This window comes from Mailhella massiliensis (assembly GCF_900155525.1).
GTDB classification, from domain to species: Bacteria; Desulfobacterota; Desulfovibrionia; order Desulfovibrionales; family Desulfovibrionaceae; genus Mailhella; species Mailhella massiliensis.
In genome coordinates this window covers 908604-966274 of record NZ_LT706952.1, presented here as the reverse complement: position 1 = coordinate 966274, position 57671 = coordinate 908604, and the positions used below count along the sequence as shown (strand labels likewise).

Here is a 57671-nt window from a genome sequence, read left to right as displayed (position 1 = left end):
CGTGCAGGGAGAAAAAGCCTTCCCTGCGGGGCAGGTGGGAAGCGCTGCCGCTTTCCTGTACATCCACGGCGTCGATGTCGAAGCGCAGCACGGTGTGGGCGGGCAGGTCCGGCCGTATGTCCACGACAAGCCCCGTCACGCCGTTCATGGCGTCCAGAAGACGCTTTTGTGCGCCTTCCTCTTCCGCGCGCTGCCGGGCCTTGTCCAGCGTGATCTCATCCGGTACGCCCATGCGCGCTTCCGGGGCCGATACCGATTCCCCCATGAGGGGCGCGAGGCCGAGCGCTTCCGCCTCTTCCGCGATGCGCGCCGTGGTCCAGAATTCCGCCATGCCGGTTTCGGCATGTTTGTGGAACAGCCTGCGCAGGGCCGTCAGCCTTTTCTGTGTGATGTGGGGCGTGTAGTCGATCATGGCATGTCTTTGTCCGTTTCCGGCGGACGGAACGGGGCTTTCAGAAAGCGGGGGAGAAGAAGAGGCCGTTTGCACGGCATTCTCTTTTCTTTGAAGGTGCGTCCTGCCGGGGCTGCTTTTCCCCCGGAAGGCGTGACGGAACGATGCCGGGCCGGCGTTGTGCGTTCCTCTTGCTTTTGTGCCGGACCGTCGTCATTTTTCAAAAAAATGCTATGCTTCCGGGGTGGGCAGGTCAATGCCCGTGTCCGCCGGGACATGCGGGGACCGGAAAAATGTATTTTCCTGATACGGCGGAAAGGAAAACTCCCTCGAGGCAGAGGGAAGGTGCGGGCCATGCCTGCCGGAAAAGAGGAAAACCATGCTCGACAGAATGTATACGGATTTCATGCAGGCGTGGAATGAATGCCCGGGAGAACTCACAACGCAGTTGCTGTCCTGTTTTTCTTTCGGCATTTCCTGCATGTTGTGGTTTGAATCCGCAACGCTGCACATGGCGGAACGCGATTCTTCCCACGCGGGGGAAGACGGAGAGAAGCCTCATGTTCCTGATTTTCCCAGGGAAAACTTTTATCTGTTTTTCTGCGTGGTTCTGCCGTTCATCCTAAAGCATTACGGAAGATACGATGAAGTATGTATTGATGCCGGTTCGTTCGGCAGCATGTCGAAGCTGTTGAACGCATCGGCGGCATTTTTTTCCTTTCTCGGCGTCGTTTTTCAGACGTTTCTGATGTTCGGCGAAGGTGCCATCCTTTTTTCCGGCGTCACGGCGGGGATTCTTGCCGTACTCGTGCTGGTCTGGAAGGTTCGCGGCGTGACGAAGCCCTGAAGAGAACTCCGTGCGGAAGAAGGCGGTAACGCTTTTGCCATGGGTCGGCGGCGCAGGCTCGCCTGCGGCCATGCCCTTGCAGCGTCCTGGAGACGAAGATTTCTCCGAGGCGCAGGAAAACAGACCGCAAGGAAGAACGTTGCCTCTCTTGTTTTCTGCGTGTTCGGAAAAAGCAGGTCCGGCGTTTCCCGTGGAGACGGAAAAGCCGGGCCAGGCTGTTCTTACATGAGAATTTGCGGTATGCCTCAGATTCTCAGGCTGTCGCGGATGTCGGTAAGGCGATTGCGGGCAAAGAGCAGGTAGGAAATGATGAGTTCCCCGGAGTTGAACGACGAAGTGATGTACATGGGGTCGTAGTTGCAGATGAGGTCCATGTAGCGCATGGCCTCGGCCATGTTCTGTTCGTTGTTCTTGTTGCCGATTTCGGGGTAGAGCTCATACATGGCCTTCAGGTAGTCGCGTACCACGAGAATGACGCCCTGAGCTTCGTAGATGCGGTTGTCCAGCGTGTAGAAGGGCAGGTCCTGGCTGTCGTTGAGCAGTCCGAGGGCGTAGCCGAACACGGTTTCGCCGAGAATGAGATTGAAGGCGGAATAGATGTCGTCGGTACGGCAGTTGTACACGGCCTTGCCCGCCAGAAGATCCTTCTTGTACTGCTCCGTCATGGAAAGTGCCTTCTTGAAGGAACCTTCCGCCGAGGGAATGAAAAGCATACCCCAGCGCTGGGGGCTGATGGCGAAGTGATTGAGTCGCGCGTTGTAGAGAAGGTCGTTTTCTCTGTCGTTGCTGCCCAGCTTGGCGATGACGGTGGAATAATGGTCGAAGAGCATTTTCGTGGCCACATAGGTGCCGAACTGCCGGTAGGCGCGGTTGTCCATGATCCAGCGGTTGAACAGAATGTCGTTGGCCGTCCAGCCGAAGGTGGAGTTCAGTTCCGCATCCATGCGGTTGGTCAGGGCGGAAAGAAGGGCCGCGCCCTTGGCCTGTTCCGTCATCTGCTCTTCGGTGTTCACCTGATAGACCGGAAATTTCACGGGGTCTATGAGGGTATAGAGTTTCTGGGAACCCCATACCGTGAACAATATGCCGACAAAAAGCAGCACCTGAATGCCCAGCGTTTTGGCCACAATGATGAAGTGTCGCTTTTCGGGGTGTATCATGCGTGTCTCCTGAAAAGGGGTTGAGGGCGGGGCCGCGCTTCCCATGCAGGGCTGCGGCCTCAGATAATCTTGTGCCTTTTAACTATAGTCATTCCCCGCCGCTTTTCAACTTTTGAAGTGTGACGTTTTGTAACAGAACGCCGGCCCCCTGCGCCGCACGCGTTTGCGCGGCAGGGGCCGGCGTTTTTGAGTGTTTTCTTCTCAGAACACGCGGCAGCCGTCTTCGGTGATGACGGCCATGTATTCCCAGCGTGCGCCGCCCCAGCCGGGGAAGTACAGGCCCGGTTCTATGGTCACGATCATGCCGGGCTGCAGGGGGCGGGTGTTGGATATGCTGAGGCGCGGGCCTTCATGGGTTTCCAGCCCTACGCCGTGTCCCAGCGAATGGGTGAAGTACCGTTCCATGCCGCAGGAGGCGAAGTAGTCCACGGCAATCTTGTGCACTTCCCTGCCCGTGATGCCGGGCCTGAGGGCGGCTATGGCGCGGCGCTGCGCCTCCTGCACGCGCTCAAGCATTTCCGTAAAGCGCGGTTCGGGCCTGTCGCCTATCCAGAAGGTGCGCGTCTGGTCGGAGCAGTAGCCGTTCAGGCGGCAGCCCTCGTCCACCAGCACCATGCAGTTTTCCGTGAACACGGCGGGTGTGTCCGGGGCGTAGTGGGGCAGGGCGGCGTTGGCGTTCATGGCCACGATGGAAGGAAAGCTGAGTTCCGAAGCGCCGTGCTCGCGGTAGAATTTTTCTATGCCCCAGGCTGCGGAAGCTTCGTCCTGGCCGGGAACAAGCAGAGAGGGAAGCCATTCCAGCATACGGTGATTGAGTTTGACCGAGGCGTCGATGAGGCGGATTTCCTCCTCGTCCTTGATTTCGCGGAGTTTTTCCACCAGCCCGTCCGCTCCCTTGAGCGTGAGGCCGGGTTCAAGCCGCCGCGCATAGGCGCGGGAAAGGTGTTCCTCCTCCACGCCGATGACGCCGGAGGCGCCGCAGAGCTTTTTGAACAGTCCGTTGAGTTCTTCGGAAGAAGAGGTGCGGTAGATGGACACCCGTTCCCTGTCCCACAGCTTGGCGGCGGCTTCCTCATAGCGGGAATCGGTGCACAGCCAGTCTTTGCCGTCCTTCATGATGATGAGGCAGCCGGAACTTTCGTTGCACTGGCAGTCGTGCAGCTCAAAGCCGGAAAGGTAATAGCGGTTGGCGCTCTGACTGACCAGAAGTGCGTCCAGTCCTTCCTCATGCATGAGGCGGCGCAGGTTTTCCCTTCTCAGGGCAAAGGTTTCGCTGTTCATGGTATCCTCGATATGACGCGCCCTTTTGGGAGAAGGGCGGTGTTGCCGTTTTGCCGTGCCTGCGGGGAGGGCGTCCGTCCTTTCGGTTCGCCCCTGAGGGAAGGGCGAAGCTCAGGCACACTCCCGGCGGAAAGGCCGGAGCGTCCTTGCCGGTTTGCGCGGCATTCCTGACGGGAAGTCCGTTTCAGGCCGAAGCGTAAGGCTTTTTTTCTTTTAAGCCAACGTGTCCGCATCATGCCTCATCCGGGCGGCGCGGAAAAGGAAAACGGGCGAAGCGCGTCGCGCCTCGCCCGTCTGCATCATGGTTTTTCTGCCGGAGAACCTACTTCCCGGCCTTGGCCTTCAGCACCATGGCCTTGAAGTCGGTGAAGAAGGTACGGCTGTCGGTGGGACCGGCGGCCGCTTCGGGGTGATGCTGCACCGTCATGATGGGCTTTTCAGGATGGCGGAAGCCTTCCAGCGTGCCGTCGTTGAGGTTCACATACACCTTTTCCACGCCTTCGGGCGGAATCACGCAGAAGCCGTGGTTCTGGGAAGAGATTTCGATGCGGCCGGTCAGGAGGTTCTTGACCGGATGGTTCACGCCGTGATGGCCGAACTTCAGTTTGGTGGTGGTGCCGCCGAGAGCGTGACCGAGCAGCTGATGCCCGAGGCAGATGGCGCCGATGGGGAAGATTTCCGCCATCCTGGCGATTTCCGCAATTTCGGGCTTCAGGGTGGCGGGGTCGCCGGGGCCGTTGGAAAGGAAAACGCCGTCGGGGTTTGCGGCCTTCACCTGTTCGCAGGTGAAGGAGGGCGGAACCACCAGAAGTTCCATGTCCTGAGCGGAAAGAAGGCGCAGGATGTTCCACTTGATGCCGAAGTCGTACACCACGATGTTGAGCGCCTTGCCGCCGGGCCAGTTGTAGGAGCCGTCGGCGTTCAGCGTCACGGGCGCGGGGCGTCCCGCAGCTTCATCCCAGCGGTAGGGGGCGGAGGGTGCCACGCGGGTGACGAGGTTCTGGCCTTCCATGGAAGGCAGTTCGTTCGCCTTCTTCACCAGTTCCTCGGGGTCGAGAATGCTGGTGGAAATGCAGCCGCGCATGGCGCCGTTCTTGCGCAGGTGCAGCGTGAGCGCGCGGGTATCGATGCCTTCGATGCCCGGAACGCCCTGACGCATGAGGAAGTCGGGCAGGCTTTCCGTGGCGCGCCAGTTGGAAGGCTCCTTGCAGCATTCCTTGACGATGAGGGCCGACATGTGCACCTTTTCCGATTCCATGTCGTCGGGGTTGATGCCGTAGTTGCCGATGAGCGGATAGGTGAGGCACACCATCTGTCCCGCATAGGAGGGATCGGTGAGCAGTTCCTGGTATCCGGCCATGGCCGTATTGAAAATGACTTCGCCGCCGGTCAGTTCGATGGGACCGGTGAAGGATTCGCCTTCAAGGGTGAAGCCGTCTTCGAGGGCGAGCAGAGCTTTCATGCGCGTTCTCCTTTGATCGCTCCGGCATAGTAGTCCTGGATGCACTCCACGCGGAGGGCCTTGTTCTGCTGATGCTGGATGGCGCGGGCAATGGCGCGTGCGCCGGAAATCGTGGTGGTAAAGGACACGCCGTAATGCAGCGTGGTCTGACGGATGGCCCGGGAGTCGTGGGTGGTGCGCTTGCCGGAAGCGGTGTTGATGACCATGGCCACTTCGCCGTTCTTGATCATGTCCACGATGTTCGGGCGGCCTTCATGCACCTTGAGCACGGGCTGCACGTCCAGCCCGGAGTCCTTGAGGAGCTTTGCCGTGCCGCGCGTGGCGAGCAGCTCGAAGCCGAGGTCCGCGTAGGATTTGGCGATGGGCACCACGAATTCCTTGTCGCGGTCGTTCACGGAAATGAACACCTTGCCGTAGGAGGGCAGGGTCTGACCGGAGCCGAGCTGGCTCTTCAGGAAGGCTTCGTCGAAGGTGCAGGCCACGCCCATGACTTCGCCGGTGGAGCGCATTTCAGGTCCGAGCAGAATATCCACGCCGGGGAAGCGCTTGAAGGGGAACACGGCTTCCTTCACGCACACATAGCCGGTCTTGCGCATGGACCAGGGGTCGAGTTCCGCAAGCGTCTTGCCCAGCATGATCTGCGTGGCGAGGCGGGGCAGCGGCACGCCCGTGGCCTTGGACACGAAGGGCGCGGTACGGGAGGCGCGGGGGTTCACCTCGAGGATGAAGATTCTTTCGTCCTTCACGGCGAACTGGATGTTCATGAGGCCGACCACGCGCAGCTCCTTGGCAAGAGCGATGGTCTGGCGGCTGATTTCCTCGACGATGTTGTCCGGCAGGGAGTAGGGGGGCAGGGAGCAGGCCGAGTCGCCGGAATGGATGCCCGCGGCTTCGATGTGTTCCATGATGCCCGCCACATACACGTCCTTGCCGTCGGCCAGGGCGTCCACGTCCACTTCAATGGCGTTTTCCAGGAACTGGTCGATGAGGATGGGGTGTTCGGGGGTATCCGTACCCACCACGGTGCGGAAGTAGTCGTCGAGGTCGTCGGGGCCGTAGCACACCATCATGGCGCGGCCGCCGAGAACGTAGCTCGGACGCACGATGATGGGGTAGCCTATGCGGGCGGCTTCGCGCTTGGCCACGTCCAGCGAGATGCAGGTGCCGTTCTGCGGCTGCAGAAGGTGCAGCTTCTGAATGAGGGCCTGGAAGCGTTCGCGGTCTTCGGCGCGGTCGATGGCGTCGGGGCTGGTGCCGAGAATGGGCACGCCAGCGCGCTGCAGCGGCACGGCGAGGTTCAGCGGGGTCTGACCGCCGAACTGCACGATGACGCCGTCGGGCTTTTCCGTTTCCACGATGTGCATCACGTCCTCAAAGGTGAGAGGCTCGAAGTACAGGCGGTCGGAAGTATCGTAGTCGGTGGACACGGTTTCGGGGTTGGAGTTGACCATGATGGCTTCCACTCCTTCGTCGCGCAGGGCGAAGGAGGCGTGGCAGCAGCAGTAGTCGAACTCGATGCCCTGGCCTATGCGGTTGGGGCCGCCGCCGAGAATGATGACCTTCTTGCGGTCGTGCACGTCGAGTTCTCGGCCGGTCTCATAGGTGGAATAGAAATAGGGGGTGTAGGCTTCGAATTCTGCGGCGCAGGTATCCACGAGGTAGTACACCGGTTCCGTGCCCGTGGCCTTGCGCAGGGCGGCCACGTCGCTTTCGGGGCGCTTCCACATTTCCGCAAGCTGCCTGTCGGAGAAGCCGAACTCCTTGGCGCGGCGCAGAAGGCGGGTGAGCTCGGGGTTGTCCGGCGTCATGGAGTTGCCGAGCGCAAAGTCCCGAAGTTCGCCTTCCATGTTCACGATGTCGCGGATCTGGCGCAGGAACCACGGGTCGATGGCGGTGACGGCGTGGATTTCCTCCACGCTCATGCCCGCGAGAAGGGCGTGGCGCAGGGCGAAGATGCGCTTGGAGTTGGGCGTACGCAGCCTGGCCATGATGTCGTCCATGGCGGGCAGGGCGCCGCGGAAGTTGCTGCCGAGGCCGGGAGCGCCGATTTCCAGAGAGCGCAGGCCCTTCTGCAGCGCTTCCTTGAAGGTACGGCCGATGGCCATGGTTTCGCCCACGCTCTTCATGGAAGTGGTGAGCTCGTCCTTGGCTCCGGCGAACTTTTCAAAGGTGAAGCGGGGAATCTTCACCACGCAGTAGTCGATGGCCGGTTCGAAGCTGGCCATGGTCTCGCGGGTGATGTCGTTGGGAATCTCGTCCAGCGTATAGCCGATGGCCAGCTTGGCCGCGATCTTGGCGATGGGGAAGCCGGTAGCCTTGGACGCCAGCGCGGAGGAGCGGGACACGCGGGGGTTCATCTCAATGACGACCAGCTCGCCGTTTTCGGGGTTCAGACCGAACTGCACGTTGGAACCGCCGGTCTCCACGCCGATTTCGCGCATGATGGCGATGGAGGCGTCGCGGATTTTCTGATACTCCACGTCGGTGAGCGTCTGCACGGGGGCCACGGTGATGGAGTCGCCGGTATGCACGCCCATGGGATCGAGGTTTTCAATGGAGCACACGATCACGCAGTTGTCCTTGCGGTCGCGCATGACTTCCATTTCGATTTCCTTCCAGCCGAGCACCGACTGTTCCACCAGCACTTCGCTGGTAATGGAGGCGTCGAGACCGCCCGCGGCGATTTCTTCCAGGTCTTCCTGGTTGTAGGCCACGCCGCCGCCGGAGCCGCCCAGCGTGAAGGCCGGGCGGATGATGAGCGGGAAGGGCATTTCCGAAGCGATGCGGCGCACGTCTTCCATGCTGCGGGCGATTTCGCTGCGGGGCACCTTGATGCCGATGTTTTCCATGGCGGCGCGGAACAGTTCGCGGCTTTCCGCTTTTTCGATGACCTTGGCGTTGGCGCCGATGAGCTCCACGCCGCATTCCGCGAGCACGCCCATCTTTTCCAGAGCAAGAGCGGTATTCAGGCCGGTCTGGCCGCCCAGCGTGGGCAGAATGGCGTCGGGCCGTTCCTTGCGGACGATGGCGGCCACGGTTTCAGGTTCGATGGGTTCGATATAGGTCCGGTCGGCAAGACCGGGGTCGGTCATGATGGTAGCCGGGTTGGAATTGACAAGGATGACTTCGTACCCTTCTTCCTTGAGGGCCTTCACGGCCTGGGTACCGGAATAGTCGAATTCACAGGCCTGGCCGATGACGATCGGGCCCGAACCTATGACCATAATGCGCTTAAGGTCTGTACGCTTAGGCATATTCCGCTCCTAAAGTGGGTTTAAACTTGCGTATGATTACACGTTGCCCCGAGATAATCAAGCGCCGCTCCCCCATGTCGCGCCGGAGGGGCGCTCTGCCGTGCCTGCCCCCGGCGGGTACGTTCCCGGGGAAGGGCTTTTTCCGCGGGGTACGGAATCATGCGGAACATGTTCCGCCGTGCTTCGCCCATAAAAAAAGCCATGGGCGGAACCCATGGCCTTACAGGCGGTTATTCTTCCTGTTCCCGCGTGGCGATCACGGTGTGTATCTGCTTGGCGTCGGCATCGGCTATGGTGAACAGCCAGCCTCCTATGCGGAACTCCTCATCCTTCTGCGGAACATGTCCCGCGTCCAGACTGAGGTAGCCGCCGATGGTGTCCACTTCGTCGGATTCCAGGTGTATGCCGAGTTCTTCCAGTTCTTCCAGATAGGCGCGGCCGGAAAGCTCGTATCTGCCGCCCTCCAGAGGCCGGATGTCTTCTTCCTTGGGGGCGTCGTGTTCGTCTTCGATGTCGCCCACGATGACTTCCAGCAGGTCTTCGATGGTGGCGAGGCCGGAGGTGCCGCCGTATTCGTCCACCACGATGGCCAGGTGATTCTTGCGGCTGCGGAATTCCTGCAGGAGCTCGCTGGCGATCTTGGTTTCGGGCACGAAGAAGGGCTGGCTCATGATGCTGTCCACGGGGGAGTTCTGCAGCTCCACCTGCATGAGGGAACTCAGCATGTCCTTGGCGTGCACGATGCCGATGATGTTGTCGCGCGTTTCCTTGTAGACGGGCAGACGGGAATGGCCCGTTTCCACAATGGCGCCCGCGGCCTCAAGGATGGTCGTGCCGGAAGGCAGACAGTCGATGTCCGTGCGGGGCGTCATGATGTCCTGCACCTGCAGCTCGTCCAGAGAAAGGATGGAAAGCAGCATGGAACCTTCTTCCGCCTTCAGCTCGCCGTCTTCGCGGGCTTCGCGGATAGCCTGTTCCAGATGATCTTCCGAGTTTTTGCCGGAAAAGAAAGAACTGAGTTTCGACCACACGGTACTGTGGGATTCGCCGTCCAAGACGATACTCCTTGGCTAAGGTTCAGGCCGGAAAATATGCCGTGCCGCAAGGCAAGGGCCGGATGAACCGGCTCCGGCGCGGGAAAGCCCGCTCATCGGGCGCAATAACGGGGAAAAACGGAAAGGCCGCCTCATGCGGGGCGGAACCCTGGAAACAGAAACGCGCCCGCGCGCGGAACCTGGTAAGGGGAACGTCGGAAGGCTGACAGCCGGCATCTTCCTGAGCGGAAAGGGGGCTGTCGTTGTTATGGTCGTTCGTCGGGCAGGTGTCGTTCATGTCAGATCCAGATTTTGATGGTCAGGTTAGCTTGTTCAGGCCAAAAAGGCAAGACACGCCGCGGAGCGGGGACTTCTTTTTTCCCCGCCGGGCGCGTCGGACGGGCGCGTGAGGTTGACCTTGCGCCGTGAAGTCTATATAGATGCTTCTGTGCCGGAATGGTGGAATTGGTAAACGCAGCGGACTCAAAATCCGCCGGTGGAAACACCTTGAGAGTTCGAGTCTCTCTTCCGGCACCAGAATTTCGGCACCGGCCTTTGCGGCAGGTGCTTTTTTTTTGTGCCCTGCATCCGCAGGAGGGGGCGCTTCAGCGCGTACAGGGGGCCTGTCTTCCGGCAAAAGCAGCGCCGGTATCTTTCTTTTCATGTTTCGGAAAGCCTGTCGGCCTTGCAGACTGAGGGAGCGCACGGCCGGGCCCGATGCACAGCTCGGGGGAGAAAACTCCCCGTTCCTTCCTTTAAAGCGCAGAGCCTTTTCTGCATGTTCCGCTTTTTTCGGGAAATGGCCCGGAATCGTCATGCTCCCCCGTGTCCGGGAAGAGATGGGAGTACGTTTCTCCTGTTTCACCGGAGAAAAGGCGGGAACGTCTGTCGTTCCGGTATGGGCAGGCGGACTTTTCACCGTTTCTTCTTTTTTGTACCATGCCCGGAAATCATAACCCGAACAAGGCAGGATGACATGGCGTTCAACGGCTGGGAAAACGTGAAGGAAGGCGAGGAATTTTCCGTGGAGGAGATTGCCGCGTTTTATGGCAGGCTGGGGCCTTATTCCCTGCTGGAACCGTTGCGGCGCAGCCTGTGGGGCCGGTATCCCCTCATGACGCGGGCCGTGGCCGCCGATGGTGTGGAAGGCCTGTTCAAGCCCGGAGAAAAGGTACGCCTTTTTCTGAGGGAGGAAGACGACGGGTACAAGATGACGGCTTTTCCCGAACATCTTTTTGATAAGGAAGGCAGCCTGCGGCCCTTCATCGGTATGGCGGAGGAAAAGGCCATACAGTCTTCCTCCCCTTCCTGGGATGAGAAGTGGACGGACATGTTCTGCGCCCGGGATTACTGCCTGCCCTTCTGCGATGCTCTTCAGCAGCTTCAGCCTCCGTACACGGAAGAGCAGATGGAAGAGCTTTACCGTTCCTTTGCCGATACCTATGCGGAACACGAAAACCGCTGCGCCATGATTTCCGGTCTGTACCGCACGGGTGCGGCGCGTTTTTCCGCCTTCTGTTTCGCACTGGCCCGCGAAGGCATGGAAGCTCCCGACGGTTCCTGCTACTTTGCTCCCTGGGATGTGGTCCTGCTGTTCTTTGAGCTGAAGGAAGGCGGCGAATTCGGCGCCGTGGCCACCGTGCCGCTCCGGCTGGTCAATTTTTATGATCCGAAAAAGCTCAAGGCCTTTGCCGAGACTCTGGAAGATCAGTGGAAGGCATAGCTTCACTGCGATGACGCAATCGTCCGCCCATGAATGCCCTGCGTACAATCCGCTCCGCTTCATGGGCGTTTTCCTTGTTGTACGTTGTTTCAGGGGGCGTTTTTTCTCCGACACGTCGCAGGTGCGTGCGGCCTGTATTGTGCAGAGGACGGACATGGAAAAAAGGGAAAGTCGTGGAGCCGGCATCCGCGGAGCCGGTAACGTCTCTTTCCCGTTTTTTCTGCCGGTGTGGAAAACTGAGGTGCTGCTGCGTTTCCTTGAGGAAGAATTCTTTTCAGGAAGAGGATGGCTGCCCGTTTTTGCGCCTGTGTTTTCTGTGGGTGGGGGCGGCGCTTCGCATATCTTTCTCAGAGAGCACGGGGGTACGACTTTTGCCGTATATGTTTTGAGGCACGTTGTTCTGCATCGGCAGAAGAATCTTCCATGCTTTTGTACCTGTCTGCCGGAAAAGGATGCCGCAGATTAAAAAAGAAAGGCCGCCCGGGCGGCCTTCTTTTGTTTTTGCAGGGAAACTCGTCTTAGAACTTATACCCTATGCCGATGCCGAAGTTGTGGGCATGGGGATGCGTGGTACGGCCTGCCACCACACCGCTTCCGGGGTTGGTAGCCGCGGCAAGCGTGTAGTCGAGCACATGGTTGTGGATGTACATGTACGCGATGTCGAAGGTCCAGTTTTTGTAGAAGAAGCCCACGCCTGCGGTATAGTAGTTTCTGCCGTTGGAAGGCACCATGTAGTCGGCGTTGCCAAGGTTCATGGGAGAGGTTTCATACATGAAGCCGAGGCGCAGCGCCATCCAGTCCACGGGCTTGTATTCGGCGGAAATGCCGAGCGTCCAGCTGTTTTCCCAGTGTCTGTCGGTGTTCTGCCATGCGTTCACCGGATCTTTCATATACATGTTGAAGTCGCGGAAGCGGCTCCAGAGCGTATACACGGCGTCTGCTTCAAAGCTCAGGTTCTCCAGCGGCTTATAGGCTACGCCGAAGCCGATGGAATCGGGCAGGTGGAGCGTGCCGCGCAGGCGGGAATTCTGGATCGCGCTGAGGCCGAGGGCCTGCCCGAAGTAGGTTTTTCCTATCTGGTTATCGTAGCGGGTTTTGCCGCTGACCTTGAGGCTCATGGGGGCGCGGTAGGTCAGGCCGAGGGACCACTGATCGTTGAGCCTGGCGTGCAGGGCCACGTTGCCGCCGAAGGAAACGCCGTGTCCGTTGATGCTCACGTCGCCGGGGTCGCCGTAGAGTGCACTTCCTGCGGCAAGGGGGGCATAGCTGGAGAGGTTCTTGCGCATCTGCATGGATGCGCCCATCACTTCCACGCCCAGAGCCAGAGAAAGATGATCGTTGAGCTTGAAGGCGACGTTGGGATTGAGGGAACTGGTAATGAGCTGCACGCTCTGCAGGTTGTAGCCGCCCGGCCATTCATTGGGATACTTCACGCCCAGGCCGAAACGGGTATAGGAGGCCAGGCCGAACCACACCTTGTCGTTGATCTGATGGGTGATGTAGAAGGCGGGGATGGGCCAGGTCTGATGAGCGCTGTGGAAGTTGCCCGTGTCGTTGCCCGCCCTGTCGCGGGTGTCCACGCCCCAGTAGAACTGCGAAACGGCAAGGTTTGCCTGCAGCTGCGTGCCTTCAAGGAGCGTCATGGCCGCAGGGTTGTAGGCGAGGGTGGAGGCATCGCCGCCGCGTGCGATGAGACCGCCGGCAAGGCCCATGCCTCTGGCGCTGTTCTCCATGATGGCGAAGCCTTCGGCAAACGCGCGCTGGGAGGGGAGAAGGAAAAGGGAAGTCAACAGACACAGCACACAGAGGATTCGTGTGCTTACATAGGAACGACTCATCACATAACTCCTGCTGCCGATATGCAAAAAAAGGCGGGCCCGGAAGGCCTGAAGCCATGTGATGAACAATAGGCTGTGCTGATAGTTTAAATCAAGATTTGAATGTATCCGTAAATAATGCCGTGGCCTTGTCGCAAAGTTCCTTGGCGCGCTCGCGGCTTCTGCGGCTGATGACGGGCCTCCAGATGCGGCATTCCTCGGGGGAATCCTGCCCGGCGTGGCCGTCCGTCAGAGCAGCGTCGCTCTTGCCGGCTCCCTGAGCTGCGGGCTTGGATACTCTGGTGGTGTCCAGCGTCCATTCCCACGCAATGCCCTTCATTTCTTCAAATTCCGCAAGGCCCTTCTTCCAGAGTTCGCTGAAGAATCCCTGCGCTTCCCACTTCTTGAAGTAGGCATGGATGGAACTCGGGCTGCCGTAGAATTCCTTGGGAAGAGACTTCCACTGTGTGCCGGTTTTCAGGACATAGACAATGGCCGAAAAAACTTTTCGCTGATCAAGCGGCTTGCGGCCCCCGCCGGAAATGCGCTGGTACACCTTTTCAGGATCGCGGACGGTTTCGGGGATGAGCGGCTTGACGGCTTCCCAGAACGAATCGGATATTTCCCAGAATTTCATGATGTTAAACCCATATACATGATACGATGGGGGGAAGTTTAGCATAAAAAAAAGGGGAAGTCAGCCATTAGTTATTTACGGATAAGAAAAAGCGAAAAAAATTTTTCTGAAAGCAAAAAAAAGTTGTTGACAGCCTTCCCCGTCAACGCTATATATAGCGAACACGACGCGGGGTGGAGCAGCTTGGTAGCTCGTCGGGCTCATAACCCGAAGGTCATTGGTTCAAATCCTTTCCCCGCAACCAAGAAAATCAGGCACTTACAGTTTTCTAACCGTAAGTGCCTTTTCATTTTTCTAACCTATTTCTAACCAGAAGGGGAAGATAAGTGCTGACGCTTGCGGTGCGTCCAATGGAAACATACCGGAGGGGTATTCCGGGCTGTGCTCTTCTCGCTGAGACAGTAACTCACTTGAGGGCGCGTCTTACCCCATTCCTAACCATTTCCTAACAATTATCTGAGTTCAACAAGAATAGAAGTGGGTTGTCCTAGGGTCAGGACTCGTTATTTTCAAAGGAACAAAAACAGGGTATGCAGAGGGCATGGAGGTGTCGCATGCGTACCCTGTTTTATCTTTCCGAAAGCCAGTTGGAGCGTATCAAACCGTTCTTTCCCCGTTCTCACGGTGCCCCGCGTGTCGATGACAGACGCGTCGTCAGCGGCATCATATACGTCATCAAGCACGGGCTTCAGTGGAAGGATGCACCTGATGAGTACGGCCCGCACAAAACGCTGTACAATCGATTCATCAGGTGGAGCAGATTCTGTGTTTTCAATAAAATTTTCACTGAGTTGGCCAACAAAACGTCTTTTGATGGCTCACTGATGATCGACTCCACTCACCTCAAGGCTCACCGCACGGCGGCAAGCCTGCTCAAAAAGGGGATTCTTCGCGCCTCATAGGACGAACAAAAGGTGGCCTGAATTCCAAACTTCATGCCGTTTGTGATGGGCACGGGCGTCCTGTCCTGCTTTTGCTGACGGAAGGACAGGTCAGCGACTACAAGGGGGCGGCCATTCTCCAGCACTTGCTTCCCGATAACAGCATATTTCTGGCAGATGGAGGCTATGACGCGAGTTGGTTGCGGGAATCTCTAAAAGCCAAAGGGATAACCGTCTGCATACCACCGCGGAAAACCAGAAATGAAGAACTTCCTTTCGACAAGACGCTGTATAAAGGTCGCCATCTTATTGAAAATACATTCAGCAAGTTGAAGGACTGGCGACGTATCGCAACCCGATATGACCGCTGTGCCCATACTTTTTTCTCAGCCATTTGTCTTGCTGTCACTGTTCTCTTCTACCTTAATTAATGAGTCCTGACCCTAGCTAGAAAAAAAGAGCTAGGCTCAGGACTCATTAAAGGTAAAAAATAACGATAGCCGCAAGGTGAATTGCTGAAAGGAATGTATGAGCACAGCGATCATAGCGCATGGCTATGTGACGCCAGTCATTCACCGGGAAAACATGTGTTCTATCTTGTGATGCTGGAGATATTGTTTCTTGTTGCAATACTCATGACTCTTGTATTTTTCCGAGAAGGAATGCAGGGAGTGCAACCTCGATTTTTCAAAAAACTGCGAATCCATCCGGCATCATAGCCCCTGTCAGAAAGAAGTATTCGGGTTGAAGGCAGAGTTGGCAAGAGACATGCCGCACCGCCATAATCACTGATGCTTCCGGCTGTCAGCAATGTCCGAATTGAACGTCCGTCGAAGTCGCAGACTACATGTAATTTGGTGTTCAATCCTCCTTTTGTGCGTCCGATACAGCGAGAGGAAGCCCTTTTTTTCTCAAACTTGCGGCAGTTCTGTGAGCTTTCAGACAGGTAGCATCAATCATGAGAAGGGAGGTGTCCTGGGTACTTTCGGAAAGAGCCGTAAAAATCTTTTCGAAGACGCCCATGTTACTCCATCTGACAAAACGGTTATAAAGAGTTTTATAGGGGCCGTATTCTTTTGGAGCATCCTTCCATCGGAGACCGAACTTGAGAACATGGATAATTCCACTGATAATTTTTGATCGTCCCTTCTGGGAATGCCTCTTGAACGAGGAAAAAAAGGGCGAATGACATCCATCTGAGCGGAAGAAAGGTAAAAAAGAGTGGACATAGAAACCTCCATATCCATACTTATCCTTTTTTGACGTCATTGGAAATAATGAGTCCTGAGCCTAGGACTTGCCACGGGATGCCCCGAATGGTAGAAAGCCGGCATGCGCCCTCCTTGCGGAGGAACGCGGGCATGATCTTCAGGCTTCCGCATGCCCGCGCTCACCACGTAAGCCGCAAGGAGTATCCCCATGCCCTGGCTTGCCTTGTTCACCGCAGTCGTCACGGAAATTATCTGGGGCCTGAGCCTCAAATGGGCTCCCACGACCTCCCGTCCCCTTGTTGCCTCCCTCATCCCCATTGTCCTGAGCTTCCTCAACATGGGCCTGCTGTCTTACGCCATGCGCTTCCTGCCCGCCGGCCTGTCCTACGCGCTGTGGACCGGCCTCGGCTCCATCGGCGTGGCCGTGGGCGGCATGCTCTTCTTTCAAGACCGCATCTCCCTGCCCCAGGCCGGCTTCATGCTGCTGATCCTCGTGGGCTGCATCGGCGCCCGCCTCGCAGCCCCGCAGGACTGATCCCCCCTTCTCCGCAAGGCGCGCAGAACAAGGCCCCGTTCCCGGCAGGAAACGGGGCCTTGCCGTCCACGGGGCCGGGCCCCTCCCGCGCAACCGCCCGTGGACGAAAGCGCAGGGGCCGGGCTCAGCCAAAAAGCATGGCCGATCCGTTCATGAGCAGCTCGTCAAGCTCGCTGTCCGTGAAGCGGGTGCGGCGCTGGAGGGCGTCGATCTCGTCCTGCGGGTCCATGATGGGGTAATCCGTGCCGAAGACCAGCCTTTCGCGCGGGTGCCGCCGCAGGATGGCGCGCAGGGTGTCGTCGTCGATCTCCTGCATGCAGGAGGACGTGTCCATCCAGACGTTGCGGTCGGCCAGCACGTCCAGCGCGTACTTCCATTGCCGGAAGCCCCCCAGATGCGCGGCGCAAACCCGGAGCTTCGGGAACTTGTCCAGAATGGCGGCCATCTTGTAGGCTCAGGACTCATTAAAGGTAAAAAATAACGATAGCCGCAAGGTGAATTGCTGAAAGGAATGTGTGAGCACAGCAATCATAGCGCGTGGCTATGCGACGCCAATCCTTCAGCCGGGAAAACATATTTTCTATCTTGTGACGCTGGCGATATTGTTTTTTGTCGTAATATTCCTGACTCTTGGCATTTTTCCGAGAAGGAATGCAGGGAGTGCAACCCCGATTTTTCAAAAAACTGCGAATCCATCCGGCATCATAGCACCTGTCAGCAAGAAGCATTCGAGTTGAAGGCAAAGTTGGCAAGAGATATGCCGCACCGCCATAATCACTGATGGTTCCGGCTGTCAGCAATGTCCGAATCGGACGTCCGTCGGAGTCACAGACTACATGTAATTTGGTGTTCAATCCTCCTTTTGTGCGTCCGATACAGCGAGAGGAAGCCCTTTTTTCTCAAACTTGCGGCAGTTCTGTGAGCTTTCAGACAGGTAGCATCAATCATGAGAAGGGAGGTGTCCTGGGTACTTTCGGAAAGAGCCGTAAAAATCTTTTCGAAGACGCCCATGTTACTCCATCTGACAAAACGGTTATAAAGAGTTTTATAGGGGCCGTATTCTTTTGGAGCATCCTTCCATCGGAGACCGAACTTGAGAACATGGATAATTCACTGATAATTTTTTGATCGTCCCTTCTGGGAATGCCTCTTGAACGAGGAAAGAAAGGGCGAATGACATCCATCTGAGCGGAAGAAAGGTAAAAAAGAGTGGACATAGAAACCTCCATATCCATACTTATCCTTTTTTGACGTCGTTGGAAATAATGAGTCCTGAGCCTAGCAACGTAAACGATACGGTACCCGCCGGAGAATTGCTTGTGGATTTGTCCGCGGACAAGCTCCTTGCAGATCGTGCCTATGACAGCGATGCAGTGCTGGAGCAGGCACGGCAACAAAAGATGGAAGCGGTTATTCCCTCCCGAAAATGCAGACGTCATCAGCGGGAGTATGATGCCCATGTGTACAAGGAGCGTCATCTGGTCGAATGCTTTTTTGCAAAGCTCAAGTCATTTCGACGCATTGCAACCCGCTATGAAAAATTGGCCGCGACATTCCGGGCAAATGTCATGTTAGCGGCCTGTCTGATTTGGCTGCAATAAACTTTTTAGAAACAGCCCCTAGGACTTGCCACGGGATGCCCCGGATGGTAGAAAGCCGACATGCGCCCTCCTTGCGGAGGAACGCGGGCATGATCTTCAGGCTTCCGCATGCCCGCGCTCACCACGTAAGCCGCAAGGAGTATCCCCATGCCCTGGCTTGCCTTGTGCACCGCAGTCGTCACGGAAATTATCTGGGGCCTGAGCCTCAAATGGGCTCCCACGACCTCCCGTCCCCTTGTTGCCGCCCTCATCCCCATTGTCCTGAGCTTCCTCAACATGGGCCTGCTGTCTTACGCCATGCGCTTCCTGCCCGCTGGCCTGTCCTACGCGCTGTGGACCGGCCTCGGCTCCATCGGCGTGGCCGTGGGCGGCATGCTCTTCTTTCAAGACCGCATCTCCCTGCCCCAGGCCGGCTTCATGCTGCTGATCCTCGTGGGCTGCACCGGCGCCCGCCTCGCAGCCCCGCAGAACTGATCCCCCCTTCTCCGCAAGGCGCGCAGAACAAGGCCCCGTTCCCGGCAGGAAACGGGGCCTTGCCGTGCACGGGGCCGGGCCCCTCCCGCGCAACCGCCCGTGGACGAAAGCGCAGGGGCCGGGCTCAGCCAAAAAGCATGGCCGATCCGTTCATGAGCAGCTCGTCAAGCTCGCTGTCCGTGAAGCGGGTGCGGCGCTGGAGGGCGTCGATCTCGTCCTGCGGGTCCATGATGGGGTAATCCGTGCCGAAGACCAGCCTTTCGCGCGGGTGCCGCCGCAGGATGGCGCGCAGGGTGTCGTCGTCGATCTCCTACATGCAGGAGGACGTGTCCATCCAGACGTTGCGGTCGGCCAGCACGTCCAGCGCGTACTTCCTTTGCCGGAAGCCCCCCAGATGCGCGGCGCAAACCCGGAGCTTCGGGAACTTGTCCAGAATGGCGGCCATCTTGTAGGCTCAGGACTCATTAAAGGTAAAAAATAACGATAGCCGCAAGGTGAATTGCTGAAAGGAATGTGTGAGCACAGCAATCATAGCGCGTGGCTATGCGACGCCAATCCTTCAGCCGGGAAAACATATTTTCTATCTTGTGACGCTGGCGATATTGTTTTTTGTCGTAATATTCCTGACTCTTGGCATTTTTCCGAGAAGGAATGCAGGGAGTGCAACCCCGATTTTTCAAAAAACTGCGAATCCATCCGGCATCATAGCACCTGTCAGCAAGAAGCATTCGAGTTGAAGGCAAAGTTGGCAAGAGATATGCCGCACCGCCATAATCACTGATGGTTCCGGCTGTCAGCAATGTCCGAATCGGACGTCCGTCGGAGTCACAGACTACATGTAATTTGGTGTTCAATCCTCCTTTTGTGCGTCCGATACAGCGAGAGGAAGCCCTTTTTTCTCAAACTTGCGGCAGTTCTGTGAGCTTTCAGACAGGTAGCATCAATCATGAGAAGGGATGTGTCCTGGGTACTTTCGGAAAGAGCCGTAAAAATCTTTTCGAAGACGCCCATGTTACTCCATCTGACAAAACGGTTATAAAGAGTTTTATAGGGGCCGTATTCTTTTGGAGCATCCTTCCATCGGAGACCGAACTTGAGAACATGGATAATTCCACTGATAATTTTTTGATCGTCCTTTCTGGGAATGCCTCTTGAACGAGGAAAGAAAGGGCGAATGACATCCATCTGAGCGGAAGAAAGGTAAAAAAGAGTGGACATAGAAACCTCCATATCCATACTTATCCTTTTTTGACGTCGTTGGAAATAATGAGTCCTGAGCCTAGGACAGCCCACTCTTTTATGCGAGAAGGCTACAAGTTGTTAAGGAGAGAAGTACCTGTGTTACCCAAACACGTTCTTGAACTCCTCCCTCGTGATGACCGTGTCCCAACCCCCACGCTTTTCACCTTCGTGCAGGTCTATGCCGGTATAGCAGAGACTGGCGTCTTCATACCGCTTGAACTTGTAAACGGCATCGTTCATAAGGGCATCGTTGAAAACACCAAGGGAAACGAGCAGATCAAAATCTTTTACCGCCAGCCCCGTCACACGCTGGAATAATTCAGGTTCCAGCTGGGTGATGACATCCTTCAAGCACTGCTCACGGTAATCAGTAAGATACATGAACACTGGGATACGCGTGGCGAATTTAATGAGTTTTTCTTGGATCTGCTTACGCTTACTTTTATACTCTTTCTCTTCCTGCGTCAGTTCTCGCTTCTTTTCCGGCGGCAGATCCTCACCCTTTTTCTTTGTCTTTTTTACGGCCTCAGACTTCGCAATAATGGTCTTGATATCTTCGTTCAAACTGCGGAAGCCTTCAATTTTCATGAGTGCATCCATGGCCTCCTTATTTGCCATCAGGCGCGCCAACGTGTCGTTATCCACATTGACGAGCAACGCGCTTTCCCAGCGTTTGGCCAGCAAAGTAGCAGATGTACCTGCCATAGCCATATCAAGAATCTCGCGTGCGCTTATCTGCTTCATGGCCATGCCGTCATAAGCTATGACCGGCAGGAAGCTGATGAACTCACCGACCTTGCTTTCCGGGTCACGCCCCTGTACATCGAGACGGCAACTGTAATCGGCTATCTGGCGAAGGGCGCGATCAAGAGCGAAGTCGAAAACATAGCACTCTTTCTTGACGATTTCCTTCTGTCCTCCATCCGTTGATATTTCCCACGGGCTCTGCACGCGGAACGCCGCCTGAAAATAGGTCTCAGGACTGCTCAAATTTCGAAGCATGAATATACCGGTCCACGGCTTCACCGTTACGCCGGTTGTCAGCTTACCGCAGGAAAGCGTAATGGTCTTGCTGTGGAACGGATCTCCCTTCATGGAGGCCAAAACTGGCTTTAACGCTTCCGCCCCCTGCCCTGCCTCAGCCCCTGCACAAACGTTCACCGCGTAGTCATGGTAAAAGACATTCTGCTTACTTTTCAAAAGATTTTTCATGGCATAACAGGATGCCACATTCGGTAGAAACCACAAGGTGTGCTGAAGTACATTCAGAAGGCGTACATCTGCAAAAGGCATCACGGGTTTCGACTTTCTGAGCTTCAAATCCCCGACCAGTGTTTCCTCATAGGCTCCACGAATAAGCGACAGCCATTTCTGCACTTGGTCCTTATGGACAAACTCTGCACCCGATCCAGTGCCTTTTGCAGCAAAAAACTCGTTGAGATCAAACTCATTGAACTCTCCCTGCATGGCGATGCGGCGAATATTTTCGGGGAGCTGGTATGTCATCATAACCATGCCGGGCAAGGAAGCATACGGATTTTTGTCGCCCTGCCAGCTGGCTTTGGCCTTCTGCTCATCGGAATATGTCCAGTTGAATACCTGCTCTTCGATAAACTCACCGGAATTCAGCGCTCGGAACGGAGTACCGGACAAAAAAAGATAATATTTCGTTGTAATGGGCAAATCCTGTTCGTCGCAGGCATTGCCCCGGTCGTAATGTTCCACGTCAAAGCTGTCGTAGGAGTCGTCATCCTCCTGCTCAAAAAGCTTCTTGGCGTTTTCACGCCATGCGCCGAAGTGATATTCGTCAAAGATGACCAGATCCCAGTTGGAAGTATGCACCCATTCATTGCGCGGCTTGATGCCTCCAGTGGTCCGGTTGACCCCAAGAAAATCCTGAAAGGAGCCAAAGCAAACAATAGGTTGAGCTTTATCGGCTTTTTCAAAAGTAAGCTCAGTATTGCGGGCAATAAACTGCCAGCCCTCGAAGTCGAGGTGCGTCGCAAGGTCCTCCTCCCATGCACTGAGAACTGCCGGCTTGAACGTCAGTACGAGGACACGCTTCATGCCCATTTTTTTGGCAAGCTGATACGCGGCAAAGGTTTTACCGAAACGCATCTTGCAGTTCCAGAGAAATTTGGGAGTTCTCCCCTCTGCGGATACGCTTTGAAAGTAGGCGGCGGTCTTATCCACGGCGGCCTGCTGTTCTGGACGCATACCGAAATCCAGCGTTCTGCCGGTCATACTCCCCATACGATGCCGGACAGACAGCACAGCGGATTTGATGTCTTCCACACGACACCGAAACCACTCTCCCCCTACGCGAATAAATCCAGATTTTTCAAGAAGACGATGAACATCCTTGTCCGTAAACGCCGAGCCATCGCTCCGCATTGCGGACTCTTTAAATTCGATGCGATAGGGCTTCAAACCTTCAGGCTGCTCGACATTGAACTGCTCCTTGATTCGCTCTTCTACAGAAAAGCGAGTTGTATATCCGACTTTGAGCAACCCTTTGTAGGCCGGAGCAGGATTACTGTAGGCATAAATCCAAGGCGTAAGGTGAGGGCGAGGGGGAAAATATTGCGCCATGTACTACGCCTCTAGATCCATAGGTTTGATCATAGATTCAATGAATGCGATTTCTTCTTCTGTTAACCCATACTTCTTGTATAACTTTTGATCTGTCCATTCTTCTTTGAAATCAAGATAGGGAACAAAACGAAAACACTCTCTGGTCACATTCAGAGAAGAAATAGCCTGTCTAAGCAAAAATCTCGGCAACTTAGATTTGAGATATTTATCAAAGTTAACAGCTTCCTGCTCTGTATCGAACACACCAATATCTAAATAGGTTTCTGTATTTATTTGACCAGGACCAATAATTCTCGTATCTGTAATAACTTTATAACCATCTTTTGGATTCACATCCAATTCTCCATTATTTGGAACAAGGCGGCCAATAAGAACTTTATATCTATCTATAATATCAAAATTTTTTGTAACATCTTTACGAGATACATAGCAAAAACCAACACTTGTCAACAATTCAATGTCTCCAGGCATTTGTTCGCTTCGTCCACGATAATTTGTAGCAAATCCAAATGGATTTCTTGGATAAGCATGATTGCTATAAACATCAGGAGTAACATTTAAAACTTTATGAATAATCGAAACAGCCAAATTAGAACGAATCAAAATAGGAAATTCGTTAAGTCGTCGTTCCATGACAATGGATACTTCATTATTCCAATTTGTGATTTCACACTGCCCATTATAATCTCTATCCCACAAAAAATAACATATTCCTCCTGCGATATTAACAGCATCAAAACAGTTTTTACTTGATTCAAAGTCCACTAATTTTCTTATATGAGCATCTTTTAACATCTGCTCTCGAAACTTGTTCAATCCTTTGCCACCCGCATACCAACGAGCAGGTATTATCATCGATAAATATCGTGGTTTAAACTTTATAGCTTGCTCTACAAAGTGCTGAAAAATTGGTGCAGCACTTACCCCATTTCCCCCATCACTCAATTGATACGGAGGATTACCTATAATAACATCAAATTTCATATTAAATATTGCCTCTGGACTATGAGTATGGATAAATTCATAGGCATGAGATTCCAGTGTGCTACTGCGATCATATTCGCTTTGCGATGCTCCGCAGAATTCACAACGGCCATTCTTCCATGTGTGATGTAATGTTGGGTTCAGCCGAATAAGTCCTTCTGCCGTATCAAAGCGCGAAAAAGAATATTTACTATTGGCCCGTTTACTTCCGTAGAGAGAGCGTCTCGAAAGAAGGGCCGTAAGATCCGTAATGGCGATACCGTAGAGCTGCTTTTGGAAGATATGGTCGAGACGAGTCTGTAAGTCGGGAATTTCGTCCTTCAACCCTTCGATGAGGCGTTTGGCAATCTCGCGCAGAAACACGCCAGACTTACAGGCAGGGTCAAGGAATGTCGCTTTTGAGTCCTGCCACAATTCTTGCGGGAGCATATCAAGCATGGCATTGGCGACTTCTGGAGGAGTGAAGACTTCATCACTCGAAAGATTAGCCAGACAGCTTAAAACATCGGGGTTATGCTGAAGATCATGCATGGCACAGTCTCCAGTATTCGATGGGCTCGAATTCCTGAATGGGGGATGGAATCAGCGTGTCGAGCTCGGCGTCGTATTCCCAGCCGGGCATAAAAAGCACATTCTGCTGCTTCTGCTTTTCCGCCTCGCCTTTCATGAGCTGGTCAAGACGAAAGTCTCGGCGTTTTATCAGGTCGCCGGAAATGAACGACCACTCGGAAAAAATGATGGGAGTCCCATCGGAGCGAAGCAGCGTGAGCGCATCGCCGCACAGAATATTGCGCTCTAGAATGTACCGAACAGACGCAAGCAACTCTCCATCGACGGGTGCGGCAAGAGTGTTGTAGTATTCTTCATTCCAAAGATTCAGAAGCCGGATACGGCACTCTTCCGCATTATCGCTCAGGATGTCCACGCCATAGAGACTGGACAGCGCCAAAACAGCGTAGCGCTCATACTCATGCCTGCTTTTGCCGTAGCGTCTTTTTACGACTTCCAGCTTGCGTCGAAGCACTTCAGCGAGAAAGTTACCATTGCCGCAGGCGGGCTCAAGAAAACGACTGTCTATACGGGAACATTCGTCAGCAACGAGATCGCACATGGCTTTGACTTCCCGTTCGGCGGTGAAGACTTCGCCATGCGCGGCCACGCGCTGTTTTGATTTAACTTGGAGAGATGTTGCCATTGCCACCACCCGTTCCCCAAAAACTGTACTTTTTGGGGAAATCAATTTTTCTTCCTTTAGGTAAAAAAATAGTCGCTGTCAAACCTCACTGGATAATAAAATTCTCCTTCGCCCCTCGTCCTCTCAAAGTACACCTTGTTAGACACTATTAGCGCTATTTTCCAGAAGCCGTCCGGCTTTTCGGTAAAACGTACTTTGAGGCATCCGGCATCTTCTGGCTGCTTCCAGACCTGAGATTTGGCCATTACGCCAAAGAGCGCAATTTTCCAAGAAATTATCCGGCAATGGCTTGATTTCACGGCCAAAGCGTACACCGCGCTGTTTTGCGGCGGCGATCCCTTCGGCCTGCCTGCTACGGATATTCTCCCGTTCGTTCTGAGCCACAAAGGAAAGTACCTGCAAAACAAGATCAGCAATGAAGGTACCGAGCAGGTTTTTGTCACGTCTGGTGTCGAGCATGGGCATATCGAGGACGAGGATATCCACATGCTTTTCTTTGGTCAGCACACGCCACTGTTCCAGAATTTCCTCATAGTTTCTACCTAGTCTGTCAATGCTGACGACACAGAGCAAATCCCCTGACCTGAGCTTTCTGAGCATTGCCTGATACTGTGGACGCTGAAAATCTTTGCCCGACATTTTGTCCATAAAAATATGACCTGACGGTATGCCCTGTTGCTCAAGAGCGATGCGCTGACGACTCTCATTTTGATCTGTACTGGATACACGGATATATCCATAAATTTTTGCCATGGCGATTTCTCCTCTCAGTGCATTCTTATTCACAGTTCATCATCTGGAATATCAATAATAGTGAAACTCGTTGCTCATGGTGTAGAAGCTGGCTGTTCCTGTTTTCCGACATTCCTCCTGACGGCGGACTTCAGTCAGATATTTAGCCGAAGTTTGAATTCACCTTTCATGCGGCTTGTCAGGCCTCTTGCGCATGGCAACGCCTCGATTTTTATGCACACCTATATCAGACAAAAAAATCCTCGTTGATGGTATTTTGCCTTTCCGGTCGAGCGGGACGGTCGCCCACGCTTCACGAAGTGAAGCATAGTGGGCTATATCTTCGGCCTGTGCGAAGATTTCTCCCCGACGCCTTACCTCATCCTCATGCCACGGGCGATCATCGCCTGCCGACGCTCCCTGTCCCTCGCCTCCTGTTCCTGCCGCTGCCGTTCCTCTTCCTGCTGCCGCTGAAGCTGTTCGGCACGCTTGCGTTCCACGAACTCGATATGCAGCGGCCGGATTTCCGGCAGAAGCAGAAATTCCTGATAGCCTGCCATAATTCTCTTCATTTTCTTCAACTGCTTCTCCAGCTCCTCTTTTTCCTCATGGCTTTGTTTTCTGTGGGCCGTGTATCCCGCTTCAAGCCACGTCAGCTTTCCGCGAAGGGTATCCACTTCCCGTTGCAGAATTTCCTTCTCTGTCTGGACAAGGTGTTTGACGGCAAGCGCCTTTTTCAGTTCTTCAATGAGGGAAGAGGCTTTTTTCAGCATGGACGGATAATTGAAAAGAGAGGCTTTCGGCAGAGAGGAATCTTCACGAAGAATTTTTTCCGCATCCTCGGACTGCCGTTCATACTCTTCAATGCTCTTTCTCAACTCTTCTTCACGCTGTTCCAATGCGTTGATAAGCTGCCGGGAATTCCGTGCGGTCTCTTCGGACTCCTGAATCAGTTTCTCCAATGCTTCCTGTTGCTGCTTAAACTCGCGGGTAGCCAGATGCTTTTTCGCGGAACCGGGCGTCTGTTCCACGCCGCGTTCAATGACGAAGCCCCGGCTTTGCAGATGAGCGGGAAGCTCTGATTGCAGTTTCCGCAGACTCTGGCGTGTATAGATTTTGTTGGCGTTGAGCCTCCCGTCCGGCGTCACCGGCACATGAAGGAAATGCATGTGCGGTGTCTTTTCATCCATATGAACCATGGCGGAAACGACATTCTCCGCGCCCACAAACTCCGTGAGAAAGGCTTTGCTCTCCTCAAAGAAACGCCTTGTTTCCTCCGGCGTGAGACCATCAAAAAACGCCTTGTCCGAGGTGACGATAAGCCCGCACATGCGCACGGCGTCCTTTCTCACGGCCTTGACCAGCAGGAGATCGTCAATGCGGTTCTGAATGGCCTCGGCATAGTTCGATGAGGCGACTTCGTGCAGCTCGTAGTTCGCCGCGCTCCTGTCGTAGTCAATATCGGGGTTGCTGTGGCTCTCCCGTTCCCGCCGGTTGTGGCTCTGGATGCCGCGTATGGCTTCCTTTTTGAATTTGTCCATGTGGAGTACGAGGTAGGACATGGTTTTTTCCCTTTACTCATTTTCAGTGGTGACAACGGTGACAGTGGTGACAATCGAGCAATGGCAATGCTTTTCGGCTGTCACCACTCAAATATGCAATGGTGACAGTGGTGACAGGCGTAACCCCTTGCGGCTGTAGGTTTGTCACCATTGTCACCACTGTCACCGCTCAATCAGGCAAGGCAGGAGCAGTTTCTTCATCCGGGTCATCAGGCAAACAAACAATGTAGACACGCACGCGCCCTAGACCAGGAAGCCTTTCCTGATGTTTCAGTCTGTTTTTAGAAGGAGTGCGTAACCATCCAGCTTCACGCAGAACACGCACAGCTCTTGCCTCTGCGTATCCCCTGACGACTTCGGCCCGAAAACTCTCCGGAAGTATCAGATACTCGGTCGTGCCGTTGCGAGTACGCTGAAATCCCACCCGGTTGATGCAGGTGGACATTTGCGTATCCAAATCCTGAAAGCGGCTTGCGCCGTGCCGTTCGATGAACAGCCGTACCGTGGAAAGGATGGCGGTATCCTCGGAAGCTCCGGTTCCGCCTCTTGCCGTGAGCCAGTCCCGGAAGCAGATTTCGATGCAGTTCAATACGTCCAGCTTTTCGGGAAGGATGCCCAGCCGCAGGGCCAGCATTCCGGCCATGCCGCACAGGGCGAAGCGCATGGCCACACGTCGTACCTGTCCGTCAGCGCCTTCGGGGACAAGATGCCTGACGGCATCGGCCATTGCCGGGCCGATTTCCGCCCGGACGGCGTTCAGGGTTTCGACCTTCGTCAGCTTTTGCAGAAAATCATGCCCCGCATGACCGTAATGTTCGGAAGCAAGCAACTTGATACGATTGGCCACGGCTCCGGCATCGGGAAGACCATGCAGGCTGGTGAGCATGGACGAGTCCACAGGCAGCCCCACGAAACGCACTTCCTGCCCGCCTCTGGATTTCAGACCGTTCTCGGCCAGCTTGTCGGAAAGCCCCAGTTCGCCGCTGGAGAGAAAGAGCAGACGCCAGTTCTGGGAACGGCGAATTCCGCCTTCACGGTTCGAGCGGCCTTTGCCCTGTCCGTTGGCCAGCATGTAGGCGCATTCGGCAAGAACACGTCCGTTGACCTGCCCCATTTCATCCAGAATCAGCACATTGTCGTTGTGCAGGGCGGCGATGCCTTCAAGCCCGTTGTCCGTAGCCCGCCAGCTTCGGACATGTTCATGACCGCCCCAGACGGAGGCGGCGATCTGCAATGCCGTGGTCTTACCGGAGGATGAGCCTCCCTCAAAGCTGAAGCCGCCGCCTTCCAGACCGGCCGGGCGAAGCAAAGGCCCGGCGAAGGCCGCGCATAACGCGAAACTGAGACGGGAGTTGCCGACGCACAATTCCGCTATCTCCCGCCAGCCTTCCATCGTTCCAGATGTACGGTACAAGCCGCCATGCTGCGAGGATTGCAGCACGGTGTCTTCTTCTGTTACGCCGTAAACGGTATCGGGAAGCACGTAGACGGATTCATGCCAGCCCGTGCGCAAAACACAGCGTATCCGTCGGAGGGGCCGGACCGTGGATAGAAATGCCGCCAGCTTCGACCGGGTGGACGGATTGCCGAACCACCCGCCGGAGGCCAGTATGCTGTACCAGTCGTTTCCCTGCCGGAACAGCATTTCCACGGGCATGGCCCATGCGTGCTTGTTGCCATCCGGGTCAATCCATTCCAGCATCAGGCCCCATTCGTTGCCGTCAGCTCCCCGCGTCATGCCTTTGACCAGAAGCGGAGGACCAAGCCGGATTTCCTGACTGTCTCCGTCCGATCTGGTCTCCAGCTTGTACAGCCCGGCGCGTCTGCCTTCCTTCACCAGAAAAAAGCCTTCCGGCATGGGGCAGTCGTCATCCCGCTTTCGCGCTTCTTCCACAACGGCCCGGACAGCCTCAAGAGAACGCAGCCGGTGCAGGTCGTTGAAGTCCGTCGCCTTGCCTTCATGAACCGGGCAGACGGCCAGCTTGCCGCCCACGGCCTGAGCCGCCAGAGAGGCCATCTTCTTGCCGGGATTCCCTTGTGTCTCCGTGTCGTTATCGGCACAGAGGATGATTTCACGCTTTGCATACCTCTCTCTGGCCATGACGGCCACGGCTTTCAGATTCCCGGCGTTGAAGGCCACAAGACATGCATAACCGGTCGCCAGATGAAGACTGATCGCTGTAGCATACCCCTCGGCAATCAGCAGGGGACCGTCTTTCTTCCTGTCTTCGGTGGAAAAGGAAAAGAAGCCTCCCGCCGTGCGTCCTCCCTTGAGAAAGAACTTGTCCGTACCCTCGGCAGTTTGTTCCGGCAGGATGAATTGCAGACTTTGTATCCTGCCGGACTGGTTCAGAACAGGGATAATCAGACGCCCGTCTTTTGTCCGGCGCAATCCGATGGCCGGGACTCCCTTCCGTTGCAGGTAGGGATGGTCGTCCCCGGCGTTTCGGGAACAGTTCCAGATGCTCGCGGCCAGTTTGGCGGCGGCCTGCCAGCGGCGGTTCTGCTCGGTTTCCTTGTGCGCTTTGATGGCCCGGGTGCGTTCACGCAGGGCATCCCGTTCGGCGGCGGTCAGTTCTTTTGCTGGCTTGTATGTCCATGTACCTTCATCGCCGGTGCGCCAGTTTTTCCACCAGATGGAGGCCGGAGTATCCAGAAACGCCTTGTACGCGCCGTCCCTGCGATGGGGCCGGTCCGCTGTGCCACAGCGGTGCAGGAGGCCGTCGGCCTGCACGACCTCGATCTCCAGCCCCGCTGCACGCAGACACTCGGCAAAACTGTGCAGAATGTCGGCGCTCATTATCGCTTCCTCAATTGAGGGGCGGAATCTCTGGTATGGACGCAGCGTGACGCAAACCAGTCTTCAAGGTCTTCTATGTCGTACATGACACGGCTGCCGAGCTTGGCGTAGCGCGGGCCAACTTTTTTACAGCGCCAGCGGGCCAGTGTGCATGTCTTCACGCCGTACATGTCGGCAACTTCTTGCGGTGATAATTTTTTGGTCGCCATCAGCATCTCCCTGTATTCAGGCTGAAGTGTATGAATCCATCCAGAAGCATCTGGAGAGAACACACCCTATGCCCAGAGGAAAACGCTGAATAGACGGGGTGTTAGCAAAGGCGAAACAAAACCTCCCTTTCTTAGGCCTAAGAAAGGGAGGTTGATAATTTTTATGTTATTTTACTATGTTATAACGGGGACAAGTTGAGGGCTGCGAACCTGAGCAGGTCAGGTTTCTTGCCTTTCAGGGATTTTGAATAGGCGCTCCGCCGTGGTTGATATACTCTTTCGGCATTGCCTTGCGAAAAATTTCTATGTAATTGCCCGGAGCGTTTTCAACCCCCAACGTCTTGCCGATTTCCTTGTATTGGCGCATAATTTCGTGTTTGGCGAGTGGGTGGGTGAATTCTCTGGTAACCTTATTCGCTAATATGACAAGAATGTGTATATGTGCTTCTATTTGTTCGATTTCGTTTTTTAATTTGCCTTCTCGTCCCGCTGCGCTGGTATATTTCTCCGTCATTTCCTTGTATTTCTTTTTCAGCTCTTCAATCTCCCTGTTGAGTTTTGCGGCATCACAGCTTGGAGCTACACTGCTTTCGCCACACCAGCGCGTCTGATTTTCCTCCACAATTGCGGAAAGTTGTGTGGCATCGCAACAATATTCGGGCGATCCGAGAGCAAAAAACTTATTGAACCCAAAGAGCATGGGAGAAAGAAAGTTGGAAACTTCACGGCAATCCACGCCGAGTTTTCCTCCCGCCGGGATTGCTTCATGACTTTTGAACACCCGGATACGATAATGGCGAAGCGCTTCCAACTGTTCATGGTTCGTGGAAGCATGCAGCATGAGCATGGCTTCACTCAGACGGATTGCGTGATCAACGTGATGTTTGCGCCATGTTCCCACATAAAGCGCACAAAAGGCGCAGATGCTCCAAACAGCGGCCCCGCCGATCACGACGCACCAGAGCAGTATCAGCGCTACTCCTGCAAGTGAAACGCCTTGCGTAATTTTAATAACGGTAAACATGGTTGTCAGCCATGCCATGAGAAAGGCAAGGCCACAGCCCAGAACAGCAATCAGCAGAAATTTGATAATCGAACCGTTGGGAACAAACTTCATGGGAGAATCTCCCATTGTCCGCCCTTGCTGGGACCGATGCGGCGCAAGATGCCCTTTTTCTTGAGCATGGTTGTTCTGTAAAGAATCGTGCGTCGGCTCACGTTTAGAACAGTAGCGAGTTCGGTTGTGGTTATGCGCGGATTGGCGGAGATATGCTCAAGGAGCGCAAAAAGTTCTGGTGCAATTTCCGGTGCAATATCGCGCAGAGTTGCATCAGAAAGCCCTTGTTTCTGGTGCAAATTTTGTGTTTTTGATGCAAGTTCTGGTGCAAGTACCCCAGTGTTTTCCGCAGGCCGGTGGGTTCTGCGTACAATGGCCTTGAACAGCGAACTCTCCCGATCGTCTTCAAAATCAATATCCGGCCATGCCTTAAGAGCGCGCAGAATGCCGGAGCCGATGCCGTGGTAGGGCAAAAGCCCCTTGGCGGCGTAAGAAATCAGGATGGGGTTGCGGATATTGGAATTGCCGGCTTTGATATTGGCTATGGTCAGATTGTTCGGCAACGTGCCGGGGCTGATGATTTCCACGCGGTCATCAAAAATGAAAATGCGGATGGGCGCGCTGACAAGATAATCCCTGTGTACAAGGGCGTTGACCAGCAGTTCCTCAAAAACCTGTTCCGGTATTTCCGGCGTACCCGGTGAGTTGACGCCATTCTTGCCCTGTACCTTGTGCAGGTTGCGCATGACAAAAGCCAGGGCGTCCTTGAAAAGTCTGCTCAACGGACCTTCAAAATCTTCGGTGTCATCGTAGCTGTCAGCATGAACGGCAATTCCCGGAAAGCGGACGCCTTTTGCCACGAACTGCGGAAAAATCAGCTCCGGCTGTTCGGCAAAAAGCAGCACTCCGGCCAGATTGAGATTGCCATCGCCAGCGGCGAGGTTCAGATTTTGCAGCAGGCGCAGTTGTTCTGCGTGGGTATCCGGGAAGTCACTGTCATACCGCTTTTTCAAAAAATCCCGGAACAGCAGCTTGTCCAGTTTGTTAATGCCCGCCTTTGTGGGCAATTCATCGGCATGGAATTGGCTGGTATACTGAAAAAGACGGCGCAGTTCCTCTTTAGAATTGATACGTCGCTTGTCCGCCCCGGCTTTCAGCCAGATAACGCCTTTCCTGTCAAAGTAGGGTTTGTCCATTCCTGCAGGAACGGTCAGGGCGATAACCACATTTCCATTTTCAAGAAGAATGTTCTGCGTCTGCACCACAAGCGGGCTGCGGACATGCTGGCTGGCGGCGTTGCCGATCAACTGGTTCGCATCATGCAATTCTCGGGATGTTATGCCGGACAGTGTTCCATCATCCTGCACGCCGATAAAAATTACGCCGCCGTTGGCATTGGCGAAGGCGGCCATTTCCGCAGCCAGAGAATCCGCATTGTCGATTCGGGACTTGAACTGGCGTGTGCTGTCCTCGCCTGCGGCGGCCTGTTCCCTGAGCGTTTGAAGTGTGAATGCCATGCCTGCTCCTTACAATACTATCTTTTTCCTCACCATGTGTACACGATAATCGGAACAGCCGCAAAAGCTACCGTTGGCCGGAGAGAATGTCCGCCGCCGCGTTGCTGGCAGCGGCCAAGGTCTCCGGCAGGAATTGGGCATACTTCTTTTTGGTGAAATCCACATTTTTGTGTGTCAGCATTTCCGAGATCATGTCCATGCTGAATTTGCCGCTGTTGGCGAGGCTTACGGCAAAGTGATGCCGCAGCCCGTGGAAGGGCCGGAACTTGGGCGGCAGGCCCGCCGCCTTGCGGAAGCGGTCAACCGCTGTGCAGTCTTTGCGCATCTCGCCGTTTTTGCCGGGGAAAACATAGGGGCTGCCGGGAAAATGTTCGTCACGCCATGCCATTTGTTCTTGTAACAGTTCTTCCACCAGGGAACTCATGCCGATGGAGAGGGTTTTTCTGCCCTTGGGATCGCGCAAACGAATGAGCTTGAGGTCAAAGGCCACGTCCTCATCTTGCAGTTTGAACATCTCCCCGCGCCGCATACCGGTAAAAAAGGCCAGCAGGAGCATATTGCCCACATCGCGGGCTGGCCATGTGCGGGCGCAATCCAGAAAGCGGCGAGTTTCTTCCGGCGTCAGATGCTCAATAACCTCATTGTCCTTAACGGGCATTTCGATCTGAAAGGCAAGATTGGGGCAGCGGTTGGTCTTGACGCCAAAATTGATGATGCGCCGCAGAAGCTCAAGAGTATTCCAGAGAGTGGCCGGTTTGCGTTCGCTCAGGGATTTGCGCAGCTCCTCCACCATCTGGGGCGTGATTTCCGAGACGCTTCGCTTGCCGAACAGCGGTTTGAGGTGTTTGAGGTAACGGTTGCGATCCGTGGTCAACCCTTTGAGGGTCGGCCCCTTGATGTCAAAATATGCATCCGCAATTTCGGCAAAGGGCTTGTCTTTCTCCGCCTGTTCGCGGCGGAGTTCTTTGGCGGTTTTGACTTCTTCGCCATGTCTGATGGCCTTTATCCGATCAGCGCGAATTTCCGCCGCCACGTCCGGCCCGTATCCTTCGGAAATTTTGCCTACCTTTTCCCAGATGAGGCGGCGGCCGGATTTAAACGTGATGTAGAAACACAGGTCAGGCGCGCCATTATACATTTCTGACGTTTCGTACACATAAACGCCAGCCCATTTTTTTGGGTGGTATCGCCGTTTTTGGGTAGCCATGAACTGCCTTGGGTTGTGGTTCATACGCGGGAGCAGGTTTTAACCGGCAAAATTTTTCTAACCTATTTCTAACCACACCGTCAATTTCTAACCATTCAGGTCAATGCGCGGCAAAGTCTTATTTTTGATAACTTATTGAAAATAAAAATAAATCAAAGTCTATCCAGCTGTGTCTAACTCTTTCAAGTTCTGTCAAAAAGGGCTCATAACCCGAAGGTCATTGGTTCAAATCCTTTCCCCGCAACCAGCAAGCTCAAGGGCTTACGATGAACATCGTAAGCCCTTTTTCTTTTAAGTTTTTCATTCCCTCCTCCATTCCCATCCAGAAAACATAAGGCAGAAAGAGAAAGTCTTTCTGCCTTATGTGCGTTGCCTGAAAGGTGGCCAGAAGCTCCGGCTCATAACGGATTGTCGTGCTCAGCGAGCGCAGCATGAAAGATGTGGAATCAATGCAGGGCGATACCTCGTTATAGGCACGTTCGATCGGGGGGGGCTTTTTCAATGTCTTCTGGAGTTCTGATAATCCTTAGGGGGGATGGGGATGATGAATTGTTTCCGGCGTTGCTACGGAGGAGATTGCCTGTTACCATGTTTACCGGTGTCGGAGTCTGTTTTTTTGTCTTCCAAGGCGAGAGAAACCTTTTCGGTACGCATGAGCTGATGCTGCCTGTTTAGCCTGCCTTATATCATGGAGACCGCATGTTCACCCGCCTGAAAATCGTCAATCCCGTCTGGATACTGGCACTGCTCTGTACGGCGTATTCCCTGAGCTTTTTCCAGCGCGTGTATCCTTCCGTGCTGTCGCTGGATCTCATGAAGGCCTTTTCCGTGGATACGGCCGGGTTCGGTCTTATCAGTTCCGCAACCATGCTGGGCTATGCCGTCACGCAGATTCCTTCGGGCCTGCTCACGGACATCATGGGCGGGCGGCGCGCCCTGGTGCTGTATCAGATTCTCGCCGGGCTCTGCTGCATGGCCTTCACCTTCTGTGAAAGTCTCATGTCCGCGGTGGTATGCCGCTTTCTGCTGGGGCTGACGCTGGCCTGCAATGTGCCCGCCTACAAGCTCCTGGCTTCCTGCGTGCCTGCGGAACGATATGCCCAGTACTGTTCCATTCTCACGGGCTGCGGCGCCGTGGGCACGCTGCTTGCCTCCAGTCCTCTGGTGGCCGTGACGGGCCTTGTGGGCTGGCGCGCGGCGCTTTTCATGGTGGGCGTGTTCACCGTGCTTCTCGGCGGCATGATATATATGCTTCTGCGCGACGGAGAGTCTGCCGGGCGGAATGTCGTTTCCATGCGCGACAATGTGCGCGAGCTGAAAAGCGGCATCGCCGTCGTCATCCGCATGAAGAACTTCTGGTTCATCGTGCTGTGGTTCATGTTCATGATCGGCAACCTTTTCACCCTGCTTACGGCATGGTGGGGCGGCTATCTCATGCAGGCCAACGGGCTGTCCAAGGATATGGCCGGACTCAGCATGTCCATCATGTCGCTTACGCCGCTGCCTTTTCTCATGGTCTTTCCCTGGCTGTCCGACAGGGTGGTGCATTCCCGCAGGGTGTTTCTGCTGCTGGCGGCGCTTCTGGAAACGCTGGTGCTCGGGTACCTCTGCCTGCACACGGGGGAACCGCTTTCCTTTGTGGAGCTCACCGTTGCAGGTGTGGCCGTAAGCGTGGTTTCCAACTGCATGGGGCCCCTTTCCTTCACCATGGTCAAGGAAAGCGTGCCCGTCTCCGCGCTGGCTTCCGCCTGCGGTTTTCTGAACAGCACGGGACCTGTGGTGTCGGCCCTCATGCAGGCGCTGCTGGGCGTGCTGGTCGCCTGGCGCATGGGCGAAGGAGCCACAGCCATGCAGGCTTACGGCAACGCCTTCTGGCTGCTTTGTGCGGGGAGTTTTATTTCCCTTGTGGCTGCGCTGTTCATGAAGGATACGCTGAAGTGATGTTTTGTCCGTTTGGTACAGGCTCCTGCTTTTCGGGGGAGGCTGGTGCTCCGGGCGTAAAGAGAGATTAAAATTCGCCCGTGAGGCCATGCACGGCGGCGGCCGTCGCGGGAGCGATGCGTTTTTCCGATAAACGTGCAGGCATGATGCCGACGGCGGAACATGTTCTGAAAGAAAACATCGGAATCGGCTGCGCATAAAAAAGGCGCCGGCAGGATAACCTGTCGGCGCCTTTTGTCATCCGGTGCGGAGACCGCTTCCCGAAGAAAAACGGTCTCCGCAGAGAGGGGGGTTAAGCAATGGCGATGGTCTTCTTTTCAGGAACCTTCTTCTCGGGAGCCTTCGGGAAGGAAAGCTTCAGAATGCCGTCTTCAAAGGTGGCGGACACATCCTTGGGTTCCAAGGCTTCGCCCACATAGAAGCTGCGGCTGCATTCGCCGCTGTAGCGTTCGCGGCGCAGATACTGGCCGTTCTTGCCGTCTTCATCCTTGTTCAGAGCCTTGGCGGCGCTGATGGTCAGATAGCCGCCGTCCAGTTCGATCTTCACCTCATCCTTCTTGAAGCCGGGCAGATCGATATCAAGCTCATAGGTGTTTTCCAGTTCACGCACGTCCGTCTTCATCAGATGCTTTGCGTTCTTGCCGAAAAGCGGGTCGTGCTTCACGAAAGCGGGCATAAAGGGTTCACCGAAGAAGTCATCAAAAAGTCTTTCACCAAAAATACTGGGCAACATAGTAAAACCTCCGTGAGATATGGAATCAATGCATCGTAATAAAGTTGGAATGTTCTCGCTCTCTTTTTCTTATGCAAAGAACCTTCTTTGCATGGAGAGGATGCATTGTTCCTTCCTTTCATGAGATGCTCTCTTTCGGAGTGCCTCTCCCTGAAAGGATACTTTTACAATAAGATCGATTTTGAACCTGTCAACGCCGGAATGAATTTTTTTTGTTTTTCTTCTCTGCGTCTGAGTGGAAAACGCCAGTGGTCTCCGGCAAAGGAGGAGCCGCTTTGCCGGAGACCGCAGAAAGGGAGCAGGGCCGGGAGGGGTACGGTCGCTGCGGGCGGCTTACTCCGTTCCGGGGGCAGGCCCGGGTTCATGCCGTTTTCTCATTCATGGAGGCTTGCCGCCCTGACATCTTTTTCCCTGCGGAGAGGGCAGGGCCGGGCGGTAATCATGGAATGCCCCCGGAGGATGAAGCATACTGTGAAGGAAAGGGCGCATGGCGTTCACGGAGTATTCATTCTGAGAAGGGGGTATGGCGTTGTCTTTTCCACGGGGCGGTATGGTTGTTTTGTGGGCAGGAGCGTTTTCTGCGTGGGTACTGGCGATTCTTTTCATGCTTTTTCCCGGCTCTTTTGCGCGGGCATCGGATCTTACGGGAAACGGCAGCGCTTTTGTCTCTTCCGGCGACAGCTACGGATATGTGTACGGCCTGCGCTCCCAAGGGGGAAATGCCGTCGCCGACGGGAGCGTCGTGACTATCTCGGGCGGCAGCGTTTCCATGGATATCTACGGCGGTTCCGCCCTGAGCCGTACGGGTTTTGCCGAGGCCGTAGGCAACAGCGTGACGGTTACGGGCGGACTGGACGGTTTCGATTATTCCCTGTACGGGGGCTATGCCAGAAGCTATGCGGGCGACGCCACGGCATCCGACAATACGGTGAGTCTGTCCGGCCCGCTGAATCCGGGGGCGTGGGCCACGGTGTACGGCGGATATGCCAGGCTTTCCGACGGAACCGGAACGCTGACCGCTTCGGGCAACAGCGTGAATCTTGATGCCGGCGCGCCGCTTTATCTTGTCGTGGGCGGCGAAGCCTACGGCGACAGCTCCTCCGTGTCGGATTCCTTTGCCTCGAACAATACGGTCACGCTGAGGGCGGGAGCCGTGGGGCTGATGTACGGCGGCTATGCCATTGCTTCCGGCAATGCCGAGTCCGCGGGCAACACGATCATCGTGTACGGAGGTGAGGCTGGACATGTGGTGGCGGGCGATACGCACGCCATGAACGGCGATGCCGTATCTTCCGGCAACAGCGCGATTTTTTACGGCGGCGCGAGCAGGAGTGTGTTCGGGGCTTCCGTACAGAGCGACGGCGGGCAGGCAAAGGCCTTCGACAACACGGTGCGGCTCATGAATGCCGCCGTGGACGGCAGCGTGGTCGGCGCATTCGCTCCGGACAGTTCCGTGGCGGCCTTTCTGGAACGCAATACCGTGGTGGTGGGAAGCGGCGCGACGGTGACGGGCGATGCCGTGGGCGCGGCCGTCACGGGGACGGTACAGGGCAGCAGGGCGGACTTCAACATCGTTGCCGTGGCGGACGGCGGACGTGTGGAAACGGACGTATACGGCGGTCTGGTGGAAGGCGCGGGCAGCGCCGGCTCCAATACCGTACTCGTGCGCAATGCCTTCGTGGGCGGCGACGTCGTGGGCGGTTCTGTAGGGCAGGGCGGCGTGGCCATGCACAACAGCGTGGTCATTGCGGAAGGGGCCCGTTTTTCCTCCGATACCGGCGTGTACGGAGGCCTGGAGGACGGAAATGCGGTGTCGTCCACCGAAAGCGGCAATACGCTTTTCGTGGACGGATGGCAGGGAAGCGTGCGGCGGGCGGCGGGTTTTGAGAACCTGCATTTCGTTCTTCCTGCTCCCGGCGCTTCCGTGGATGTGCCCATGCTCACGGTGACCGGCGCGCAGAGCGGAGATTTCTCGGGTTCTACGGTAACGGCTCAGCTTCCCGATATCATTACCGGAGGCAGAGCCTATCTCGGCGACACGTTTACGCTGCTTCTCGATGAAAGCGGCGCCGTGGCCGAAGCTCAGGAGGGCGGACTGGTCAGTCTGCTTCAGGGCTATGCAACGTATTTCGACGGCGTGCTGACCAATACCGGTACGGCGGTACAGCTTCAGATCACGGAAGAGCGCATGAACCCGCGCATTGCGGCACTTGCGGAAGCGCGGGCTGCAGGAAGCGGGCTGCTTGGTCAGGGCGCGGATCTTGCGGCGGACGCGGGGCTTTTTCAGGCCCGCGAGGCATTGCGGCGTTCCGGCCGGGACTGGACGCCGTTTGCCGCCTTCTACGGCGGGACCTCCCGCTACAATACCGGGTCTCATGCGGACACGGAAGGTTTTTCCGGCATGACGGGGCTTGCGGGAACATGGGACCTGGACGGGAATGAGGCAGTTTTCGGCGGATTCTTCGAATTCGGCCGGGCGCATCTTGATACGTTCAACGGCTTTTCTCTGGGGGACGTCAGGGGGAACGGCTCAAGTCATTATACGGGCGGGGGGCTGCTTGCCCGTATCGAGGCCGGGCCCGGACCTCTGGAGGGCTGGTATGCCGAAGGCGTGTGGCGCACGGGCAACATCGTCACTTCCTGGTACAGCGGCGATCTGCGGGACAATATGGACCGGCCTGCGGAATACGACCTTTCCAACCTCTATTACGGCGGTCATGCAGGCCTGGGGCATGTTTTTTCTCCGGCGGAAACGCTTGCCCTTGATGTGTACGGCAGGTTTTTCTGGACGCATCAGCAGGCCGACAGCGCCGACATGAACGGAGAGATGGTGCACTTCCAAAGCGTGGATTCCCGCCGTGTGCGTGCGGGGGCCCGTCTTTTCTGGACGGTGTGCGAAGGGGTGACTCCCTACGCGGGGGCTGCCTGGGAAAAGGAATTCGGCGGTGCGGCCCATGTGACGGCCCGGGATTTTTCCGTTCCCGACGCTTCTTTGAAAGGGGACAGCGCGCTCTTCGAGCTGGGGGTGAACGTGGCGTCGTCTTCCCGTCCCTTCAGTCTTGATCTGGGTCTTGCGGGAAGTACGGGAGAGCGGGAGAGCATGGGCGGCCGCCTGAATCTGCAGTATCGGTTTTGATATTCTTCGGAGAAGGGCAGGCCGCACGGCCGCTCCGCTCCGGGCGGAAGAGGGAAGCGCTTTTCGGAGTACAGGCATGGGGAGAAGCCGGTTTCCGGCGCCCCCCCCATATCCGGGGATGCCGGTATCCGTGCAGGAGAGAGCGGATACCGGCATGTTAAGCGGAAAAGTCGGCCCGAAAGCATTTTTTTTGAAAAAAGGGGCAAGAAAAGGCTTTACAAAGTTTCGGCTCTTGGATACAAGTCTCTTGCTGTTTGCGGGAACTTCCCTGCAAGGAAAAATTTCTCTTGCAAGAAGTCCTGTTCTGAGGTAAGTTCCCATACCTGCTGCTGGCGTAGCTCAACTGGCAGAGCAGCTGATTTGTAATCAGCAGGTTGCGGGTTCGATTCCCATCGCCAGCTCCATATTTCGGGGCGACGTTGAGGAAGAGCTCCAAATTTCCCGGGCCATCAGGTTCGGGTAGCCGGTGAAGGTCACGCTCCTTCTTCCGGTTGCGGCAAGAACGCGCAAGCGTTTTTGTATAGCGTGGTGGGGTTCCCGAGTGGCCAAAGGGAACAGACTGTAAATCTGTCGTCGTAAGACTTCGGTGGTTCGAATCCACCCCCCACCACCAGCTTTACGCTGGTATAGCTGTAGGAGGCAGTGCGCGCTGTCAGGGGACTACGGCACATAGGCGGGAATAGCTCAACGGCTAGAGCATCAGCCTTCCAAGCTGAGGGTTGCGAGTTCGAATCTCGTTTCCCGCTCCACCTGCCACTTTGTTTCTTGTTGCTCCCCCTTTTTCTCTGGCGCGTCATGAGTCCGTGTTTTAGGGCTGTTCCCTTATTTAATAGATGTGGGGACAGGACGGCGTCCGCTGCTCAAACAGGGCACCACAACTGCAAGTAACCATTTAGGGAGACCATCATGGGCAAGGAAAAATTTGATCGCTCTAAGCCGCATGTCAACATTGGTACCATCGGCCACATCGACCATGGTAAGACCACTCTGACTGCCGCCATCACCAAGATCGCCGGCCTCAAGGGCCAGGGCCAGTTCATCGCCTACGACGATATCGACAAGGCTCCTGAAGAAAAGGAACGCGGTATCACCATTTCTACCGCTCACGTCGAATACGAGACCGACAAGCGTCACTACGCTCACGTTGACTGCCCCGGCCACGCCGACTACATCAAGAACATGATCACCGGTGCCGCTCAGATGGACGGCGCCATCATCGTGGTTGCCGCCACCGACGGCCCCATGCCCCAGACCCGTGAGCACATCCTGCTCGCCCGTCAGGTCGGCGTGCCCTACATCATCGTGTTCATGAACAAGTGCGACCAGGTCGACGACCCCGAACTGCTGGATCTCGTCGAAATGGAAATGCGCGAACTGCTGACCGCCAACGGCTTCCCGGGCGACGACCTCCCCGTGATCCGCGGTTCCGCTCTGAACGCCCTGAACTGCGACGACTGGCACGCTGAAGATGCCAAGTGCATCCTCGAACTGCTCGATGCCTGCGACAGCTACATCCCCGATCCTGTCCGCGAAACCGACAAGCCCTTCCTCATGCCCATCGAAGACGTGTTCTCCATCTCCGGCCGTGGCACCGTGGTGACCGGTCGTGTGGAACGCGGCGTGGTGAAGGTCGGTGACACCGTGGAAATCGTGGGTATCCGTCCCACCCAGACCACCACTGTGACCGGCGTTGAAATGTTCCGCAAGCTGCTCGATCAGGGTCAGGCCGGTGACAACATCGGTGCTCTGCTCCGCGGCATCAAGCGTGAAGACGTGGAACGCGGCCAGGTTCTCGCCGCTCCCAAGTCCATCACTCCTCACACCAAGTTCAAGTCCGAAGTGTACGTTCTGAGCAAGGACGAAGGCGGCCGCCACACTCCCTTCTTCTCCGGCTACCGTCCTCAGTTCTACTTCCGCACCACCGACATCACCGGCGTGATCAAGCTGGCTGAAGGTGTGGAAATGGTTATGCCCGGCGATAACGCTACCTTCAACGTCGAACTCATCAACCCCATCGCCATGGCTCCCGGTGAACGCTTCGCTATCCGCGAAGGCGGCCACACCGTCGGCTCCGGCGTGGTGACCGAAATCTTGGAGTAATACCATGCGCGTGAACATCCTGCTCGCTTGCACCGAATGCAAGCGCCGCAACTACGCCACGGTTAAGAACAAGAAGAACACTACCGGTCGCCTTGAAGTCAAGAAGTATTGCCCCTGGGACAAGAAACACACGACTCATCGCGAAGCGAAGTAGTGCTTCATAGCGCAGGCCAGTAGCTCCAACGGCAGAGCGGCGGTCTCCAAAACCGCATGTTGGGGGTTCGAATCCCTCCTGGCCTGCCATTTCTTTTGTCTTTTCAGTTTTGAGGCTAACATGAGCAAGAAACAGAGTGACGCCGCGGAAACGAATTCGCAGCCTAAAACGGCTCCCGCCGCCGCATCCAGCAAGTCTGGCCAGTCCGCCGGCGAAAATCGTGGCCTGATGGCGCGCTTTGCTGCATTCAGGGAATATCTTCTCCTGTCTCGCGTTGAGCTGCGCAAGGTCAGCTGGCCCAACTGGAAAGAAACCCGTACCACCAGCATGGTGGTGCTCGGCTTTGTTGCCGTCATGGCCATCCTTCTCGGAGTGGTGGATCTCATCCTTTCCAGTGTGGTTCGTCTGATCCTCGCCTGAGGGAATTTTCGTTCACACTTTCTCCACGTCCGCAAGGTACAATACAATGGCTGAGCAAGAAAGCATCACCGACTTCCCCGTCCATTCTGAATCTGCTGCCGCTCAGGATGCCGGTCACTGGTACATCCTGCATACGTATTCCGGCTTTGAACAGCGGGTCGAGCAGATGATCAGGGAACTGATGCGCACCGGCCAGGACAACGGCTGCATCCACGATGTGGTCGTGCCCACCGAACGAGTCATCGAACTCGGCAAAGGCGGTCAGAAGCGCACTACGACCAGAAAGTTCTATCCCGGTTATGTCATGGTCCGCATGACGATGACCGACCTTTCCTGGCATCTGGTTCAGAATATCCCCAAAGTCACAGGCTTTGTGGGCGGGAAAAATCGTCCTGCACCTATGGGTCCTGGTGAAGCGGAGCGCATTCTTTCGTTGATGGAAACCCGCCAGGAACAGCCTCGTCCCAAGTTCAACTTCGATCGCGGCGACGAGGTCCGGGTCATTGACGGCCCGTTCGGCGGTTTCAATGGCGTTGTGGAAGAGGTCAACTACGACAAGGGCAAGCTCAAGGTGTCCGTGTCCATCTTCGGCCGCCAGACGCCGGTGGAGCTCGATTTCATCCAGGTGACCAAGGGCTGAGCCCTCACCGGATGGTCCGCTCTGAAATATTTCATCGACAGCAGTCAGGCCTGTGCCTGAGACCGCAAAATAAGGATTAACGACAATGGCCAAGAAAGAAGTTGCCAAGATCAAACTGCAGATTCCTGCTGGTGCCGCCAACCCCTCTCCGCCCGTCGGTCCCGCTCTGGGCCAGCACGGCGTGAACATCATGGGGTTCTGCAAGGAATTCAATGCTCGTACTCAGGACCAGAAGGGCATGATCATCCCCGTGATCATCACGGTGTATGCCGACCGCTCCTTCACCTTTATCACCAAGACGCCTCCGGCTCCCGTTCTGCTGATGAAGGCCGCCAAGGTGGAAAAGGGTTCCGGCGAGCCCAACCGTAACAAGGTTGGTTCCGTCACCATGGCTCAGGTTGAGGAAATCGCCAAGCTGAAGATGCCCGACCTGAACTGCAAGGATCTCGAAGGCGCCGTGCGCAACATCATGGGCACCGCGCGCAGCATGGGACTGGACGTCAAGTAATTGCGTCCAGGCGGCAAGACGGCGTCCGTACGTGTGATATGTGGGCGCGTTCATCGCGCCGCGCCTATTTCGTTGGATTCGGCCGTACTGCCGGTACGATGATGCCGGCAGGAGATTCGAGACGACAAGCGCAAAGAAAGGAATACCATCATGCCTACGCATGGAAAAAAATATCGCAATTCGCTGGAAGGCATTGATCTGACCCAGCGTTTTTCCGTGGAGGACGCGGTTGCCAAGTCCCTTGGCGCTTCCTTCGCCAAATTTGATGAAACGGTCGACGTTGCCCTCCGTCTGGGCGTCGACCCCAAGTACTCCGACCAGATGGTCCGCGGTGCTGTTTCCCTTCCTCATGGCCTCGGCAAGACCGTGCGCGTGGCCGTGTTCTGCAAGGGCGACAAGCAGGCTGAAGCCCGCGCCGCCGGCGCTGATGTCGTGGGTGCTGAAGACCTCGTGGCCCAGATCAAGGGCGGCTGGCTGGAATTCGACGCCGCCGTTGCCGCTCCCGACGTCATGGCTCTGGTCGGTCAGGTCGGCCGTGTGCTCGGCCCCCGCGGCCTGATGCCCAACGCCAAGACCGGCACCGTCACCTTCGACGTTGCCAAGGCCGTTCAGGAACTGAAGGCCGGTCGCGTGGACTTCAAGGTGGACAAGGCCGGCGTGCTGCACGCTCCCCTCGGCAAGGTTTCCTTCGGTCCCGAAAAGATCGTGGACAACCTCAAGGCTCTTCTCGACGCCGTTCAGCGCCTGAAGCCTTCCGCCGCCAAGGGCCAGTACATGCTCTCCATGACTGTGTCCACCACCATGGGCCCCGGCTTCAAGGTCGACATGGCCCAGTGCAAGAAGTTTATTGAAGGCTGAGTGACGGGCACCCCTTCCGGGGTGCCTTTCCGCCTTTTCATATTTTAGGCTAGGGAAGGAATTTCGGGTCGAAGACGGCAGGTGGCGCAAGCCTTAATACCCTGCTCAGACAGATTCTTTGGCTCGGCATTCCACAAGACAAACACCCAATCGTGAGGAGCATCACGTGAAGAACAGGTCTGAAAAAGCCGTAATCATCGAGCAGGTCAGAGAAGTCGCCTCTCGTGCTTCGTTTGCGGTTGTGACCGACTTCAAGGGTATGTCGGTGGAAGAGCTGACCGGGCTCCGTGTGGCGCTGCGCGCCGCTGGCGGCGAATACCACGTCGTCAAGAACACTCTTGCCCGCATTGCGTTAGCAGACACCGAACACAGCTCCATCTCTTCTTCTCTGAAGGATAACTGTGCCATCGCCCTTGGATTCAAGGATCCCGTCGGGGTGGCCAAGGCTCTCACGGACTTCGCCAAGACCAACAGCAAGCTGGAAATCCGCCAGGCCAGCCTTGACGGCAAGGCTCTGAGCCCCGCTCAGATCGCCGAACTCGCCAAGCTGCCTTCCAAGGAACAGCTGCTTGCTCAGGCTCTGGCGACCATGAACGCCGTGCCCACCAACTTCGTGTCTCTCATGGCCAATATGGTTCGTCCTCTTCTGTACGCCCTCAAGGCTATCGAAGAAAAGAAGGCCGCGTAAGCGTTCCTTCGGCCGCCATTTCGCCTCAAACCATCAAAAGTCAAAGAATTTTAAGGAGTCATTACCATGGCTGATATCACCAAAGAACAGGTTGTTGAGTTCATCTCCAACATGACCGTGCTCGAACTGGCCGAATTCATCAAGGAACTCGAAGAAAAGTTCGGCGTGTCCGCTGCCGCTCCCGCCGTGGCCGTTGCCGCTGCTCCCGCCGCTGCCGCTCCCGCTGAAGAAGAAAAGACCGAATTCGACGTTATCCTGAAGGAAGTCGGCGCCAACAAGATCGGCGTCATCAAGGTTGTGCGCGCCCTGACCGGCCTCGGCCTCAAGGAAGCCAAGGAAAAGGTGGACGGCGCTCCCTCCACCCTGAAGGAAGGCGTGTCCAAGGAAGACGCCGAAGCCGCCAAGAAGGAACTCACCGAAGCCGGCGCTACCGTCGAAATCAAGTAAGTTTCCTTCACCGCCAGGTGAATATGAGGCCCCTCCCCGGAGGGGCCTTTTCTGTTTAACGCCTCTTTTCTGAAACGAGACTGCCATGCTGCGGGAACGGGACCGGGATGGTCGGAGCCGTAGGGCCGACAGGGGTGCCGCAGCAGGAACCGGCAGTTGCGGCGGAGGGGGCAGAGATGCGTTTCTACGTTCTCCGCCTTCTGCAGAAGCCTTTCTCGGCAGGTGTCGTTCTTTCTGAGGCATCGGAACCCCATACTGTCATCTTCGACTTTTCAGCCCCATTCTTCAAGAAGACATGCATACTTCGCAAGCGGCGGACGTTTTTGCAGCGTACCGACGACTTGCGGCCGGGTAAAAGAGGCAGCGGTTCATGCTGAAGCAGAACTATCCGGCGTTATGGAGGAAAAGCCTCACCTCCAGGGCCGGAATGCGCGTTTTTTACACCGGCTCATCGCAGTATCATATGTTTTTTTGCGTTCCTTCGGAAAAGAATGAAGGGCGCACGTTGCGGTTTTGTGTTTCTGCGCCGGGGAGGAAGAGGGGAACACCATGCGTCTTTCCGGGAAAAGAAAAGATTTGTTGTCGCCGACAGAAAAATACCGGACCGCGCGGAGCGGAAAAGAAGAAATTTTCATTTGTCAACCGAAGGCGGGAATTGTTTTTTCTGAAAAAATAGGTTATCCTGAAATATGGAAAAGGTGTCATGAAAACACTTGCTATTTGCCTGATAAGGGGTTAGTCTGGCTGACTCATTAGGATAATCTCTACGGACGGATATGCAGGCATCCCACATTGAACGTTTTTTCTAGCCAGATGTCATAAAGGACAGGCAACGCCCCCTCCGGGCCAGGGACGGGGGACTTTGTTGCCTGTTTTTCCGCGTCTGTTCGTTTGTGTCAGGGCTTTCTTCCGTTACGTCACATTTCCGGCGCAGGGCCGGACAACTGCCATTCTTGAGGTAAAGTAATGGGTCAGCTTACGAAGCAATTCGGCAAAATCAAAGTGTCCATTCCCATTCCGCACCTTTTGAATCTTCAGGTGGACTCGTACAGCGCCTTCCTGCAGGAAGGGCGCAAGGAATCGGAACGCGACCCCCATGTGGGGCTGGAAGGCGTCTTCCGGTCCGTGTTCCCCATCGAAGATTTTAATCGTACCGCCAGCCTGGAATATCTGGGTTATGACATCAGCGAGCCAAAGTACGACCAGGCCGAGTGCATTTCCAAGGGCCTGACCTACGAAGCTCCCGTGCGTATCAAGGTGCGTCTCGATATTTATGACGTCGACGAAGCAGCCAACACCCGCACCTACCGTGACGGCAAGGAGCAGGACATCTATTTCGGCACGCTTCCGCTGATGACCGAAAAGGGCACGTTCATCGTGAACGGCACCGAACGCGTCATCGTCAATCAGCTGCAGCGTTCCCCCGGCATCATTTTCGAACATGACGGCGGCAAGACGCACACCTCCCGCAAGGTGCTCTATTCCTGCCGCGTCATTCCCATGCGCGGTTCCTGGCTCGATTTCGACTTCGACCATAAGGACATTCTGTACGTCCGCATCGACCGCCGCCGCAAGATGCCCGCAACCATCCTGTTCAAGGCCATGGGCATGTCCAAGACGCAGATCCTCGACACCTTCTACAAGAAGGAAGAGTATCGTCTGGAAGGTTCCCGTCTGCTCATGCGTGCCGATGCCGAACTGTACGCCAACGACAAGGACCGCATCGCCTACAACGACATCCTGGATGCCGAAGGCAATGTGATCGTCAAGGCCGGAAAGAAGCTGAACAAGCGCGACTGGAGAAAGATCTCCGGTGCGGGCATTGAATATATCGAAGTTGCTCCCGACTCCCTGAACGGTCTTTTCCTCGGTGAAGACGTGGTGAACGCCGCCACCGGTGAAATCATGGCCGAAGCGGCCGACGAGCTGACGCCCTCCCTGCTCGAACAGATGCTGGAAGCGGGCGTGACCAGCCTTTCCATCCTGCACACCAAGGGCGCCGATACCTCTTCCTCCATCCGCGACACTCTCATGCTCGACAAGACCACGAGCACCGAGAAGGCGCAGGAGGAAATCTACCGTCGTCTGCGTCCGAGCTCCCCGCCCACGCCCGAAATCGCGGCCAGCTACTTCGACAATCTGTTCCGCAACGCGGACTACTACGATCTGTCCGCCGTGGGCCGCTACAAGCTCAACCTGCGCCTCGGTCTCGACACCGACAAGGACGTGCTGACCCTCACCGACGAGGACATCATCACGGCCATCAAGGTGCTTGTGACCATGAAGGACAGCAACGGCGCGCCCGACGATATCGACCATCTGGGCAACCGCCGCGTGCGTCTGGTGGGCGAACTGGTGGAAAACCAGTACCGTATCGGCCTTGTGCGCATGGAACGCGCCATCAAGGAACGCATGAGCATTCAGGAAGTCGCTTCCCTCATGCCGCACGACCTCATCAACCCCAAGCCCGTGGCTGCGGTGCTCAAGGAATTCTTCGGCACCTCCCAGCTGTCGCAGTTCATGGACCAGACCAACTCCCTGTCGGAAGTGACGCACAAGCGCCGTCTTTCCGCTCTGGGCCCCGGCGGTCTGACCCGCGAACGTGCGGGCTTCGAAGTGCGCGACGTTCATACCTCCCACTACGGCCGTATCTGCCCCATTGAAACGCCTGAAGGCCCGAACATCGGTCTTATCGTTTCTCTGACCACCTACGCCAAGGTGAATGAATACGGCTTCATTGAAACGCCCTATCGCGTGGTGCGCGACGGCCGCAAGACCGACGAGATCGTGCATCTCGACGCCTCCTGCGAAAAGGACCAGATCATCGCCCAGGCCAACGCGCCCGTGGACGAAACCGGCCGTTTCATCGAAGAGAACATGACCGTGCGTTCCACCGGCGGCGACGTGCTCATGGCGAGCCGCGACGAAGTCACCCTGCAGGACATTTCGCCCAGCCAGATGGTGTCCATTTCCGCCGCGCTCATTCCCTTCCTCGAACATGACGACGCCAACCGCGCCCTCATGGGTTCGAACATGCAGCGCCAGGCCGTTCCGCTTCTGCGTTCCGAACGTCCTCTGGTGGGCACGGGCATGGAATACGACGTGGCCCGCGACTCCGGCGCCTGCCTGCTTGCGGAAGGCGACGGCGTGGTGCGCTATGCCGACGCCGAGCGCGTCATCGTGGCCTACGACGACCTGTACATGGAAGATCGCGGCGGCGTGCGCAGCTACGACCTTCTGAAGTACCACAAATCGAACCAGAACTCCTGCTTCGGCCAGAAGCCCACCTGCTATCCCGGCCAGAGGGTGAAGAAGAACGACGTTCTGGCCGACGGTCCCGGCATTGAAAACGGCGAACTGGCTCTGGGCAAGAACCTGGTCGTGGCCTTCATGCCCTGGTGCGGTTACAACTACGAAGACGCCGTGCTCATTTCCGAGCGTGCGGTGCGCGACGACATCTACACGTCCATCCACATCGAAGAATTCGAAGTGGCCGCCCGCGACACCAAGCTCGGACCGGAAGAAATCACCCGCGATATTCCCAACGTGGGCGACGACATGCTGCACAACCTGGACGGCAGCGGCGTCATCCGCATCGGCGCTTCCGTGAAGCCCGACGACATTCTCGTGGGCAAGATCACGCCCAAGGGCGAAACGCAGCTTACTCCTGAAGAGAAGCTGCTGCGCGCCATATTCGGCGACAAGGCCCGCGACGTGAAAAACACCTCCCTCAAGGTTCCCCCGGGAATCGAAGGCACCGTCATCGACGTGAAGGTGTTCAACCGCCGTTCCGGCGAGAAGGACGACCGTACCCGTGAAATCGAGGCCTACGAGATCGCGAAGCTCGACCGCAAGGAAGCGGATCATGTCCGCGCCCTGACCGAGCGTACCCGCGAACGTATGCGTCCTCTCATGGAAGGTCAGGTGCTCGCCGTCGCCATTGCCGGCAAGCGCAAGGGCGAAGTGCTGGCCGAAGCCGGCACCGAACTTACCTGGGACGTCATGCTGGAACTGCCCATCAAGCGCCTGGCCGACATCCTGCGCAACAAGGAGATCAACGAGCAGATCACCCACATGCTGGAAGCCTATGACCGCCAGCTCGAAGTGGTGAAGAAGCTTTACGACGCCAAGCGCGAAAAGGCTACGGAAGGCGACGATCTGCCTCCCGGCGTCATCAAGATGGTCAAGGTGCACATCGCCATCAAGCGTAAGCTTTCCGTGGGCGACAAGATGGCCGGCCGTCATGGTAACAAGGGTGTCGTGTCCATGATTCTGCCTGAAGAAGATATGCCCTTCTTCAAGGACGGCCGTCCCGTGGACGTGGTGCTGAACCCCCTGGGCGTGCCTTCCCGAATGAACATCGGCCAGATCATGGAAACGCATCTGGGCTGGGCCGCCAAGGAACTGGGCCGTCAGCTTGCCGAAATGGTGGACAACGGCGTGGCCATGGACAAGCTCCGTGCGGAAGTGAAGGATATCTTCGCCGCCGACCTGCCTGCCGCCCGTGCCGACGGCATGACCATCGACGAACTGGTGGACAGCATGGATGACGATGCGCTCCGCAAGGCCGTGCTCGGCCTGCGCAAGGGCATCATCACCAAGACCCCCGTGTTCGACGGTGCGGAAGAAGACCAGATCTGGTCGTGGCTGGAACGCGCCGGTCTGCCCAACGACGGCAAGACCGTGCTTTACGACGGCCGCACCGGCGAGCCCTTCGCCAACCGCGTGACCACGGGCGTGATGTACTACCTGAAGCTGCATCACCTCGTCGACGAAAAGATCCATGCCCGTTCCACCGGCCCCTACAGCCTGGTGACGCAGCAGCCCCTCGGCGGTAAGGCCCAGTTCGGCGGCCAGCGTCTCGGTGAAATGGAAGTGTGGGCTCTGGAAGGTTACGGCGCTTCGTACCTGCTGCAGGAATTCCTGACGGTGAAGTCCGACGACGTGGCCGGCCGCGTGAAGATGTATGAAAAGATCGTCAAGGGAGACAACTTCCTTGAAGCCGGTCTGCCCGAATCCTTCAATGTTCTGGTCAAGGAACTCATGTCCCTGGGCCTCAATGTGAACCTTGAACAGGAAGAAACGAAGAAGCCCGCCAAGCCCCGCTTCTTTGTGAACACTCCTGTCATTGAAGAATAGCGGGGGAGCTCCCCGCATCCCTCCGGGAGAATTTCCGGTTCCGCGCTCCGGGCGCGGCGGGCGGTTTCCGCCCGAGGGATGCGGGGAGGCTTTTCCTCACCTGCCTCTAGCTCAGGCAAAGATGAATCCAACCCTCTTGCCAGGGAGATATAGATGAGTCTGGACGATCTGTTTACTGTCCGCGACACGGCGGCCTCCTCCAGCGTGTCGAACATCCGCAATCTGAATTCCATTCAGATCACGCTTGCGTCGCCGGAAAACATACGGGAATGGTCGTACGGCGAAGTCAAGAAGCCGGAAACCATCAACTACCGTACCTTCAAGCCCGAACGCGACGGCCTGTTCTGCGCCAAGATCTTCGGCCCCGTGAAGGACTATGAGTGCAATTGCGGCAAGTACAAGCGGATGAAGCACCGCGGCATCGTCTGCGAAAAGTGCGGCGTTGAAGTCATCGCCTCCAAGGTGCGCCGCGAACGCATGGGTCACATCGAGCTTGCCGCGCCCGTGGCCCATATCTGGTTTTTGAAGACCCTTCCCTCCAAGATCGGCACGCTGCTCGACATGACCATGGCCGACCTTGAGAAGGTGCTGTATTTCGACTCCTATGTGGTTCTGGACCCGGGTTCCACCAACCTGAGCCGCATGCAGGTCATTTCCGAAGACCAGTATCTTCAGATCCTGGAACGCTTCGGCGACGAGTCCCTCAAGGTGGGCATGGGTGCCGAAGCCATCCGCGGCCTTCTGGAAGAGCTCGACCTGCCGTCCCTCAAGGTGAAGCTGCGTGAAGAATCGCAGGAAACCAAGAGCCAGACCAAGAAGAAGAAGCTCACCAAGCGCCTGAAGATCGTGGAAGCCTTCCTGGAATCCAACAACAAGCCCGAATGGATGATCCTGGAAGTCATTCCCGTCATTCCGCCGGATCTGCGTCCTCTGGTTCCGCTGGACGGCGGCCGCTTCGCCACCTCCGACCTGAACGACCTGTACCGCCGCGTCATCAACCGCAACAACCGTCTGAAGCGCCTGAAGGAACTCGGCGCGCCGGACATCATCATCCGCAACGAAAAGCGTATGCTTCAGGAAGCGGTGGATGCTCTGTTCGACAACGGTCGCCGCGGCCGCGCCATCACCGGCACCAACGGCCGTCCGCTGAAGTCCCTTTCCGACATGATCAAGGGCAAGCAGGGCCGCTTCCGTCAGAACCTGCTCGGCAAGCGCGTGGACTATTCCGGCCGTTCCGTCATCTGCGTGGGCCCCTCTCTGAAGCTGCATCAGTGCGGTCTGCCCAAGAAGATGGCTCTCGAGCTGTTCAAGCCCTTCATCTATTCCGAACTGGAAAAGAGAGGCTACGCTTCCACCATCAAGAGCGCGAAGAAGATGGTGGAGCGCGAGGAGCTCGTGGTGTGGGATATCCTGGCCGAAGTGGTGCGCGAATACCCCGTGCTGCTGAACCGTGCTCCTACGCTGCACCGTCTGGGCATTCAGGCCTTTGAACCCCTGCTCGTGGAAGGCAAGGCCATCCGTCTGCATCCGCTCGTGTGTACGGCGTACAACGCCGACTTCGACGGCGACCAGATGGCCGTGCATATCCCGCTTTCCGTGGAAGCGCAGATCGAATGCCGCGTGCTGCTCATGAGCACCAACAACATTCTTTCTCCGGCAAACGGCAGCCCCGTCATCATTCCCTCGCAGGACATGGTTCTCGGTCTGTACTACATGACCATGGACCGTTCCTTCTGCAAGGGCGAAGGCATGACCTTCTGCGGTCCCTGGGAAGTGGAAGCCGCCTACGACGCCAAGCAGCTTGACCTGCATGCGCGCATCAAGGTGCGCATGGGTTCCGGCAAGCCCGTGGAAACCACCTGCGGCCGCGTGCTGGTATGGGAACGTCTGCCTCATGTGCTGCCCTTTGAAGAAGTCAACAAGGTGCTCACCAAGAAGGCCATCGGCAAGCTCGTGGGCATCGCCTACAAGGCCGCCGGCATTAAGAACACCGTCATCCTGTGCGACCAGCTGAAGAACATCGGTTACGAGTTCTCCACCCGCGCAGGTATTTCCATCGGCCTGAAGGACATGACCATTCCTTCCCGCAAGAAGGCCATCATTTCCGCTTCGCAGGCGGAAGTGGACGACATCGAGCAGCAGTACCGCAACGGTATCATCACCCGTACGGAAAAGTACAACAAGGTGGTTGACGTGTGGTCGCAGACCTCCACCAACATTTCCAAGGAAATGATGAAGGAGATTTCCGTCGACCATGTGGTGGATCCGAAGACGGGCCGCGAAGCCGACGACACGAGCTTCAACCCCATCTTCATGATGTCCAACTCCGGCGCTCGAGGCAACGCGGACCAGATGAGACAGCTCGGCGGTATGCGCGGTCTGATGGCCAAGCCTTCCGGCGCCATCATCGAAACGCCTATTACCGCGAGCTTCCGTGAAGGCCTCACCGTGCTGCAGTACTTCACCTCCACGCACGGCGCCCGTAAGGGTCTGGCCGATACCGCTCTGAAGACGGCCAACTCCGGTTACCTGACCCGTCGTCTCGTGGACGTGGTGCAGGACGTCATCGTTTCGCAGGAAGACTGCAACACCGTGGACGGCATCGAAATGACCGCTCTGCGCGAAGGGAACGAAATCAAGCTCCCCCTGCGCGACCGCATCATCGGCCGTGTGCTGCTTTACCCGGTCATGCATCCCACCACCAAGGAACTGCTGTTCCCCGCCAACACTCTGGTGGACGAAAAGGTGGCCAACGCGCTGGACGAAGCCGGCGTGGGCACTGTGACCATCCGCTCCGCGCTCACCTGCCAGGCGGAACGCGGCGTGTGCGCCCTGTGCTACGGCCGTGACCTCGCCCGCGGGCATCTCGTCAACGTGGGTGAAACCGTGGGTATCATCGCCGCTCAGTCCATCGGTGAACCCGGCACGCAGCTGACCATGCGTACCTTCCACATCGGCGGTACCGCTTCGGCTCAGGTGGCCAAGTCCAGCTTCGAGGCGCAGAACTCCGGCCGCATCAGCCTGACCCGCGTCAAGGCCGTCATCAACCGCGACGGCGTGGCCATGGTCATCGGCAAGAGCGGTCAGCTCACCATCGTGGACGAACAGGGCCGCGAAGCGGAAAAGTACATCCTGCCCAACGGCGCCCGCCTCTACGTCAATGACGGCGAGGAAGTGGTGAAGGGCAAGATGCTTGCCGAATGGGACCCCTTCAACGAACCCTTCATCACGGAAGTGGACGGTTTCATCCGCTTCAAGGACATCATCGAAGGCAAGACGGTGCAGGAAAAGATGGACGAGGCCACCCGCCAGTCCACCCGCACCATCATGGAATACCGCACCACGAGCTTCCGCCCGGCCATCGACATCACGGCGGAAGACGGCACCATCAAGTCCCGCACGTCGGCGCAGGGCACGGGTTCCATCCCGGCCACCTACACCATGCCGGTGGGCGCCCTCATCATGGTGAAGGACGGCGAGGCCGTGCAGGCCGGTGACATCATCGCCCGTAAGCCCCGTGAAACTTCCAAGACCAAGGATATCGTGGGTGGTCTTCCCCGCGTGGCCGAGCTCTTCGAAGCCCGCAAGCCCAAGGAAATGGCCGTGGTGTCGGAAATCTCCGGCATCGTGGAATACGCGGGCGAATCCAAGGGCAAGAGAAAGCTCATCGTGCGTCCTGAAGTGGGCGAACCCAAGGAATACCTCATTCCCAAGGGCAAGCACATCACCGCGTCCGAAGGCGACTATGTGGAGGCCGGCGAACCCGTGACCGAAGGGCATCCCGAACTGCACGACATTCTGCATACCCGCGGTGAAAAATACCTGGCCCGCTACCTCGTGGACGAAATCCAGGAAGTGTACCGCTTCCAGGGCGTGGGTATCGACGACAAGCACATCGAAGTCATCGTGCGTCAGATGCTGAAGAAGGTGACCATCCTCGATCCGGGGCAGACCACCTTCCTCGTGGGCGAACAGGTGGACAAGGTGGAATTCAAGGAAGAAAACGACAAGGCCATTGCCGAAGGCCGCCAGCCCGCCGTGGCCGAGCCTCTGGTTCTGGGCATCACGCAGGCCTCTCTGAGCTCCCTGTCGTGGGTGGCCGCCGCCTCCTTCCAGGAAACCACCAAGGTGCTCACCGAGGCTTCCCTCAAGGGCAAGCACGACTACCTGCGCGGCCTGAAGGAAAACGTCATCGTGGGTCGCCTTATTCCCGCCGGTACGGGCTACCGCGAATACGTCAATCAGGACATCGAGGTGCCGGACCAGAAGGAACGCCCCAACAAGTACCTGCGCGACCTTGAGGAAAACCCCATCATCGCCCCTGATATCGAAACCGGTATCAACAACGCGATGAACGACTGATCAGCAGGGAGGCTTCTCTCCCGCATTGCATAACAACGAGGCCGGTGCCTTCCCTCCGAAAGGAGCGGCGGGTACCGGCCTCGTTTCGTATGCGCCGCCTTTAGGAACCTGTCTTTCCTTCCCTGTAGCGGTGTTCTGATGTGAAGTCTGGCATGATTTGCCATTCTTCCGTCATGTAGATAATACTTTTTGAAAATATATGTGGGAGGGCGTATCATGGCGCTGTTTCATCATTTTCTTTCCTCTTCAAAGAATGAGGGACCCCGGCTTGTCACTGCGGCGGCCATGTCTTTGTATCTTGAAAAAATGCTTGAAGAAGCAAAGAAAATTATTATCATAGTATCTCCTTATATAAAAATGAATACACGAGTTTATCATATTCTTAAGGGAAAAAGGGAATGTGGTGTCGAGATAAGAATCATATATTGTGAAGATTTTTTGCATGAGGAAGTAGCGTCACAATTGTTTAAAAGAAAAATCTCCATGCAAAATGTTTTCTTACGGAAAACGATATTCTGCTGGGAAGTATGAATTTATACGACTACAGTCAGGTGAATAATGATGAAATGGCGATATATTTCACAAAAAATGAAAATGAAGCTCTTTATTCATCCATAAAAAAGGAAGTATTTAAATTATGTAAGTCGTTCTCAGAGGCTGTGCCGGTAGATGAAAAGAGAAATTCCGGGAAAAGTACAGGACTGGAACCGGGGAAAAAATATGAAAAAGCGGAGCTGGAGAAATACTTTTCCTTTATCGGTGCTTGTCGAGGAGGTATTAATCAGACAAAAAAGGGAAATATCGTTCTTTTCATGACGTCATTCAGTAAATATGTAAATGAGGAAAAGGACGGCATCATTTATTATATGGGACAGAATACGGGGACACCGGAACAGCTGCTGAAATATGGAAACAAGGCTCTATACGATTCTTTTGCTTATGGAATAGGGCGTATTTTTTTATTTAAAGATGATGTCTTTCAAGGCGAATATGTTATCTGCAGGAAACCGTATCAGGAAAAGGGAAAGTGGTATTTTCCTCTAACCCTCAGTTTCAGAAGGTAGTTTTTTCGACGCGAGGGGCTGATTTTGTAATGCAGGCATCAAGAGTATGTTTCACCATTTCCTCAGCTGGAGCTCCGACGGGGAGACCTGTCGGAAATTGATGATGTTTCCGGCGCGGCAGGGCTTGACCTTCATAATGCTTATGAGTAAAAAATAGGTAAGACGTCTTACCTATATTGAGGAAGATGTATGAAAGTTCTCATTCAGGAGATTCGTCAGCGGATTCTTGATCTGATCGATCGCTTTGAAAGCGACAAGGGCAGGCTGCCTCCGGAAGACGACCTCAAGGACATGCTGGGAGTAAGCAGACCCACGGTACGCGAAGCTCTGGCGGTTCTTTGTCACGAAGGAGTGATTTCCAAGCGGCACGGCGTGGGCAACGTCATCCAGTACAGCGTGCTTCATACGCCTATGCGCTTCGAGGCACAGCGTGACTTCAAGGCCATGCTGAGGGAAGGCGGCCATACGGTGAGGACCGTCCGGGAGGTTCCTTTTCCCGCCCGTGGTGATTCACTGGTGGAGCAGGAAGATTTTCCCGTGAAGTGTTCCCTGCCGAGTCCCCGGCTTTTGCAGAAGACCGTTCATTATCAGGATGAGCGTCCGGCGGTGCTGACCTATAATTTTTTTGAAGCCAGGGAGGTGGACGACAGTTCCGTGTTTTCGGAAATGGGATATGCCGAGCTTGTGGAGCATCTTTCAGGCGAGAGGCTGTCACATAAGCTCATGGCGTTTATCCCGTGGGTCATGGAAAAAACGCTTTCCGAAGCATTCGGTCTTCCCGAAGGAACGCCCGTGCTTTTGTGGCATGAAAGAAATTTCAGTCTGCAGGATAGGCTTATCTGTGAAAGCGTGGTCTTTTTTAATCCGCAAGTGGTGACACTGCATTCTTTCCACCGCTGGTCCTAGAAGAGGCTCTGCCGCAGGAGCAGGGCAGGGCGGCAAACGGTTTGCAGTGGGTTGAACCGTACAGGAGAGGTTATGCTTCAGGAAAAGTTCGGCATGAAAAAATGCCTGTCCGTTCTGCTTGCCTTCATCATGCTCGCGTACGCTTCGCTCGCGTCCGCCGCAGGGTATCCCGAAAAGCCCGTGACGGTATGGCATCCCTTCGCTCCCCGTGTCTCCTATGATACTATAGGGGAATATTACAGCACGGAAATGGAAAAGATGCTCGGGCAGCCTTTCGTCATGAAGCACGGTTTGAAGGGCGAGGCCGCCCGGCAGACACTTCAGGCCCCTGCGGACGGATATCATATTTTTTATGCAGGCATGGGACCGTTGGCCCTCGGGCCTCTGATGGAGCATGTGGATTTTACGCTTGAGGATTTCCGTCCCATCGGGCGTGTGACGTTGCTGCCCATAGTGCTGTTTGCCGGTAAGAACGCGCCGTTTTCCACCTATGAGGGGTTTGTCGAGTATGCCAAGGCCCATCCCGGAAAGGTGCGCATCGCCATTACCAACAAGCCGAGTTCTCTTCAGATCGGTATGACGTATTTCATCAGGAAGCATACGGATCTGGATGTGCAGCTTCTGGAGCAGAGCAGCCCCAAGGAAGCGGCGGAATGGCTGCTCGACGGGCGTGTGGATATGCTCCTCACCCATCCGCCGGATGCCGAGCGCTGGGTGAAAAGCGGCGACTTCGTTCCTCTGGCCACGTTTGCCGGAAAGAGACTGCCCGTTTATCCTGATGTCCCTACCATGAGGGAGCTGGGGTACGACTGGGAGCAGACCAGTTGGAGAGCTCTCATGGTACGTCGCGATACGCCCGAAGACGTGGTGCGGATACTGGAAGAGGCTTCGGCAAAGATCTATGCATCCGAAGGCGCTCAGAACGCGGTGAGAAACTGGGAAACCATTGCCTGGATGGGATCGGAGGAAACGGAAGCGTTTCTTTATCAGGAAGTGGAACGCTATAAGAAGATGGCAGCGGAACTCGGTATGTTGATACGGCGTTGATCCCGGTCGTAAGTCTGGACGAACCGGGCGTTCCCGAATACGGCCCCTCCGGTCATCATGCATGGCGGAGGGGCTTTGTTTTCAGCTTGTGCAGGAGAGAAGCGTAACAGTCGAGTTTTC

The 57671-nt window shown here is 56.0% G+C and carries 46 protein-coding genes, 6 tRNA genes and 2 pseudogenes (1 of these 54 only partly in view); 30 read left to right on the top strand and 24 right to left on the bottom strand.

All coding sequences use genetic code 11. The features are described from left to right. Positions 1-412, bottom strand: the 5' end (the start) of a protein-coding gene (locus CZ345_RS14710) for an amidohydrolase (protein WP_077073820.1). It extends 884 nt beyond the left edge of the window; the window shows 412 of its 1296 coding nt (coding positions 1-412); it begins with the start codon at positions 410-412; its stop codon lies beyond the left edge, outside the window. A 358-nt stretch (positions 413-770) separates the two neighbouring features. On the opposite strand from CZ345_RS14710, the gene CZ345_RS14705 reads away from it, so the two are divergent. Further along, positions 771-1238 (top strand): hypothetical protein, encoded by a 468-nt coding sequence (locus CZ345_RS14705; protein WP_077073819.1) that lies wholly within the window; start codon positions 771-773, stop codon positions 1236-1238. A gap of 245 nt (positions 1239-1483) precedes the next feature. Here CZ345_RS14705 and CZ345_RS14700 read toward each other — a convergent pair whose 3' ends face one another. The 5 genes from CZ345_RS14700 to CZ345_RS14680 all read right to left on the bottom strand — a co-directional run bounded on the left by CZ345_RS14700 (position 1484) and on the right by CZ345_RS14680 (position 9450). Then, on the bottom strand, positions 1484-2398 hold the full coding sequence (locus CZ345_RS14700; RefSeq protein ID WP_077073818.1) for a DUF2333 family protein: 915 nt from the start codon (positions 2396-2398) through the stop codon (positions 1484-1486). A 201-nt stretch (positions 2399-2599) separates the two neighbouring features. After that, positions 2600-3679 carry a M24 family metallopeptidase gene (locus tag CZ345_RS14695; RefSeq protein WP_077073817.1) on the bottom strand — a complete coding sequence of 360 codons (1080 nt, stop codon included), beginning with the start codon at positions 3677-3679 and terminating at the stop codon, positions 2600-2602. Between the two features lie 322 nt (positions 3680-4001). Further along, entirely contained in the window at positions 4002-5141 is a 1140-nt protein-coding gene (carA, locus tag CZ345_RS14690; RefSeq protein ID WP_077073816.1) for a glutamine-hydrolyzing carbamoyl-phosphate synthase small subunit, read from the bottom strand. Further along, on the bottom strand, positions 5138-8395 hold the full coding sequence (carB, locus tag CZ345_RS14685) for a carbamoyl-phosphate synthase large subunit (RefSeq protein ID WP_077073815.1): 3258 nt from the start codon (positions 8393-8395) through the stop codon (positions 5138-5140). The genes carA and carB overlap by 4 nt, the downstream gene beginning before the upstream one ends. Positions 8396-8625: 230 nt before the next feature. Then, complete coding sequence (locus CZ345_RS14680) at positions 8626-9450, bottom strand: hemolysin family protein (protein WP_077073814.1); 825 nt, start codon at positions 9448-9450, stop codon at positions 8626-8628. Between the two features lie 429 nt (positions 9451-9879). Between CZ345_RS14680 and CZ345_RS14670 the strand changes: the two genes are divergently transcribed. From CZ345_RS14670 to CZ345_RS14660, 3 genes are all read left to right on the top strand, one after another. Continuing rightward, positions 9880-9966 (top strand) — tRNA-Leu (locus tag CZ345_RS14670). Between the two features lie 439 nt (positions 9967-10405). Continuing rightward, positions 10406-11152 carry a hypothetical protein gene (locus tag CZ345_RS14665; RefSeq protein WP_077073812.1) on the top strand — a complete coding sequence of 249 codons (747 nt, stop codon included), beginning with the start codon at positions 10406-10408 and terminating at the stop codon, positions 11150-11152. Between the two features lie 154 nt (positions 11153-11306). Beyond that, the gene (locus tag CZ345_RS14660; RefSeq protein WP_144277380.1) at positions 11307-11618 is read left to right on the top strand and encodes a hypothetical protein; all 312 of its coding nucleotides are present in this window, start codon (positions 11307-11309) and stop codon (positions 11616-11618) included. Positions 11619-11670: 52 nt separating this feature from the next. Here the strand turns inward: CZ345_RS14660 and CZ345_RS14655 are convergent, their stop codons facing one another. Together CZ345_RS14655 and CZ345_RS14650 are read right to left on the bottom strand one after the other, a co-directional pair. Then, on the bottom strand, positions 11671-12990 hold the full coding sequence (locus tag CZ345_RS14655) for an OmpP1/FadL family transporter (protein WP_077073810.1): 1320 nt from the start codon (positions 12988-12990) through the stop codon (positions 11671-11673). A 91-nt stretch (positions 12991-13081) separates the two neighbouring features. Further along, positions 13082-13606 carry a transposase gene (locus CZ345_RS14650; protein WP_077073809.1) on the bottom strand — a complete coding sequence of 175 codons (525 nt, stop codon included), beginning with the start codon at positions 13604-13606 and terminating at the stop codon, positions 13082-13084. A 167-nt stretch (positions 13607-13773) separates the two neighbouring features. On the opposite strand from CZ345_RS14650, the gene CZ345_RS14645 reads away from it, so the two are divergent. Together CZ345_RS14645 and CZ345_RS16370 are read left to right on the top strand one after the other, a co-directional pair. Next, positions 13774-13850, top strand: a tRNA-Met gene (locus tag CZ345_RS14645). 310 nt (positions 13851-14160) lie between these two features. Then, a protein-coding gene (locus CZ345_RS16370) for an IS5 family transposase (protein ID WP_144277379.1) occupies positions 14161-14918 on the top strand; the annotation gives its coding sequence in 2 pieces (ribosomal slippage) (positions 14161-14494 and positions 14494-14918; 759 coding nt in all). A gap of 46 nt (positions 14919-14964) precedes the next feature. Here CZ345_RS16370 and CZ345_RS16365 read toward each other — a convergent pair. Beyond that, positions 14965-15716: pseudogene (locus CZ345_RS16365) on the bottom strand (IS5 family transposase). Positions 15717-15906: 190 nt separating this feature from the next. On the opposite strand from CZ345_RS16365, the gene CZ345_RS14620 reads away from it, so the two are divergent. Next, positions 15907-16233, top strand: a complete 327-nt coding sequence (locus tag CZ345_RS14620; protein WP_077073806.1) for a DMT family transporter — start codon at positions 15907-15909, stop codon at positions 16231-16233. A gap of 124 nt (positions 16234-16357) precedes the next feature. Here the strand turns inward: CZ345_RS14620 and CZ345_RS14615 are convergent, their stop codons facing one another. Together CZ345_RS14615 and CZ345_RS16360 are read right to left on the bottom strand one after the other, a co-directional pair. After that, on the bottom strand, positions 16358-16678 hold the full coding sequence (locus CZ345_RS14615) for an amidohydrolase family protein (RefSeq protein WP_077073805.1): 321 nt from the start codon (positions 16676-16678) through the stop codon (positions 16358-16360). 19 nt (positions 16679-16697) lie between these two features. Further along, a pseudogene (locus CZ345_RS16360) lies at positions 16698-17450 on the bottom strand (IS5 family transposase). Between the two features lie 48 nt (positions 17451-17498). On the opposite strand from CZ345_RS16360, the gene CZ345_RS17590 reads away from it, so the two are divergent. Together CZ345_RS17590 and CZ345_RS14595 are read left to right on the top strand one after the other, a co-directional pair. Continuing rightward, positions 17499-17834 (top strand): transposase, encoded by a 336-nt coding sequence (locus tag CZ345_RS17590; RefSeq protein ID WP_072335593.1) that lies wholly within the window; start codon positions 17499-17501, stop codon positions 17832-17834. Between the two features lie 147 nt (positions 17835-17981). Then, complete coding sequence (locus CZ345_RS14595) at positions 17982-18308, top strand: DMT family transporter (protein ID WP_077073804.1); 327 nt, start codon at positions 17982-17984, stop codon at positions 18306-18308. A gap of 310 nt (positions 18309-18618) precedes the next feature. Here CZ345_RS14595 and CZ345_RS16780 read toward each other — a convergent pair whose 3' ends face one another. The 12 genes from CZ345_RS16780 to CZ345_RS14530 form a co-directional block, all read right to left on the bottom strand. Next, the gene (locus tag CZ345_RS16780) at positions 18619-18753 is read right to left on the bottom strand and encodes an amidohydrolase family protein (RefSeq protein ID WP_144277378.1); all 135 of its coding nucleotides are present in this window, start codon (positions 18751-18753) and stop codon (positions 18619-18621) included. 19 nt (positions 18754-18772) lie between these two features. Then, positions 18773-19526 (bottom strand): IS5 family transposase gene (locus CZ345_RS16355; RefSeq protein WP_239446730.1). Its coding sequence is split into 2 segments (ribosomal slippage): positions 18773-19196 and positions 19195-19526, totalling 756 coding nucleotides; the frame shifts between segments, so codons are not numbered across the junction. 123 nt (positions 19527-19649) lie between these two features. Then, a complete protein-coding gene (locus CZ345_RS14575) occupies positions 19650-22142 on the bottom strand; it encodes a GIY-YIG nuclease family protein (RefSeq protein ID WP_077073802.1) in 2493 nt (830 codons plus the stop codon). Positions 22143-22145: 3 nt separating this feature from the next. Next, positions 22146-23660, bottom strand: coding sequence for an Eco57I restriction-modification methylase domain-containing protein (locus CZ345_RS14570; protein WP_077073801.1), 1515 nt, complete (start codon positions 23658-23660; stop codon positions 22146-22148). After that, positions 23653-24369: a hypothetical protein gene (locus CZ345_RS14565; RefSeq protein ID WP_204224312.1), complete on the bottom strand. Its 717-nt coding sequence runs from the start codon at positions 24367-24369 to the stop codon at positions 23653-23655. The genes CZ345_RS14570 and CZ345_RS14565 overlap by 8 nt, the downstream gene beginning before the upstream one ends. Positions 24370-24462: 93 nt before the next feature. Next, positions 24463-25077, bottom strand: coding sequence for a recombinase family protein (locus CZ345_RS14560; RefSeq protein ID WP_077073800.1), 615 nt, complete (start codon positions 25075-25077; stop codon positions 24463-24465). Positions 25078-25430: 353 nt separating this feature from the next. Next, positions 25431-26618 carry a MobV family relaxase gene (gene mobV, locus CZ345_RS14555; protein WP_077073799.1) on the bottom strand — a complete coding sequence of 396 codons (1188 nt, stop codon included), beginning with the start codon at positions 26616-26618 and terminating at the stop codon, positions 25431-25433. A 169-nt stretch (positions 26619-26787) separates the two neighbouring features. Then, complete coding sequence (locus tag CZ345_RS14550) at positions 26788-29418, bottom strand: DUF927 domain-containing protein (RefSeq protein ID WP_077073798.1); 2631 nt, start codon at positions 29416-29418, stop codon at positions 26788-26790. Continuing rightward, positions 29418-29627 (bottom strand): helix-turn-helix transcriptional regulator, encoded by a 210-nt coding sequence (locus tag CZ345_RS14545; protein ID WP_072335615.1) that lies wholly within the window; start codon positions 29625-29627, stop codon positions 29418-29420. Before CZ345_RS14545 ends, CZ345_RS14550 begins: the two co-directional genes overlap by 1 nt. A 235-nt stretch (positions 29628-29862) precedes the next feature. Further along, positions 29863-30744, bottom strand: a complete 882-nt coding sequence (locus CZ345_RS14540) for a hypothetical protein (protein WP_072335618.1) — start codon at positions 30742-30744, stop codon at positions 29863-29865. Continuing rightward, a complete protein-coding gene (locus CZ345_RS14535; protein ID WP_072335620.1) occupies positions 30741-32201 on the bottom strand; it encodes an RNA-binding domain-containing protein in 1461 nt (486 codons plus the stop codon). Before CZ345_RS14535 ends, CZ345_RS14540 begins: the two co-directional genes overlap by 4 nt. A 67-nt stretch (positions 32202-32268) precedes the next feature. After that, a complete protein-coding gene (locus CZ345_RS14530; RefSeq protein WP_077073797.1) occupies positions 32269-33408 on the bottom strand; it encodes a tyrosine-type recombinase/integrase in 1140 nt (379 codons plus the stop codon). Between the two features lie 699 nt (positions 33409-34107). On the opposite strand from CZ345_RS14530, the gene CZ345_RS14520 reads away from it, so the two are divergent. Next, on the top strand, positions 34108-35349 hold the full coding sequence (locus CZ345_RS14520) for an MFS transporter (protein ID WP_077073795.1): 1242 nt from the start codon (positions 34108-34110) through the stop codon (positions 35347-35349). A gap of 292 nt (positions 35350-35641) precedes the next feature. Here CZ345_RS14520 and CZ345_RS14515 read toward each other — a convergent pair whose 3' ends face one another. Then, positions 35642-36082: an Hsp20/alpha crystallin family protein gene (locus tag CZ345_RS14515; protein WP_077073794.1), complete on the bottom strand. Its 441-nt coding sequence runs from the start codon at positions 36080-36082 to the stop codon at positions 35642-35644. 742 nt (positions 36083-36824) lie between these two features. Here CZ345_RS14515 and CZ345_RS14505 point away from each other — a divergent pair. From CZ345_RS14505 to CZ345_RS14410, 20 genes are all read left to right on the top strand, one after another. Continuing rightward, positions 36825-39218, top strand: coding sequence for an autotransporter outer membrane beta-barrel domain-containing protein (locus tag CZ345_RS14505; protein WP_144277377.1), 2394 nt, complete (start codon positions 36825-36827; stop codon positions 39216-39218). Between the two features lie 328 nt (positions 39219-39546). Continuing rightward, positions 39547-39622, top strand: a tRNA-Thr gene (locus tag CZ345_RS14500). A 123-nt stretch (positions 39623-39745) separates the two neighbouring features. After that, a tRNA-Tyr gene (locus CZ345_RS14495) sits at positions 39746-39831 on the top strand. Between the two features lie 60 nt (positions 39832-39891). Continuing rightward, a tRNA-Gly gene (locus CZ345_RS14490) sits at positions 39892-39967 on the top strand. Between the two features lie 157 nt (positions 39968-40124). Then, positions 40125-41318, top strand: a complete 1194-nt coding sequence (tuf, locus tag CZ345_RS14485; protein WP_077073791.1) for an elongation factor Tu — start codon at positions 40125-40127, stop codon at positions 41316-41318. A gap of 4 nt (positions 41319-41322) precedes the next feature. After that, complete coding sequence (gene rpmG / locus CZ345_RS14480; protein WP_077073790.1) at positions 41323-41472, top strand: 50S ribosomal protein L33; 150 nt, start codon at positions 41323-41325, stop codon at positions 41470-41472. A 13-nt stretch (positions 41473-41485) separates the two neighbouring features. Further along, positions 41486-41561: transfer RNA gene (locus CZ345_RS14475), tRNA-Trp, on the top strand. Positions 41562-41700: 139 nt separating this feature from the next. Continuing rightward, positions 41701-41892 carry a preprotein translocase subunit SecE gene (secE, locus tag CZ345_RS17500; protein ID WP_239446703.1) on the top strand — a complete coding sequence of 64 codons (192 nt, stop codon included), beginning with the start codon at positions 41701-41703 and terminating at the stop codon, positions 41890-41892. A gap of 46 nt (positions 41893-41938) precedes the next feature. After that, positions 41939-42532 (top strand): transcription termination/antitermination protein NusG, encoded by a 594-nt coding sequence (gene nusG / locus CZ345_RS14465; RefSeq protein ID WP_083717499.1) that lies wholly within the window; start codon positions 41939-41941, stop codon positions 42530-42532. A gap of 85 nt (positions 42533-42617) precedes the next feature. Continuing rightward, positions 42618-43040, top strand: coding sequence for a 50S ribosomal protein L11 (gene rplK / locus CZ345_RS14460; RefSeq protein WP_077073788.1), 423 nt, complete (start codon positions 42618-42620; stop codon positions 43038-43040). A gap of 150 nt (positions 43041-43190) precedes the next feature. Beyond that, a complete protein-coding gene (rplA, locus tag CZ345_RS14455) occupies positions 43191-43898 on the top strand; it encodes a 50S ribosomal protein L1 (RefSeq protein WP_077073787.1) in 708 nt (235 codons plus the stop codon). A gap of 166 nt (positions 43899-44064) precedes the next feature. Next, positions 44065-44586, top strand: a complete 522-nt coding sequence (gene rplJ / locus CZ345_RS14450; protein WP_077073786.1) for a 50S ribosomal protein L10 — start codon at positions 44065-44067, stop codon at positions 44584-44586. A gap of 66 nt (positions 44587-44652) precedes the next feature. Further along, positions 44653-45033: a 50S ribosomal protein L7/L12 gene (gene rplL, locus CZ345_RS14445; RefSeq protein WP_077073785.1), complete on the top strand. Its 381-nt coding sequence runs from the start codon at positions 44653-44655 to the stop codon at positions 45031-45033. A gap of 370 nt (positions 45034-45403) precedes the next feature. Continuing rightward, positions 45404-45709 (top strand): hypothetical protein, encoded by a 306-nt coding sequence (locus tag CZ345_RS17130; protein ID WP_162274985.1) that lies wholly within the window; start codon positions 45404-45406, stop codon positions 45707-45709. A gap of 290 nt (positions 45710-45999) precedes the next feature. After that, positions 46000-50172, top strand: a complete 4173-nt coding sequence (gene rpoB / locus CZ345_RS14430; RefSeq protein ID WP_077073782.1) for a DNA-directed RNA polymerase subunit beta — start codon at positions 46000-46002, stop codon at positions 50170-50172. A 153-nt stretch (positions 50173-50325) separates the two neighbouring features. Further along, positions 50326-54534: a DNA-directed RNA polymerase subunit beta' gene (gene rpoC, locus CZ345_RS14425; RefSeq protein ID WP_077073781.1), complete on the top strand. Its 4209-nt coding sequence runs from the start codon at positions 50326-50328 to the stop codon at positions 54532-54534. 216 nt (positions 54535-54750) lie between these two features. After that, positions 54751-55065, top strand: a complete 315-nt coding sequence (locus CZ345_RS16775; RefSeq protein WP_144277376.1) for a phospholipase D-like domain-containing protein — start codon at positions 54751-54753, stop codon at positions 55063-55065. Further along, positions 55062-55598: a hypothetical protein gene (locus CZ345_RS14420; RefSeq protein WP_077073780.1), complete on the top strand. Its 537-nt coding sequence runs from the start codon at positions 55062-55064 to the stop codon at positions 55596-55598. Before CZ345_RS16775 ends, CZ345_RS14420 begins: the two co-directional genes overlap by 4 nt. A 189-nt stretch (positions 55599-55787) precedes the next feature. After that, a complete protein-coding gene (locus CZ345_RS14415) occupies positions 55788-56504 on the top strand; it encodes a GntR family transcriptional regulator (RefSeq protein WP_077073779.1) in 717 nt (238 codons plus the stop codon). A gap of 72 nt (positions 56505-56576) precedes the next feature. Beyond that, positions 56577-57551: a tripartite tricarboxylate transporter substrate binding protein gene (locus CZ345_RS14410; RefSeq protein WP_083717495.1), complete on the top strand. Its 975-nt coding sequence runs from the start codon at positions 56577-56579 to the stop codon at positions 57549-57551. Positions 57552-57671: the final 120 nt, after the last annotated feature.

Bases quoted from the DNA above. Each gene is read 5' to 3' on its own strand.
- CZ345_RS14705 (WP_077073819.1), top strand. From the start codon at position 771: ATGCTCGACAGAATGTATACGGATTTCATGCAGGCGTGGAATGAATGC.
- CZ345_RS14700 (WP_077073818.1), bottom strand. From the start codon at position 2,398: ATGATACACCCCGAAAAGCGACACTTCATCATTGTGGCCAAAACGCTG.
- CZ345_RS14695 (WP_077073817.1), bottom strand. From the start codon at position 3,679: ATGAACAGCGAAACCTTTGCCCTGAGAAGGGAAAACCTGCGCCGCCTC.
- carA (WP_077073816.1), bottom strand. From the start codon at position 5,141: ATGAAAGCTCTGCTCGCCCTCGAAGACGGCTTCACCCTTGAAGGCGAA.
- carB (WP_077073815.1), bottom strand. From the start codon at position 8,395: ATGCCTAAGCGTACAGACCTTAAGCGCATTATGGTCATAGGTTCGGGC.
- CZ345_RS14665 (WP_077073812.1), top strand. From the start codon at position 10,406: ATGGCGTTCAACGGCTGGGAAAACGTGAAGGAAGGCGAGGAATTTTCC.
- CZ345_RS14660 (WP_144277380.1), top strand. From the start codon at position 11,307: ATGGAAAAAAGGGAAAGTCGTGGAGCCGGCATCCGCGGAGCCGGTAAC.
- CZ345_RS14655 (WP_077073810.1), bottom strand. From the start codon at position 12,990: ATGAGTCGTTCCTATGTAAGCACACGAATCCTCTGTGTGCTGTGTCTG.
- CZ345_RS14650 (WP_077073809.1), bottom strand. From the start codon at position 13,606: ATGAAATTCTGGGAAATATCCGATTCGTTCTGGGAAGCCGTCAAGCCG.
- CZ345_RS14620 (WP_077073806.1), top strand. From the start codon at position 15,907: ATGCCCTGGCTTGCCTTGTTCACCGCAGTCGTCACGGAAATTATCTGG.
- CZ345_RS14615 (WP_077073805.1), bottom strand. From the start codon at position 16,678: ATGGCCGCCATTCTGGACAAGTTCCCGAAGCTCCGGGTTTGCGCCGCG.
- CZ345_RS17590 (WP_072335593.1), top strand. From the start codon at position 17,499: ATGAGTCCTGAGCCTAGCAACGTAAACGATACGGTACCCGCCGGAGAA.
- CZ345_RS14595 (WP_077073804.1), top strand. From the start codon at position 17,982: ATGCCCTGGCTTGCCTTGTGCACCGCAGTCGTCACGGAAATTATCTGG.
- CZ345_RS16780 (WP_144277378.1), bottom strand. From the start codon at position 18,753: ATGGCCGCCATTCTGGACAAGTTCCCGAAGCTCCGGGTTTGCGCCGCG.
- CZ345_RS14575 (WP_077073802.1), bottom strand. From the start codon at position 22,142: ATGGCGCAATATTTTCCCCCTCGCCCTCACCTTACGCCTTGGATTTAT.
- CZ345_RS14570 (WP_077073801.1), bottom strand. From the start codon at position 23,660: ATGCATGATCTTCAGCATAACCCCGATGTTTTAAGCTGTCTGGCTAAT.
- CZ345_RS14560 (WP_077073800.1), bottom strand. From the start codon at position 25,077: ATGGCAAAAATTTATGGATATATCCGTGTATCCAGTACAGATCAAAAT.
- mobV (WP_077073799.1), bottom strand. From the start codon at position 26,618: ATGTCCTACCTCGTACTCCACATGGACAAATTCAAAAAGGAAGCCATA.
- CZ345_RS14550 (WP_077073798.1), bottom strand. From the start codon at position 29,418: ATGAGCGCCGACATTCTGCACAGTTTTGCCGAGTGTCTGCGTGCAGCG.
- CZ345_RS14545 (WP_072335615.1), bottom strand. From the start codon at position 29,627: ATGGCGACCAAAAAATTATCACCGCAAGAAGTTGCCGACATGTACGGC.
- CZ345_RS14540 (WP_072335618.1), bottom strand. From the start codon at position 30,744: ATGAAGTTTGTTCCCAACGGTTCGATTATCAAATTTCTGCTGATTGCT.
- CZ345_RS14535 (WP_072335620.1), bottom strand. From the start codon at position 32,201: ATGGCATTCACACTTCAAACGCTCAGGGAACAGGCCGCCGCAGGCGAG.
- CZ345_RS14530 (WP_077073797.1), bottom strand. From the start codon at position 33,408: ATGGCTACCCAAAAACGGCGATACCACCCAAAAAAATGGGCTGGCGTT.
- CZ345_RS14520 (WP_077073795.1), top strand. From the start codon at position 34,108: ATGTTCACCCGCCTGAAAATCGTCAATCCCGTCTGGATACTGGCACTG.
- CZ345_RS14515 (WP_077073794.1), bottom strand. From the start codon at position 36,082: ATGTTGCCCAGTATTTTTGGTGAAAGACTTTTTGATGACTTCTTCGGT.
- tuf (WP_077073791.1), top strand. From the start codon at position 40,125: ATGGGCAAGGAAAAATTTGATCGCTCTAAGCCGCATGTCAACATTGGT.
- rpmG (WP_077073790.1), top strand. From the start codon at position 41,323: ATGCGCGTGAACATCCTGCTCGCTTGCACCGAATGCAAGCGCCGCAAC.
- secE (WP_239446703.1), top strand. From the start codon at position 41,701: ATGGCGCGCTTTGCTGCATTCAGGGAATATCTTCTCCTGTCTCGCGTT.
- nusG (WP_083717499.1), top strand. From the start codon at position 41,939: ATGGCTGAGCAAGAAAGCATCACCGACTTCCCCGTCCATTCTGAATCT.
- rplK (WP_077073788.1), top strand. From the start codon at position 42,618: ATGGCCAAGAAAGAAGTTGCCAAGATCAAACTGCAGATTCCTGCTGGT.
- rplA (WP_077073787.1), top strand. From the start codon at position 43,191: ATGCCTACGCATGGAAAAAAATATCGCAATTCGCTGGAAGGCATTGAT.
- rplL (WP_077073785.1), top strand. From the start codon at position 44,653: ATGGCTGATATCACCAAAGAACAGGTTGTTGAGTTCATCTCCAACATG.
- CZ345_RS17130 (WP_162274985.1), top strand. From the start codon at position 45,404: ATGCTGAAGCAGAACTATCCGGCGTTATGGAGGAAAAGCCTCACCTCC.
- rpoB (WP_077073782.1), top strand. From the start codon at position 46,000: ATGGGTCAGCTTACGAAGCAATTCGGCAAAATCAAAGTGTCCATTCCC.
- rpoC (WP_077073781.1), top strand. From the start codon at position 50,326: ATGAGTCTGGACGATCTGTTTACTGTCCGCGACACGGCGGCCTCCTCC.
- CZ345_RS16775 (WP_144277376.1), top strand. From the start codon at position 54,751: ATGGCGCTGTTTCATCATTTTCTTTCCTCTTCAAAGAATGAGGGACCC.
- CZ345_RS14420 (WP_077073780.1), top strand. From the start codon at position 55,062: ATGAATTTATACGACTACAGTCAGGTGAATAATGATGAAATGGCGATA.
- CZ345_RS14415 (WP_077073779.1), top strand. From the start codon at position 55,788: ATGAAAGTTCTCATTCAGGAGATTCGTCAGCGGATTCTTGATCTGATC.
- CZ345_RS14410 (WP_083717495.1), top strand. From the start codon at position 56,577: ATGCTTCAGGAAAAGTTCGGCATGAAAAAATGCCTGTCCGTTCTGCTT.